The sequence below is a fragment of the Chromatiales bacterium genome, assembly GCA_014762505.1.
Taxonomy (GTDB): Bacteria; Pseudomonadota; Gammaproteobacteria; order SpSt-1174; family SpSt-1174; genus SpSt-1174.
Genome location: JABURS010000013.1, coordinates 1 through 45,470, shown reverse-complemented (window position 1 = coordinate 45,470; position 45,470 = coordinate 1). Strand labels below are relative to the sequence as shown.

At 67.5% G+C, this 45,470-nt stretch carries 44 protein-coding genes and 1 tRNA gene; 30 read left to right on the top strand and 15 right to left on the bottom strand.

Going from position 1 to position 45,470, the window contains the following annotated elements; genetic code table 11:
• Positions 1 to 59: 59 nt before the first annotated feature.
• On the bottom strand, positions 60 to 1,508 hold the full coding sequence (locus HUJ28_00880; protein MBD3618016.1) for a deoxyribodipyrimidine photo-lyase: 1,449 nt from the start codon (positions 1,506 to 1,508) through the stop codon (positions 60 to 62).
• Positions 1,509 to 1,529: 21 nt separating this feature from the next.
• A complete protein-coding gene (gene ispG / locus HUJ28_00875; protein MBD3618015.1) occupies positions 1,530 to 2,783 on the bottom strand; it encodes a flavodoxin-dependent (E)-4-hydroxy-3-methylbut-2-enyl-diphosphate synthase in 1,254 nt (417 codons plus the stop codon).
• Positions 2,784 to 2,952: 169 nt separating this feature from the next.
• Here ispG and HUJ28_00870 point away from each other — a divergent pair, with 169 nt between their 5' ends.
• Both HUJ28_00870 and HUJ28_00865 read left to right on the top strand, forming a co-directional pair.
• Complete coding sequence (locus HUJ28_00870) at positions 2,953 to 4,857, top strand: EAL domain-containing protein (GenBank protein MBD3618014.1); 1,905 nt, start codon at positions 2,953 to 2,955, stop codon at positions 4,855 to 4,857.
• 49 nt (positions 4,858 to 4,906) lie between these two features.
• Positions 4,907 to 5,326, top strand: a complete 420-nt coding sequence (locus tag HUJ28_00865; protein ID MBD3618013.1) for a YjbQ family protein — start codon at positions 4,907 to 4,909, stop codon at positions 5,324 to 5,326.
• Positions 5,327 to 5,333: 7 nt separating this feature from the next.
• Here HUJ28_00865 and purU read toward each other — a convergent pair whose 3' ends face one another.
• A complete protein-coding gene (purU, locus tag HUJ28_00860) occupies positions 5,334 to 6,302 on the bottom strand; it encodes a formyltetrahydrofolate deformylase (protein MBD3618012.1) in 969 nt (322 codons plus the stop codon).
• A 133-nt stretch (positions 6,303 to 6,435) separates the two neighbouring features.
• Between purU and HUJ28_00855 the strand changes: the two genes are divergently transcribed.
• Positions 6,436 to 7,134 carry an HAD family hydrolase gene (locus tag HUJ28_00855; protein ID MBD3618011.1) on the top strand — a complete coding sequence of 233 codons (699 nt, stop codon included), beginning with the start codon at positions 6,436 to 6,438 and terminating at the stop codon, positions 7,132 to 7,134.
• Here HUJ28_00855 and HUJ28_00850 read toward each other — a convergent pair.
• On the bottom strand, positions 7,073 to 7,870 hold the full coding sequence (locus tag HUJ28_00850; GenBank protein MBD3618010.1) for an arylesterase: 798 nt from the start codon (positions 7,868 to 7,870) through the stop codon (positions 7,073 to 7,075). The two genes, HUJ28_00855 and HUJ28_00850, sit on opposite strands and share 62 nt — an antisense overlap.
• Here HUJ28_00850 and HUJ28_00845 point away from each other — a divergent pair.
• From HUJ28_00845 to relA, 3 genes are read left to right on the top strand one after another with little or no spacing between them, the layout of a single operon-like run.
• Entirely contained in the window at positions 7,764 to 8,435 is a 672-nt protein-coding gene (locus HUJ28_00845; GenBank protein MBD3618009.1) for an ATP-binding cassette domain-containing protein, read from the top strand. The genes HUJ28_00850 and HUJ28_00845 overlap by 107 nt on opposite strands.
• Positions 8,432 to 10,930 carry an FtsX-like permease family protein gene (locus HUJ28_00840; GenBank protein ID MBD3618008.1) on the top strand — a complete coding sequence of 833 codons (2,499 nt, stop codon included), beginning with the start codon at positions 8,432 to 8,434 and terminating at the stop codon, positions 10,928 to 10,930. Before HUJ28_00845 ends, HUJ28_00840 begins: the two co-directional genes overlap by 4 nt.
• 19 nt (positions 10,931 to 10,949) lie before the next feature.
• Positions 10,950 to 13,121 carry a GTP diphosphokinase gene (relA, locus tag HUJ28_00835; GenBank protein ID MBD3618007.1) on the top strand — a complete coding sequence of 724 codons (2,172 nt, stop codon included), beginning with the start codon at positions 10,950 to 10,952 and terminating at the stop codon, positions 13,119 to 13,121.
• 284 nt (positions 13,122 to 13,405) lie between these two features.
• On the opposite strand, the gene HUJ28_00830 is transcribed toward relA, so the two are convergent.
• The gene (locus tag HUJ28_00830; GenBank protein MBD3618006.1) at positions 13,406 to 15,412 is read right to left on the bottom strand and encodes an EAL domain-containing protein; all 2,007 of its coding nucleotides are present in this window, start codon (positions 15,410 to 15,412) and stop codon (positions 13,406 to 13,408) included.
• A 119-nt stretch (positions 15,413 to 15,531) separates the two neighbouring features.
• Here HUJ28_00830 and HUJ28_00825 point away from each other — a divergent pair, with 119 nt between their 5' ends.
• Positions 15,532 to 15,873 (top strand): sel1 repeat family protein, encoded by a 342-nt coding sequence (locus HUJ28_00825; protein MBD3618005.1) that lies wholly within the window; start codon positions 15,532 to 15,534, stop codon positions 15,871 to 15,873.
• A 15-nt stretch (positions 15,874 to 15,888) separates the two neighbouring features.
• Here the strand turns inward: HUJ28_00825 and HUJ28_00820 are convergent.
• A tRNA-Arg gene (locus HUJ28_00820) sits at positions 15,889 to 15,965 on the bottom strand.
• Between the two features lie 106 nt (positions 15,966 to 16,071).
• On the opposite strand from HUJ28_00820, the gene HUJ28_00815 reads away from it, so the two are divergent.
• Positions 16,072 to 18,801, top strand: coding sequence for a cation-transporting P-type ATPase (locus tag HUJ28_00815; protein ID MBD3618004.1), 2,730 nt, complete (start codon positions 16,072 to 16,074; stop codon positions 18,799 to 18,801).
• Positions 18,802 to 18,924: 123 nt separating this feature from the next.
• Here HUJ28_00815 and HUJ28_00810 read toward each other — a convergent pair whose 3' ends face one another.
• The 8 genes from HUJ28_00810 to HUJ28_00775 form a co-directional block, all read right to left on the bottom strand.
• Positions 18,925 to 19,266 carry a type II toxin-antitoxin system PemK/MazF family toxin gene (locus HUJ28_00810; protein MBD3618003.1) on the bottom strand — a complete coding sequence of 114 codons (342 nt, stop codon included), beginning with the start codon at positions 19,264 to 19,266 and terminating at the stop codon, positions 18,925 to 18,927.
• Positions 19,266 to 19,562, bottom strand: a complete 297-nt coding sequence (locus HUJ28_00805) for a ribbon-helix-helix protein, CopG family (GenBank protein ID MBD3618002.1) — start codon at positions 19,560 to 19,562, stop codon at positions 19,266 to 19,268. The genes HUJ28_00810 and HUJ28_00805 overlap by 1 nt, the downstream gene beginning before the upstream one ends.
• 91 nt (positions 19,563 to 19,653) lie before the next feature.
• A complete protein-coding gene (hypE, locus tag HUJ28_00800) occupies positions 19,654 to 20,655 on the bottom strand; it encodes a hydrogenase expression/formation protein HypE (protein MBD3618001.1) in 1,002 nt (333 codons plus the stop codon).
• A 306-nt stretch (positions 20,656 to 20,961) separates the two neighbouring features.
• A complete protein-coding gene (hypF, locus tag HUJ28_00795; protein MBD3618000.1) occupies positions 20,962 to 23,292 on the bottom strand; it encodes a carbamoyltransferase HypF in 2,331 nt (776 codons plus the stop codon).
• On the bottom strand, positions 23,282 to 24,388 hold the full coding sequence (gene hypD / locus HUJ28_00790) for a hydrogenase formation protein HypD (protein MBD3617999.1): 1,107 nt from the start codon (positions 24,386 to 24,388) through the stop codon (positions 23,282 to 23,284). The genes hypF and hypD overlap by 11 nt, the downstream gene beginning before the upstream one ends.
• A complete protein-coding gene (hypB, locus tag HUJ28_00785) occupies positions 24,385 to 25,248 on the bottom strand; it encodes a hydrogenase nickel incorporation protein HypB (GenBank protein MBD3617998.1) in 864 nt (287 codons plus the stop codon). Before hypB ends, hypD begins: the two co-directional genes overlap by 4 nt.
• The gene (locus HUJ28_00780; GenBank protein MBD3617997.1) at positions 25,241 to 25,624 is read right to left on the bottom strand and encodes a hydrogenase maturation nickel metallochaperone HypA; all 384 of its coding nucleotides are present in this window, start codon (positions 25,622 to 25,624) and stop codon (positions 25,241 to 25,243) included. The genes hypB and HUJ28_00780 overlap by 8 nt, the downstream gene beginning before the upstream one ends.
• A 2-nt stretch (positions 25,625 to 25,626) precedes the next feature.
• Positions 25,627 to 25,857, bottom strand: coding sequence for a HypC/HybG/HupF family hydrogenase formation chaperone (locus HUJ28_00775; protein MBD3617996.1), 231 nt, complete (start codon positions 25,855 to 25,857; stop codon positions 25,627 to 25,629).
• A gap of 209 nt (positions 25,858 to 26,066) precedes the next feature.
• Here HUJ28_00775 and HUJ28_00770 point away from each other — a divergent pair, with 209 nt between their 5' ends.
• From HUJ28_00770 to HUJ28_00690, 17 genes are all read left to right on the top strand, one after another.
• Positions 26,067 to 26,657, top strand: coding sequence for a HyaD/HybD family hydrogenase maturation endopeptidase (locus HUJ28_00770; GenBank protein MBD3617995.1), 591 nt, complete (start codon positions 26,067 to 26,069; stop codon positions 26,655 to 26,657).
• A 13-nt stretch (positions 26,658 to 26,670) separates the two neighbouring features.
• On the top strand, positions 26,671 to 27,105 hold the full coding sequence (locus tag HUJ28_00765; GenBank protein MBD3617994.1) for a hydrogenase expression/formation protein: 435 nt from the start codon (positions 26,671 to 26,673) through the stop codon (positions 27,103 to 27,105).
• Between the two features lie 33 nt (positions 27,106 to 27,138).
• A complete protein-coding gene (locus tag HUJ28_00760) occupies positions 27,139 to 28,209 on the top strand; it encodes a hydrogenase small subunit (protein ID MBD3617993.1) in 1,071 nt (356 codons plus the stop codon).
• Positions 28,210 to 28,214: 5 nt separating this feature from the next.
• Entirely contained in the window at positions 28,215 to 28,874 is a 660-nt protein-coding gene (locus HUJ28_00755) for a nitrate reductase (GenBank protein ID MBD3617992.1), read from the top strand.
• Positions 28,871 to 30,232: a (Fe-S)-binding protein gene (locus HUJ28_00750; protein ID MBD3617991.1), complete on the top strand. Its 1,362-nt coding sequence runs from the start codon at positions 28,871 to 28,873 to the stop codon at positions 30,230 to 30,232. Before HUJ28_00755 ends, HUJ28_00750 begins: the two co-directional genes overlap by 4 nt.
• A 34-nt stretch (positions 30,233 to 30,266) precedes the next feature.
• Positions 30,267 to 32,024 carry a nickel-dependent hydrogenase large subunit gene (locus HUJ28_00745; GenBank protein ID MBD3617990.1) on the top strand — a complete coding sequence of 586 codons (1,758 nt, stop codon included), beginning with the start codon at positions 30,267 to 30,269 and terminating at the stop codon, positions 32,022 to 32,024.
• 5 nt (positions 32,025 to 32,029) lie between these two features.
• On the top strand, positions 32,030 to 32,410 hold the full coding sequence (locus HUJ28_00740; protein MBD3617989.1) for a hypothetical protein: 381 nt from the start codon (positions 32,030 to 32,032) through the stop codon (positions 32,408 to 32,410).
• 1 nt (position 32,411) lies between these two features.
• Entirely contained in the window at positions 32,412 to 33,215 is an 804-nt protein-coding gene (locus HUJ28_00735) for a hypothetical protein (GenBank protein MBD3617988.1), read from the top strand.
• Positions 33,215 to 35,062: an ATPase gene (locus HUJ28_00730; GenBank protein ID MBD3617987.1), complete on the top strand. Its 1,848-nt coding sequence runs from the start codon at positions 33,215 to 33,217 to the stop codon at positions 35,060 to 35,062. Before HUJ28_00735 ends, HUJ28_00730 begins: the two co-directional genes overlap by 1 nt.
• 109 nt (positions 35,063 to 35,171) lie before the next feature.
• Positions 35,172 to 35,399: a F0F1 ATP synthase subunit C gene (locus HUJ28_00725; GenBank protein MBD3617986.1), complete on the top strand. Its 228-nt coding sequence runs from the start codon at positions 35,172 to 35,174 to the stop codon at positions 35,397 to 35,399.
• 5 nt (positions 35,400 to 35,404) lie between these two features.
• Positions 35,405 to 35,719: a Vacuolar H+transporting two-sector ATPase F subunit gene (locus HUJ28_00720; protein MBD3617985.1), complete on the top strand. Its 315-nt coding sequence runs from the start codon at positions 35,405 to 35,407 to the stop codon at positions 35,717 to 35,719.
• Positions 35,716 to 36,339 carry a hypothetical protein gene (locus HUJ28_00715; GenBank protein MBD3617984.1) on the top strand — a complete coding sequence of 208 codons (624 nt, stop codon included), beginning with the start codon at positions 35,716 to 35,718 and terminating at the stop codon, positions 36,337 to 36,339. The genes HUJ28_00720 and HUJ28_00715 overlap by 4 nt, the downstream gene beginning before the upstream one ends.
• Complete coding sequence (locus HUJ28_00710) at positions 36,336 to 38,084, top strand: V-type ATP synthase subunit A (protein MBD3617983.1); 1,749 nt, start codon at positions 36,336 to 36,338, stop codon at positions 38,082 to 38,084. Before HUJ28_00715 ends, HUJ28_00710 begins: the two co-directional genes overlap by 4 nt.
• Positions 38,081 to 39,487: a V-type ATP synthase subunit B gene (locus tag HUJ28_00705; protein MBD3617982.1), complete on the top strand. Its 1,407-nt coding sequence runs from the start codon at positions 38,081 to 38,083 to the stop codon at positions 39,485 to 39,487. The genes HUJ28_00710 and HUJ28_00705 overlap by 4 nt, the downstream gene beginning before the upstream one ends.
• Positions 39,484 to 40,083 carry a V-type ATP synthase subunit D gene (locus tag HUJ28_00700; protein MBD3617981.1) on the top strand — a complete coding sequence of 200 codons (600 nt, stop codon included), beginning with the start codon at positions 39,484 to 39,486 and terminating at the stop codon, positions 40,081 to 40,083. The genes HUJ28_00705 and HUJ28_00700 overlap by 4 nt, the downstream gene beginning before the upstream one ends.
• Before the next feature lie 31 nt (positions 40,084 to 40,114).
• Positions 40,115 to 40,468: a DUF488 family protein gene (locus HUJ28_00695; protein ID MBD3617980.1), complete on the top strand. Its 354-nt coding sequence runs from the start codon at positions 40,115 to 40,117 to the stop codon at positions 40,466 to 40,468.
• Between the two features lie 136 nt (positions 40,469 to 40,604).
• Positions 40,605 to 41,030, top strand: coding sequence for a hypothetical protein (locus tag HUJ28_00690; GenBank protein ID MBD3617979.1), 426 nt, complete (start codon positions 40,605 to 40,607; stop codon positions 41,028 to 41,030).
• 64 nt (positions 41,031 to 41,094) lie between these two features.
• On the opposite strand, the gene HUJ28_00685 is transcribed toward HUJ28_00690, so the two are convergent.
• Positions 41,095 to 42,060 carry an integron integrase gene (locus HUJ28_00685; protein ID MBD3617978.1) on the bottom strand — a complete coding sequence of 322 codons (966 nt, stop codon included), beginning with the start codon at positions 42,058 to 42,060 and terminating at the stop codon, positions 41,095 to 41,097.
• Positions 42,061 to 42,231: 171 nt separating this feature from the next.
• Here HUJ28_00685 and HUJ28_00680 point away from each other — a divergent pair, with 171 nt between their 5' ends.
• The 5 genes from HUJ28_00680 (at position 42,232) to HUJ28_00660 (ending at position 45,420) form a co-directional block, all read left to right on the top strand.
• Positions 42,232 to 42,681 carry a hypothetical protein gene (locus tag HUJ28_00680; GenBank protein MBD3617977.1) on the top strand — a complete coding sequence of 150 codons (450 nt, stop codon included), beginning with the start codon at positions 42,232 to 42,234 and terminating at the stop codon, positions 42,679 to 42,681.
• Positions 42,682 to 42,752: 71 nt separating this feature from the next.
• Positions 42,753 to 43,322 (top strand): dihydrofolate reductase, encoded by a 570-nt coding sequence (locus tag HUJ28_00675; GenBank protein ID MBD3617976.1) that lies wholly within the window; start codon positions 42,753 to 42,755, stop codon positions 43,320 to 43,322.
• 91 nt (positions 43,323 to 43,413) lie between these two features.
• Complete coding sequence (locus tag HUJ28_00670; protein MBD3617975.1) at positions 43,414 to 44,343, top strand: hypothetical protein; 930 nt, start codon at positions 43,414 to 43,416, stop codon at positions 44,341 to 44,343.
• A 40-nt stretch (positions 44,344 to 44,383) separates the two neighbouring features.
• On the top strand, positions 44,384 to 44,872 hold the full coding sequence (locus HUJ28_00665) for a hypothetical protein (protein ID MBD3617974.1): 489 nt from the start codon (positions 44,384 to 44,386) through the stop codon (positions 44,870 to 44,872).
• A gap of 95 nt (positions 44,873 to 44,967) precedes the next feature.
• Positions 44,968 to 45,420: a hypothetical protein gene (locus HUJ28_00660; protein ID MBD3617973.1), complete on the top strand. Its 453-nt coding sequence runs from the start codon at positions 44,968 to 44,970 to the stop codon at positions 45,418 to 45,420.
• Positions 45,421 to 45,470 lie beyond the last annotated feature (50 nt).

Below are 45,470 nucleotides of genomic sequence, written 5' to 3'. Positions count from 1 at the left end.
GCCTAACGCCTAACGCCTAACGCCTAACGCCTAACGCCTAACGCCTAACGCCTATCCCCTCACCCCTCACGCTTCTTCATCTCCTCAAAGCGCTCCAGTGCCCGGGCGCGTGTGGCCTTGAGGTCGACCAGCGGTTCGGGGTAGTTGTCGCCGAGTCTGACACCGGCGGCGGCGAGGACGTTGGCGGGGGCGAGCCAGGGGGCGTGGATGTACTTGTCCGGGAGTTCGGCCAGTTCGGGTACGAAGCGGCGCACGTACCCGCCCTTCGGGTCGAAGCGTTCGCCCTGGGTGACGGGGTTGAAGATGCGGAAGTAGGGTGCGGCGTCGGCGCCGCAGCCGGCGGTCCACTGCCAGCCCAGCGTGTTGCTGGCGAGGTCCGCGTCGACCAGGGTGTCCCAGAACCAGCGCGCGCCTTCCTGCCAGGGGATGAGCAGGTTCTTGGTGAGCAGCGAGGCCACCAGCATGCGCACGCGGTTGTGCATCCAGCCGGTCTGCCAGAGCTCGCGCATGCCGGCGTCGACGATGGGGATGCCGGTGCGGCCGCGTTGCCAGGCCCCGAGGGCGGCGTCGTAGTCGCCGGCCCAGGGGAAGCGGGCAAAGCGCGCATCCAGCGGCTCGGTCGGCGTCCGGGGGAAGTGATAGAGCAGGTGGTGGGCGAATTCGCGCCAGCCCAGCTCGCGCAGATAGCTGGCCACGCCCTGGCGCTCGAGGCCGTGGTGCCGGGCCAGGGCCTGGGCGATCTGCACCGGCCCGATCTCGCCGAAGTGCAGGTGGGGCGAGAGCCGCGAGGTGCCGGGCAGGGCGGGGCGGTCGCGGGCCGTATCGTAGTCGGCCACCTCGTCCAGGAAGGCCTCCAGGGCCGACCAGGCGCCGGCCTCGCCGGGCTGCCAGGCCGCTTCCAGGCCCGCCGTCCAGTCGATCTCCGGCAGCAGTCCGAAGGCCGCCAGGTCGCGGGAGGGCAGGGCGGCATCCACCGCGGGGAGGCGATCCGGTACTGCTCCCGGGATGCGTCGTTCCGGCAGTCCCTCGCGGTTCATGGCCTTCCAGAAGGGGGTGAAGACGCGATAGGGGGTGCCGTCGCCCTTCACCGTCTCCCAGGGCTCGCCGAACAGGGCGGCATTGAAGCTCGCCACCTCGACGTGTTCCCGGAGCCGGGCCTTGATGGCCTTGTCGCGGGCGATCGCGGCCGGCTCGTAGAGCCGGTTCCAGCAGACGAGTCCGGCCCCGGTCTCGCGCAGCAGCAGCTGTAGCGCCTCCAGTGCCGGACCCTCGCGCAGGATGAGCCGGGAGCCGAGCCGGCGCAGGTCGCCATCCAGTGCCTGCAGGCTCTGGTGCAGCCACCAGCGACTGGCGGCACCGTCGGGCCAGTCTCCCTGGGCATGCGGATCGTGGATGTAGACGGGCAGGATGTGCCCGGCACGCCCAAGGGCGTGCTCGAGGGCGGGGTTGTCCGCCAGGCGCAGATCCCGGCGAAACCAGACGATGGCGGTGCGCGTGTTCCCGCTCACGGGCCTGTCCGCGCGGTCCCGTCAGGCGGCGTGGTGCGTGCCGGCCTGTTCACCGTAGTGCGATTCGACATAGGCGTCGACCAGGCGCTGGAATTCCTCGGCGATGTGGTCGCCCTTGAGGGTCACGTCCTTCTGCCCGTCGATGTAGACGGGGGCCACCGGCTGCTCGCCGGAGCCCGGCAGGCTGATGCCGATATTGGCGTGCTTGCTCTCGCCCGGGCCGTTGACCACGCAGCCCATCACCGCCACGGTCATCTCCTCCACGCCCGGGTGGGTCTTGCGCCACACCGGCATCTGGTGGCGCAGGTAGCTCTGGATGTCCTCGGCCAGGCGCTGGAAGTAGTCGCTGGAGGTGCGCCCGCAACCGGGGCAGGCAATCACCATCGGGGTGAAAGAGCGCAGGCCCATGGTCTGCAGGATCTCCTGGGCGACGATCACCTCCTGCGTGCGCGAGCCGCCGGGCTCGGGGGTGAGCGAGATGCGGATGGTGTCGCCGATGCCCTGCTGCAGCAGTACCGCCAGGGCGGCGGTGGAGGCGACGATGCCCTTGGAACCCATGCCGGCCTCGGTCAGCCCCAGGTGCAGCGGGTAGTCGCACTGGGCGGCGAGATCGGTGTACACCTTGATCAGGTCCTGCACGCCGCTCATCTTGCAGGAGAGCACGATGTGGTCGTGCGGCAGGCCCAGTGCCTCGGCGCGCGCGGCGCTGGTGAGTGCCGACTCGATGAGCGCATCGTGGGTGACTTCACCCAGTTCCTTCGGCTGCGGCAGCTTCGCGTTCTCGTCCAGCCGGCGCGCCAGCAGGTCCTGGTCCAGCGAGCCCCAGTTCACGCCGATGCGCACCGGCCGGTCGTAGCGGCAGGCGAACTCGATCATCTGCGCGAACTGCTCGTCGCGTTTCCTGCCGCGGCCCACGTTACCCGGGTTGATGCGGTACTTCGCCAGGGCCTCGGCACAGGCCGGGTGCTTGGCCAGCAGCTTGTGGCCGTTGAAGTGGAAGTCGCCGACCAGCGGCACGTCGCAGCCCATGGCATCGAGGCGCTCGCGGATCTCGGGGACGGCGCGGGCGGCCTCCTCGGTGTTCACCGTGATGCGCACCAGCTCGGAACCGGCCTTTGCCAGCTCGGCCACCTGCACGGCGGTGCGCACCGCATCGGCGGTATCGGTATTGGTCATGGACTGCACCACGACCGGCGCGTCGCCGCCGACCGTGACATGGCCGACCCGAACGGGTACCGTAGCGTGGCGTTTGACCGGGGTGCTCTGGGACGTCATGGCGTTTCTGGACTAGTATGTCGAAAGGGAACGAATGCAGGCGCTAGTGTAGCGGTTATCGGGCATTTTTTATACGCAGGGCAGCGGCTGGGGTGGTGTCGGTCACAGGGAGTAATTACCATTCCGCCATCGTGGTTATGGATGGCTTCGAGGCGAAACGTAAACCAACGTGAAGTACACCAGCTCAAAATTCGTTGCCTACCTCCAGGGCATCCTGATCGCGCTCGTCGTCATCGCGCCCTTTGCTGTCCTCCAGCATCTCTACGTCGTCGGCGAGTTTCGTCCCCAGTTCATTGCCATCCCCCTGATCGTGGCCCTGCTGCTCGGCTCGCTGCTGGGCACGGTGCTGTGGCTGCGGCGTGACCTCGGGCGTCAGGGGGACCTGTTCAAGGCAGTGGCCGACTTTGCGCTGGAGTTTTCCTATGTCCAGCGGCTCGACGGGCGTTTCCTCTATGTCTCTCCCGCGGTGCAGTCGCTTACCGGTCTGACGGCAGAGGAGCTGATGGATGCGCCGGGCCTGCTCGACGAGTGTGTCCATCCGGATGACCTCGAACTCTGGCAGGAAGGCCACGACCGCGTGATGAAAACCGCCTCGCCGCAGGTGATCGAGCTGCGCTTCGTGAACGAGGAGGGTGGTGCACGCTGGGTGCGGCACTATGCCGGACCCGTGGTGGATGAGGCGGGTCGCATCAAGGCCATACGTGCCACCACCATCGACGTCACCCGGCAGAAGGGCTACGAGTCCTATATCCGCATGCTCGCCGACTACGACCCGCTCACCGAGCTGCCCAACCGGCGTTATCTGCAACGTGAGCTGGAGGCCATCGTCAGACGGGCGGAGCGCAACCAGGACGAGTTCGCGGTCATCTTCATGGACCTGGATCGTTTCAAATATGTGAACGATGCCCATGGCCACTCGGTGGGCGACCAGTTGTTGATCAAGCTCGCCCAGCGCCTGCGTTCGGGCTGTCGGTCCGACGTCCTGCTGGGCCGCTTCGGCGGCGACGAGTTCGTCTTCGTTCTGCCGACCGGTTCCACGCGCGCCGATGCCGAGGCCACGGCCACCAAGCTGCTGCAGATTGCCGACGAACCCTTCGTGCAGGAGGGGCTGCGCTTCAGCCTTGGGGCGAGCTTCGGCGTCGCCATGTATCCCTCGGACGGACGCAGCGCCGAGGCCCTGATCAAGAACGCCGACGCGGCCATGTACCAGGCCAAGCGCGCCAACGAGAGCATGCGCTTCTTCTCGCCGGAGATGGGCGATCAGGCCACCGCTGCGGTGCACTGGGAGAGTCGTCTGCGCGAGGCCATCACCCAGGGACAGATCGAGGTGCACTACCAGCCCATCGTCGATCTCGGCAGCGGGCGGGTGATCGCGGTAGAGGCGCTGGCCCGCTGGCGTCAGCCGGACGGCAGTTATCTGTCACCCGATACCTTCATTCCGCTGGCCGAGGAACTCGGCCGTATCCACCAGCTCGATGCGCAGGTGACCGAAAAGGCCTGTCGCCAGCTGCGCCAGTGGCATGACGCGGGACACCTCATCAAGGTGTCGGTGAACGCCTCGGCCCGGCGTTTCCAGCAGGCGGACTTCTGCCAGGACATGTTCCGCATCATCCAGGCGGCGGGCATCGAGCCGCAGCATGTGAAGGTGGAGCTCACCGAGAGCACCCTGATCGAGGACATGGATGGCAGTCGCGCCAAGGTGGCGAGCCTGCGTGAGGCCGGAATCGAGGTGGCCATCGACGACTTCGGCACCGGCTTCTCCTCCCTGGGCTATCTCACCGACCTGCCCATGGACACGCTCAAGATGGACCGTTCCTTCATCCGCGCCATGCATCGAGGCCGTCGGCACCGTGCCGTCGTGGAGGGGGTTCTGGGTCTGGCGCGCAGCCTGGAAATGGATGTGATCGCCGAGGGCATCGAGGAAGAGGCGCAATGCCGTGAGCTCGTCGCCATGGGCTGCGAGGCAGGCCAGGGCTTTCTGTTCGCGCGGCCCATGCCGGCCGAGGCGCTCGATGCCTACCTGCGTGCACAGGCGTCGGGCGAGGTAAAACGGCCCTGCCATAACGGCAGCTGAGGCGCGGGTGGTAGACTGTACGGCCGTTTCCATTCGCTGACAGTCAGCCATGCACTGCTTCCAGGACAGCCTCATCGTCGAGACCCGCGGACGCGGCACCTACGACATCACCGACCGACTCGAAGACGTGATACGGGCCGCCGGCATCCAGACCGGTCTTTGCCACGTGTTCATCCACCACACCAGCGCCTCGCTGATGCTCTGCGAGAATGCAGACCCCGACGTGCGGCATGACCTCGAGACCTTCATGTCACGCCTGGTGCCAGATGGCGACCCCGGCTTCGTGCATCGCGACGAAGGGCCGGACGACATGCCCGCGCACATACGCACCGTGCTCACCCAGAGCGGCCTCGGCATTCCCGTCTCGCGCGGTCGCAGCGCGCTGGGTGCCTGGCAGGGGCTTTACCTGTGGGAGCACCGTACCGCGCCGCACCGGCGGCGCCTGACCTTCACGCTGCAAGGGGTCTGATTACCCGTCAGCCGTAAAAGACCAGGGTGCGGTTGTCGTGCACGATCACCCGGTCCTCCAGATGCCAGCGCCCGGCGCGCGCCAGTGTGCCGCGTTCGATGTGTTCGCCCAGCTCGCGCAACTGCTCGATCCCGCGCCGGTGCGAGACGCGTTGCACGTCCTGTTCGATGATGGGGCCGTTGTCCAGCTCGGCGGTGACGTAGTGGGCGGTGGCGCCAATCAGTTTCACGCCGCGTTCGTGCGCCTGGCGATAGGGGTTCGCCCCCTTGAAGGCCGGCAGGAAGGAATGATGGATGTTGATGACGCGGTTGGGGTAGTAGCCGAGAAAATCCTGGCTGAGGATCTGCATGTAGCGGGCAAGCACCACGAGGTCGGTCTTGCCCTCCAGCAGCTTGAGCATCTGGCGTTCACCTTCTGCACGGGTCTGTGCCGTCATCGGCACCACGTGGAAGGGAATGCCGAAGTTCTCCACCGCCGGGCGCAGGTCCTCGTGGTTGCTGATCACCATCGTCATCTCGCAGGGCAGCAGGCCGCGCGACCACTGCCAGAGCAGTTCCATCAGGGCATGGTCGTAGCGACTCACCAGGATGGCCACGCGCTTCTTCCGGTCGGCATAGCCGATGCGCCAGTCCATGTTGAAGGGCGCGCCGATGCAGCGGGCGAAGGCCGATTCCAGGCTCACGCGCGTGCGGCGCAGGCGCCTCGTGTGAAAGCCGATGCGCATGAACAGCAGGCCCTCGTCGATATCGGTCCAGTGTTCCTCCAGCGAGGTGATGTCCGCGCCCTGGCCATAGAGGAACTGGGTCACGGCCGGGATGACCTCGCGATGCGCCGGGCAGGAAAACAGCAGGCAGGCCTCTGCCGCGGATGTGTCGTCGCGGTCTGCGGGCGAGGGTCTTTGCTCAGGGGCGGACGTGGCCGGCGGGGCGGGTACGGTTTCCTGCTGCGGACGGTTTCTGAGCGGGGTGATCTGCATGACGGTCCTCCATGACACGGTTATTGATGGTCCGCTCGAGTCTGTCGGCGGACACCCCGGCGCTCAATGGGCAAAATTCCCCCGCCGGCTGGCGGCTTGATAGAATCGTGATGCACCCATCGTTTTCATGCCCATGACCCTGCGCTGTCTCACCTTCGATCTCGACGACACCCTCTGGTGGTGTGGCCCCGTGATCCAGCGGGCCGAGGCCCGTTTCTATGCCTGGCTCGAGCTGCATTACCCGAACATCCCGGCGCGCTACAGCACCGAAGACCTGCTGACGCATCGCCAGGGTTTCATGCGGGAACGCAGCGAGCTGATGCACGACCTCACCACCCTGCGCAAGCAATGGCTGCGACAGCTGGCCGGCGAAGGCGGCTACGACGAGGGCCTGGTGGAACCGGGGTTCACCGTGTACTGGGAGGCGCGCAACGAGGTGGAGGTGTTCGACGAGGCGCATGCCCTGCTGGAGGCCGTGCGCGGACAGTATCGCCTGGGGGCCGTGACCAACGGCAACGCCGACGTGCGCCGCATCGGCATCGACCACTATTTCGATTTCGTGATCCGCTCCGAGGAGATCGGTGCGGCCAAGCCGCATCCGGAGATCTTCGCCGCCGCGCTCGCCGCCGGCGGCGTGACGGCGGCCGAGTCCGTGCATATCGGCGATGACCCGGTGCGCGATATCGAGGGGGCGGCGCGTGCCGGCATGCGCACCATCTGGGTGAACCTGCGCGACGCGCCCTGGCCGCTGGATACGCTTTTTCCGGACGCTACGGTGACGCGGCTTGCCGAGGTGCCGAAGATACTGAGCGACTGGCAGCGCGCGCGTTGATCAGCGGGGCCAGCCCGGCCCAGACGTTCTCCATCAGCCGCGGTTGCGCGTCTTCGTTCGGGTGGATGCGGTCGGGCAGGAACAGTTCCTCGCGCTCGACCACGCCAGCGAGGAAGAAGGGTACCAGCGCCACGTCGCGCTGTGTTGCGAGGTCCAGGTACACGCGATGGAAGGCCTCGGTATAGGCGGGGCCGTAGTTGGGCGGGAGCTGGATGCCGAGCAGCAGCACCTCGGCACCCTGGTCGCGGCTGAGCGCGATCATGCGATCGAGATTGTCGCGCATGCTGTCCAGCGACAGCCCGCGCAGGCCGTCGTTGCCGCCCAGTTCGAGGATGACGATGTCCGGGCGATGCCGTTCCAGCAGCCGGGGCAGGCGGGCCAGTCCACCGCGCGTGGTATCGCCGGTGATGCTGGCGTTCACGACCTCGTAATCCAGGCCTTGTTCCTGCAACCTTTTGGCCAGGAGCTCGGTCCAACCGGCATCCGGGTCGATCCCGTAGGCGGCGCTGAGGCTGTCGCCCAGGATCAGGATACGCGGCGCCGCCTGGGCGGCGGTGGCCGCCAGCAACGCACCGAAAAGCAACAACAACAGGATCGTCTTGCGCATGACCGACAGTGTAAAGCATCCCGTGGTCACTGCCCACGGGCTCACCCGCCGCGTGCGTGCACCCGGCGGTGAACTCTCCATCCTCGAGGGCGTGGAACTCGAGATCGCCGCCGGCGAGGCGGTGGCCATCATCGGGGCCTCCGGTTCCGGCAAGTCCACCCTGCTCGGCCTGCTGGCCGGTCTGGATGCGCCCAGCAGCGGCGAGGTGCATCTGCTCGGGCAGGCCCTGCACCAGGTCGACGAGGATGCCCGCGCGCACGGCGGCGCGGGGCAGGTCGGTTTCGTCTTCCAGTCCTTCCAGCTGCTGCCGGGGCTCACGGCCCTGGAGAACGTGATGCTGCCGCTGGAGCTCGCCGGCCGTGAACGCGAGGCGCAGGCACTGGCCCGCCAGGCGCTGGACGACGTCGGTCTGGCACGCCGCCTGGATCACTACCCCCATCAGCTCTCCGGCGGGGAGCAGCAGCGCGTGGCCGTCGCCCGCGCCTTCGCCCCGGGACCGCGCGTGCTGTTCGCCGACGAGCCTACCGGCAACCTCGATGCCCGCACCGGTCAGCAGGTCTCCGACCTCATCTTCCGCCTGCGCGAGGCCATGGGCACGGCCCTGGTACTGGTGACGCACGACGCCGGGCTGGCCGCGCGCTGCGAACGGCGTTACGAGCTGCGCAACGGCGTGCTGGAGGCGGTAGCGGCATGAGGATGTCGACCATCTGGCGCATGGCCTGGCGTGCCTGGCGCCGCGACTGGCGGCAGCGCGAATCCCGCGTCATCGCCCTGGCCCTGGTGGTGGCGGTGGCGGCCATGACCTCGGTGGGCTTCTTCGTCGAGCGCGTGGAGCGGGCCATGGACCGCCAGGCCGCCACCGTGCTCGGCGGCGACCTGGCCATCGGCTCCTCGCGTCCCTTTGATGAGCCGCTGCTGCAGGCGGCGCAGGCCGATGGTCTGGCCAGCGCCCGGCACGTCGAGTTCCCCAGCGTGGTGCTGGCCGGCGACCGCAGCATGTTGGCCCAGATCAAGGCCGTGGGCGAGGGCTATCCGCTGCGCGGCGAGCTGCGCATCCAGGACAGCCTCGACGACGAGGCCGTGGCCGTGCGGCAGGGCCCCGCACCCGGCGAGGTCTGGGTGGAGGCCCGCCTGCTCGCACAGCTCGAGCGCGAGGTGGGGGAGGTCGTCAGCCTCGGCCATCGCGAGCTGCGCATCGGCGCGGTACTCGCCTTCGAGCCCGACCGCAGCACCAATCTCTTCCAGCTCGCCCCGCGGGCCATGCTCAACCTGGCGGACCTGGATTCCACCGGCCTGATCTCGCCCGCGAGCCGTGTGCGGCATACCTGGCTGCTGGCGGGGGCCGACGCCGACATCGCCCGCTGGCAGGCGCGGCTCGAACGCGAACTGGGGCAGCATGCCTCGCTGCGCGACACGCGCAACGCCCAGCCCGAGCTGCAGACGGCGCTGGACCGCGCCGCGCGTTTCCTCGGCCTGGCCGCCCTGATCAGCACCCTGCTGGCCGGCATCGCCATTGCCGTGGCCGCCCGCGGGCTGGCCGCCCGCGAGGCCGAGTCCATTGCCGTGGAGCGTTGCCTCGGGGCACAGCGCAGCAGCCTGCTGGCGATCTTCCTCCTGCGCCTGCTGTGGATCGCGGTGTTCTCGGGCCTGGTCGGCGCAGTCATCGGCTTTGGCGTGCAGTCGCTCATCGCCGCCATGCTGGCCGACTGGTTCGTCGGCCCGCTGCCGGCCGCCGGTCCCGCGCCGGTGGCGCAGGGTGTGCTGCTCGGTGCGGTCGCCCTGCTGGGCTTTGCCCTGCCGGCGGTGCTGCGCGCCGTCAACGTTCGTCCGCTGGCCGTGCTGCGTCACGATGTCGGGTACATCCCGCCCACAGGCTGGTCGGTGGCCATCGCCGGGCTGGCCGCCATCGGCCTGCTGCTGTGGTGGCAGGCACAGGACCCGCGGCTGGCCGCGGTGGTCTTCGCCGGGGTCATGGGCGCGGGGTTGGTACTGGTCGGCGTGGCCCTGGTACTGGTGCGCCTGCTGCGTCGCCTGCCGCACGGGCGCGGCATGGTGTGGCGCTTCGGCCTGGCCGCGGTCGGCCGGCGCGGGGCGGTGAGCGTCACCCAGATCGCGGCGCTGGGGCTGGGGCTCATGGTCATGCTGCTGCTCGCCTTTGTGCGCGTGGACCTGCTGAGCGCCTGGGAGCGCACCCTGCCGGCCGATGCGCCCAACCAGTTCCTCATCAACATCCAGCCGGACGAACTCGACCGGCTGCGCGACTTCTTCGCCGAGCGCGAGCTGCCGCCGCCCGCGTTCTATCCCATGCTGCGCGGGCGCCTGGTGGCCATCAACGGCGAGCCCGTGAACGAGGACGACTACGCGAACCCGCGTGCCCAGCGCCTGGCCACGCGCGAGTTCAACCTGTCCTGGCTGGCGACCCTGCCCGGGGACAACCTCGTGGTGGCGGGGCGCTGGTGGGATACGGCCGATCACGGCCAGCCGCTGTTCTCGGTGGAGGAGGGCATCGCCGAGACCCTCGGGCTCGCCATGGGCGACGCACTCACCTACGACATCGCCGGCGAGCAGGTGACGGGGCGCATCGACAACCTGCGCCACGTGAACTGGGACAGCTTCAACGTGAACTTCTTCGTCGTGGCCCCGCCCGGCACCCTCGACGGCTTCCCGGCCACCTACATCACGAGCTTCTACCTCGCGCCCGAACAGCGTCGCCTGCCGGTGGAGCTGGTACAGGAATTCCCGGGCGTCACCGTGCTCGACGTGCGCGCCATCATGGACCAGGTGCGCGGCGTGATGGAGCGTGCGACCTGGGCGGTGGAGCTGGTGTTCCTCTTCACCCTGGCCGCTGGCGTGCTGGTGCTCTACGCCACCATCCAGGCCTCGCGCAGTGAGCGCGAGCGCGAGAGCGCGGTACTGCGCACCCTGGGGGCGAGCCGGCGCCGGCTCGCCCTGGCCTATGGCATGGAGTTCGCCATCACCGGTCTGCTCGCCGGCCTGCTCGCTGCCGTGGCGGCGCAGGTCGTGGGGCTGGTGCTGGCACGGCAGATCTTCGAGCTGCCCTACGAGGCCAGCCTCTGGGTCTGGCCGGTGGCCGTCGTCGCCGGTATCGGCGGCGTGGTCCTGGCCGGCGTGGGCGGCCTGCGCGCGGCCCTGCGCACCTCGCCGGCGCGGGTCCTGCAGGGTGGCTGAACCGGTATAATCGATTGCCATGAAGCACTCCGGACACAGCGAACCGGTCTCGGCGCGGCGGCGCGAGGAGCTCATCGAGCACTTCGCCATCAGCCCCGACGCCAGACAGCGCGAACAGGCCAGCGCCGCCATCGACCACGTGCTGGCGGTGGAGGCGGGTGAGGATCACCGTCCCCGCGGCCTGGAGGTGGCGGAGATCCTGCGCGGGCTGCACGTCGACCAGATCACCCTCATCAGCGCCATCCTCGCCGACCCGCGCCTGCGCGGCCGGCTCGACGAGCGTTACCTGCGCGACCACTTCGGTGATACCGTCGCCGCCCTGGTGAAGAACGTCACCTGGCTCAACACCTTCAAGGAGTGCCGTGACGGCGAGGCCATCCAGGCCCCCGAGCAGGCCGAGCGCCTGCGCCGCATGCTGCTGGCCATGGTGGACGATGTCCGCGCCGTGCTCATCAAGCTGGCCTTCCGCGTGCAGCGTCTGCGCGGGCTCGCGCACGAGGACTACGACACCCGCCGCTGCATCGCGCGCGAGACGCTGGAGATCTATTCCCCGCTGGCCAACCGCCTGGGTGTCGGCCAGCTCAAGTGGGAGATGGAGGATCTCGCCTTCCGCTATCTCGAACCGCAGGCCTACAAGCAGATCGCCACCTCGCTGGAGGAGACGCGTACCGGTCGCGAGGCCTACGTGCGGGAATTCATGACGCGGCTCGAGGCCGAGCTCGAGAAGGAGGGCTTCGAGGCCGAGGTGAGCGGGCGGCCGAAGCACATCTACAGCATCTGGCGCAAGATGCAGCGCAAGCACCTCAACCTGGATGAGCTCTACGACCTGCGCGCGGTGCGCGTGATCGTCGACCGGGTCTCCACCTGCTATGCGGCACTGGGCATCGTGCATGGTCTCTGGCCGCACATCCCGAAGGAATTCGACGACTACATCGCCAACCCCAAGGAGAACGGTTACCAGTCGTTGCACACGGCCGTGATCGGCCCCGGCGGGCGCACGGTGGAGGTGCAGATCCGCACGCGCGAGATGCACGACTTCGCCGAACTCGGTGTGGCCGCGCACTGGCGCTACAAGGAGGGCGGCACGCAGGACCAGAAGATGGAGCGCGCCATCGCCTCGCTGCGTCACCTGCTGGAAGAGCGCGACAACGACACCGAGTTGCTCGACGACTTTCGCTCCGACCTGTTCTCCGATCGCGTCTTCGTGCTCACGCCCCAGGGCGAGATCATGGATCTCAAGCGCGGGGCCACGCCGCTGGATTTCGCCTATGCCGTGCATACCGAGGTCGGGCATCGTTGCCGCGGCGCCAAGGTCAACGGGCGCATCGTGCCGCTCACCTATGTGCTGAATTCCGGTGAGCAGGTGGAGATCCTCACCGCCAAGGAAGGCGAGCCCTCGCGTGACTGGCTCAACCCGCATACCGGCTATCTCGCCACCACCAGCGCCCGCGCCAAGGTGCGCGCGTGGTTCAAGCAGCGGGACCAGGACAGGAACCTGGCCGACGGCCGGCACCTGTTCGAGCGCGAGGCCCAGCGCCTGGGCATTGCACCGAAGGGCGTCGACCTGGACCAGCTCGCCCAGGAGCTGCACCTGCAGCGCGGCGAGGAGCTGCTGATCGCCCTGGGGCGTGGCGACGTGACGCCCGGCCAGCTGCTGGGCGCGCTGCGGATGCCCGAGCCCGAGGCCGACGAGATCGTCGTCAGTCGGCCCGCGGCCCGCGCACGCCGCAAGGGCCGGGAGGCCGGCGAGGTACGCGTGCGTGGCGTGGGCAACCTGCTCACCCACATGGCGCCCTGCTGCAAGCCGGTGCCGGGCGATGCCATCGTCGGCTACATCACGCGCGGCAAGGGTGTCTCCATCCACCGGCGTGACTGCCCGAACATCCTGAGCCTGCCCGCCGAGAAACGCCCGCGCCTGGTGGAGGTGGAATGGGGGGAGGAGGCCGAGGCGCGCCCGGTGGACGTGCACGTGCAGGCCTTCGATCGCCAGGGCCTGCTGCGCGACATCACCAGCGTCCTCGCCAACGAAAAGGTCAACGTGCTGGCCGCCAACACCCGCACCGACCGGAACGACCAGAGCGTGCACATGGACCTCACCATCGAGATCACCGGCACCACCCAGCTGGGCCTGGTCATGGACAAGATCGCCCAGCTGCCGAACGTGATGGATGTGTATCGGCGGGTGTCGTGAAGTTGCGAGTCGCGTAGGAGCGCCGCGAGGCGCGATCGGGCGAGGCGCGATGCCCAGGCTTGGGCATCGCGCCCTTAAGCTGTTTTAGCCACAGAGGACACAGAGTCCACAGAGGGCGGGCTGCGCCCGCCGCGATGCATCAGCAGGCGATGGTGTCATCCCCCATCGCGCCTTGCACCCAGAGGGCATAAACGGCGCTCCTACAGGCAGCGCCTTTTCTCTGTGGGCTCTGTGTCCTCTGTGGCGTCTGTGTTTTTGCCTGACGCCTATCCCCTCGTGCCCCATCACACGGGCGACTTGCGACTGCCAACCTGTGACTTCCCCTTGCCATGCGCCGCCAGCCACTCCGGCAGCTGGTCGGCGGGCAGGGGGTGGCTGAAGTGGAAGCCCTGGGCGAGGTCGCAGCCCATTTCGTGCAGCAGCTGCGCCTGTTCGGCCTCTTCCACGCCTTCGGCCACCACCTGCTGGCGCAGGCTGCGGGCCAGGGCGACCATGCCGCGTACCAGCTGGTAGTCGTCGGGCCGGTCGTGGATGTGCTGGATGAAGCTCTTGTCGATCTTCACCACGTCCACCGGCAGTTCCTGCAGGTAGCGCAGCGAGGAATAGCCGGTGCCGAAGTCGTCCAGTGCCACGCGTACGCCCATCTCCCTCAGCCGGTTGAGTACGGTGGCGGTCTCGTCGTGCTGTTCCACCAGGATGTTCTCGGTGATCTCGATCTCCACGCGGTCGGCAGAGACGCAGCAGGACGTCAGCGCACGCTGCATGTCCTCGAGGAAGTCGGGGGCCAGGAACTGGCGGGCGGAGACGTTGATGGCCACGGGCGGCACGTCGATGCCCTGGCGGGTCCAGCGGCAGATGTCCTCGCAAGCGCGGCGCATCACCCATTCCCCGAGGCGCAGGATGAGGTGGCTCTCCTCGGCCACGGGAATGAACTCTCCCGGCAGCATCAGGCCGTGCTTGGGATGCTGCCAGCGCACCAGGGCCTCGATGCCGGCCACGCGGCCGTTGCGCAGGTCGATCTTGGGCTGGTAGTGCAGGCGCAGGTGGCCGTGCACCAGGGCCTCGCGCAGGCCCTGTTCGATCTCGTGCCGGCGCATGAGCTGCTTCTGCATGGCGTCGGAGTAATACACGAACTGGTCGCCGCCGAACTGCTTGGCGCGATACATGGCGACATCGGCATTCTGCAGCAGGTTGTCCATGCCGTCGTCGTCGAAGGGGTAGATGGTGATGCCCACGCTGGCATTGCTGTACTGCTGCTTGCCCAGCAGGCTGTAGGGCTGGCCCAGGTCGGCGACGATGCGCGTCGCGATGTTGTCGACCTCCTCGATGTCGCGCACGCCCTCGAGGATGACGGTGAACTCGTCGCCGCCGATGCGTGCCGCGGTGTCGTAGTTACGGATGCAGGCCTGCAGGCGGCGCGCGATCTCGCGCAGCATCTGGTCGCCAGCCTCGTGCCCCAGGGTATCGTTGATCGCCTTGAAACGATCCATGTCGATGAACATCAGGGCCACCAGGCGCTCGTCGCGTTCGGCGCGGTCCATGGCGTGCTGCAGGCGGTCGCGGAACAGGATACGGTTGGGCAGACCGGTGAGGGCATCGTAATGGGCGCGGATCTTGATGGCCTCTTCCTGGCGCTGGATCAGCCGGTCGGCATGGCGCACCAGCAGCAACAGCACCACGTAGAGCAGCAACAGCACCCCGGCAATGCCGCCAAACACCTTTAGCTGGATGGACTGCAGCTGCCTCATCTGCGGGGTGACGTCGGTATAGAGCTCGAACACGCCCTCGATCCCACCCTCCGGCGTGCTGCGGATCGGGATGTAGGAGGCCACCGCGTAGGCATTGCTGTCCTGTTCGACCAGCATGCTGGCAATCCCCCCCTGGCGAGCCTGTTCATAGGATGGGGCACCGCGCTTGCTCCCGCCGATCTCCTCGGTGACCGTGGAGTACACGGTCAGCCCGTCGGGATCATAGATCTTCACCGCCAATATCGGCAGGTTCTGCACCCGCTTGCGCACGTCTTCCTGCAGCATGCCGAACTCGGGGCGCTGGCGGATCTCGGCGCCGTCGGCACCGCTGAGCGAGGTGAGAAAGGCGGAGTAATACGGCCAGAGGGCGTCGGCCATGGCGCGGGTGAGGGTGATGTTCTGACTTTCTGTGATTTCCGTGACATTGCGCACTGCCATGTCGTGGAAGATCCAGGTCATGGCGGCGGCCGCGATGACGATGCTGGCGAGACTGGCCACCGAAAAGAACGGCACCAGCCGGAACTGTCTGGATTGATTGACCATCCCCTGGAGACTCCACCCGGCGATTCTTGTTATTTTGTCCTGAATGCCGGACCGGGAATCCTATACCGATTGCCGGGGCAGGGGAACCGTCAGCGAAGGGATATTTCGGGAGGTATGTCATGAAATCACTGATCGTCAGCATGGCGGCCCTGATCCTGTCGGCCTGCGCCGCGACGCCCCCACCACAGACGGCAAACAATGCGCAGGCGCTCATGGTCGAGGGCTGGCGCTACGAGACCGGAGACGGCGTGGCACAGGATACCGGACGGGCCTTCGCGCTCTACCGCGAGGCGGCGGCACAGGGCTCGCCGGAGGCGGAGTACCAGCTGGGGTTGATGTACGAGCTCGGCATCGGTACGGAGCGGGACGTGCACGCCGCCAACTACTGGTACGAACGCGCCGTGGGGCAGGGCTATTGTCCCGGTGAGCTGAGCACGCCGGCCGATCTGGCAGGGGAATGACGATGCAGGAGAAGATGGTGCCCCCGGCAGGGTTCGAACCTGCAACCTGCCCCTTAGGAGGGGGCTGCGCTATCCAATTGTGCCACGGGGGCGTGATGGCCGAAATCGGCGGAATCGCCGCGGCGAAAGCATACCACAGGGTGCGGCGCGACCGAACGCCGGCCGCCAGGCACGTCCTGCCTGCTGCCTGACATGCCCATGAAGCAGCCGCACGGCCCCTCGCCCGATCAGCCGGATGAGGCCTGGCATGGCCTGGGCCGGGACGCGGTGCTCGCGCGCGTGCAGGCGAATGCCGATGGCCTGGCCGCGGCCGAGGCGCGGCTCCGGCTCGAGCATTTTGGCCCCAACCGCCTGCCCGAGGCGGCCCCCCAGCCGGCCTGGCAGCGCTTTCTCCTGCAGTTTCACAACGTCCTCATCTATGTGCTGATACTTGCCGGCGCGGTGACCGCATTCATCGGTCACTGGCTCGATGCCGGGGTCATCGCGGGCGTGGTGCTCGTCAACGCCCTCATCGGCCATGTCCAGGAGGGCAAGGCGGCGAAGGCCCTGGACGCGATCCGCGGCCTGCTGGCCCAGCAGGCCATGGTGCGACGGGACGGCCACCTGGTGGCCGTCCCGGCCGAGGCGCTGGTACCCGGTGACGTGGTGCTGCTGCAGTCGGGCGACCGCGTGCCGGCCGATATCTATCTCCTGCGCGTGCACGACCTGCGCATCGACGAGTCGCTGCTCACCGGTGAATCGGTGCCGGTGAACAAGGCCGCGGAGCCCGTCGCGGCCGATGTCCCGCTGGGCGATCGCCGCAACATGGCCTATTCCGGCGCATTGGTCACCTACGGCCAGGCCCATGGCGTGGTCGTGGCTACCGGCGCGCACACCGAGCTCGGCCGCATCAGCGGCCTGCTCAGCACGGTGCAGACGCTCACCACGCCGCTGCTGCGGCAGATGGACCAGTTCTCCCGCTGGCTCACCGCCGCCATCCTGGTCATCGCCAGCGCCACCTTCGCCTTCGGCGTGTGGCTGCGCGACTACAGCGCCAGCGACATGTTCCTGGCAGCGGTCGGACTGGCCGTGGCCGCCATCCCCGAGGGCCTGCCGGCGATCATGACCATCACCCTGGCCATCGGCGTGCAGCGCATGGCCAGGCGCAACGCCATCGTGCGCCGGTTGCCGGCCGTCGAGACCCTGGGGGCGGTCACGGTCATCTGCTCGGACAAGACCGGCACGCTCACGCGCAACGAGATGACCGCGCTCACCGTCGTCTGCGCCGACAGCCAGTGCGAGATCACCGGCAGCGGGTACGATCCCCATGGCGAGTTCCAGGTGGATGGCCAGGTCATCGACGTGACCGAGCAGCCGACCCTCGAGGAGCTCGCCCGCGCAGTGCTGCTGTGCAACGACGCGCGGGTACAGCGCGACGGCGACGACTGGACGCTGTTCGGCGATCCCACCGAAGGGGCGCTGGTGGTGATGGCCATGAAGGCCGGCCTGGATCACGACGCCGAGGAGGCCGAGACCCCGCGCACCGACGTCATCCCCTTCGAGTCGCTGTACAAGTTCATGGCCACCCTGCATCACGACCATGCCGGGCACGGCTTCATCTACATCAAGGGGGCACCCGAGCAGCTGCTGGACAAGTGCCGCAGCCAGCGTGAGCAGGGCGAGGACCGTCCGCTGGATCGCGCCTACTGGGAGCGGCACATGGAGGCCATCGCCCGGCGCGGGCAGCGCCTGATCGCCGTGGGCTTCAAGCCCACCGGCACCGATCACCGCGAGCTGAGCTTCGATGACCTGGAGGATGGCCTCACCCTGCTCGGACTCGTCGGCATCATGGACCCGCCGCGTACCGAGGCCATCGATGCCGTGGCCGCCTGCCGGCGCGCCGGCATCCGCGTGAAGATGATCACCGGCGACCATGCCGTCACCGCCAGCGCCATCGGCCTGCAGATGGGCATCGGCGACGGCGAGCGGGTGGTGAGCGGTCACGCGCTCGACGCCCTGGACGACGCGGCCTTGCGCGAACTCGCCGAAGAGGCAGAGGTCTTCGCCCGCACCAGTCCCGAACACAAGCTGCGCCTGGTCGAGGCCCTGCAGGCCGACGGCGAGGTGGTGGCCATGACCGGCGACGGCGTCAACGACGCCCCCGCACTCAAGCGCGCCGACGTCGGCGTGGCCATGGGTCGCAAGGGCACCGAGGCCGCCAGGGAGGCCGCCGAGATGGTGCTGGCCGACGACAACTTCGCCTCCATCGCCAATGCCGTGGAGGAGGGGCGCACCGTCTACGACAACCTGAAGAAGGCCATCCTCTTCATCCTGCCGACCAACGGCGGCGAGGCGCTCACCATCATCGCCGCCATCCTCTTCGGCCGCCTGCTGCCGATCACGCCGGTGCAGATCCTCTGGGTGAACATGGTCACCGCCGTCACCCTGGCACTCGCGCTCGCCTTCGAGCCACCCGAGCGCAACGTCATGACCCGGGCCCCGCGCGACCCGCGCGAGCCGCTATTGTCGCCCTTCCTCATCTGGCGCATCGTGTTCGTCTCCGGCATCCTCATGCTCGGCACCTTCGGTCTGTTCATCTACTATCGCGAACAGGGCGCCTCCATCGAGCAGGCGCGCACCATCGCCGTCAACACCCTGGTCATGTTCGAGGTCTTCTACCTCTTCAGCGCCCGTCATCTCATCGACAGCGCCGCCACGGTCGAGGGCATTGTCGGCAACCGTTACGTGCTCTATGCCGTCGGCATCCTGCTCGTGCTGCAGCTGCTCTTCACCTACCTGCCACCCCTGCAACAGCTCTTCGGCACCGTCGGCCTGGCTGTCATCGACTGGGCCTGGATTGTCGCGGTGGCCATGAGCGTGTTCGTGCTGGTGGAGATCGAGAAGGGGGTGATACGGGTGATGAAGGGTCGGCAGGGCATATCCCGTTGACGCCGTCTCTTCGCGCCTGTTGCATCCATTGCAGTTGGGATGATGAGCACGAAAAAGGCCGCTACATGCGGCCTTTTTCGTGTGTCGATGAAGGGCCTGCCTACCTGTTCGGTCTAATGCTGCTCACAGCATCCCCATCACGGCCTTCAGGCTCCTTTCCACGGCCTGCATCTCCTCGCGGGTGAGCGTGGTCAGCGGGCCTTCGCCGAAGCGTCTGCGGTCCAGGGCGCGGGGCTGGTCGACGACGATCTGGCATGGCTTCAGGAGTCGGTCGCGGGCGGGGAGGGTGATGCGCCAGTGACGGAAGGCGGGGTAGACCTGCGAGGTGAGGGGCAGGACGATGACGGGGAGGTCTTCAAGGGCGAGCAGCTCGTCGGCCTGGATGATCAGCACGGGCCGGGTCTTGCCGATTTCGCGACCCTGGTTCGGGTTCAGCCGCGCCACCCAGACCTCACCGCGGCGCATCAGCGCCACCAGTCGCTGTCGGACAGGCCCGGCTTTTCACTCTGCTCCAGGGCCTCGTTGCTGGCGGACTCGGCCTCCTGCAACAGCGCCTGGGTCTCCTCGCGGATGGCCGGGGTGTCGTAGGCGGTACGGGCCTCTGCCACCACCTGCGCCATGAAGCGCTCGCGCTCGCGGCGGGCGAGGTAGTCGACGATGGCCTCGCGGACGACCTCGGAGCGTGGCCGGCCTTCCAGGCGGGCCTCTTCGGCGAGGTGGGCCTCGATGTCTTCGGGCAGGCGCAGGCTGATGGTGGCCATGTGGTTCAATCCGTATTGCGTTTTGTAATACGGATTGTAGTTGCCGGAATTTCACCGGGCAAGCGCCTGCCAGTATCACAGACGCCAGGGATCAGCAGATCCGCGGTAGCGGGTCGTCCTCCAGCTCCTCGAGGAAGCGCTCGCCGCCGATGGGGGTCTCGAGGACGACGCGGCTGGCGCCGGTCTCGACCTGGCCGATGAGGGCGGCCTGTTCGCCCTGGGGCAGGGCCTGCCAGCGGGCGAGGGCCTCGTCGGCGGCCCCGGGGGCGACGATGGCGACGATGCGGCCCTCGCAGGCGAGGTAGTAGGGGTCGTAGCCGAGCATCTCGCAGACGGCGCGCACGGGGTCGCGCACGGGGATGGCGGACTCGTTCAGGCGCACGCCGGCGCCGCAGGCCTCGGCGATCTCGTGGGCGACGGTGGCCAGGCCCCCGCGCGTGGGGTCGCGCATGAAGCGCAGGCCCGGCAGGTCGAACAGGGCCCGGGCCAGCGGCAGCACGCTGGCGGCATCGGACTGCAGGTCGCCGCGCAGGCCGAACTGCTCGCGTGCCAGCATCACGGCCGTGCCGTGGTCGCCCACCGGCCCGCTGACGAGGATCCGGTCGCCCGGCCGCACGTCCTTCAGGCTCAGCACCTGCGGCGTGGCCCGCAGGCCGATGCCGGCGGTGGCCAGATACAGCCCGCTGCCCTCGCCGTGCGGCACCACCTTGGTGTCGCCCGCGACCACCGCCACGCCGCAGTCGCGCGCCGCGCCGGCGAGATCCCCGACGATGCGCTCCAGCTGGGCGAAGGACAGCCCCTCCTCGATGAAGGCATTCAGACTCAGCACCTGCGGGATCGCGCCGGCCACGGCCAGGTCGTTCACCGTGCCGTGCACGGCCAGCGAGCCGATGCTGCCGCCCGGAAACTCCAGCGGTTTCACCGTGAAACCATCGGTGGAAAACAGCAGGTCGCCGTTGAGGTTCAGATGCGCGGCATCGGTGTGCGTATCGAGCCGGTCATTGGCCAGGTGTCTGGCGAACACCTCGTCGATCAGCTCGCGCATGAAACGCCCGCCGTTGCCGTGGGCAAGGGTGATATGTCGTTCGGTCATGTTGGTTTTCTGGTTTTTTCTCGCGTACGAATTCATCGTCTGGGATCAATCGCATGATCTGCCACAGAGGGCACAGAGTCCACAGAGGGGGCGGGTCGCCGTGCCCGTCGCGATGCAGCAGGCGATGATGCTATCCCTTGATCGCGCCTTGCAGCGCTCCTACGAATCCCCGTTTTTCTCTGTGATCTCTGTGTCCTCTGTGGCGCCTGTCTTTTTGCCTGACTCCTCACGCCATACATAGGCCGTGCCTGCCGCGGTGCATCTGCAGGCGAGGTGCCCGGCACCTGATCGCGCCTTGCGGCGCTCCTACGAACCCGCGTTTTTCTCTGTGTCCTCTGTGGCGCCTGGCCTTTCCGCCTGACGCCCGACGCCTGACGCCTCCATCACCTGCCCCACGCTGAGCCCCGCGTCGTTGTACGGCACGACCTCGGGCAGGAACGCGGTGAGGCCTTCCGCGTTGAGGCGCGCGAGCACGGTCTCGCTGAGCCGGCGGTTGAGGAAGACGCCGCCGCTCAGGCCCACGGCAAACTCGCCGTGTTCGGCGCGCAGGCGCCGGGCGGTGGCGACGAGGGTCTCGGACAGCGTGTCGTGCATGCGCGCGCTGCGCTCGGCCAGGGGCAGGCGCACGTCCTGCACGAGGTCCACCAGGGGTTCCCAGTCGATGCGCAGCAGGCCATCGGTGTCGGTCACCAGGGGCAGGGGCGAGGCGGGCATGGCCGCGTGGCCGGCGGCCAGGGCCTCCCAGGCCATGGGGCCCTGCGCCTCGTGGCTGGCCTCGTGCAGCACGCCGGCCAGCGAGGCGCAGGCGTCGAACAGGCGGCCGACGGCGGTGGAGGTGGGGGTGTTGAGGCCGCGCTGCCAGGCCGCGCGGGCGAGTGCGGCATCGATCCCGGCGTTGGTCCTGGGCGGCTGCCAGTCCCGGCTGCCTTCCCAGACGAGCGCGGCGGCGGCGCGCCAGGGCTCGCGACCGGCACGGTCGCCGCCCGGCAGGCGGAAGGGGCGCAGGCTGGCGACGCGCCGCCAGGCGCCGGGGCGGCCGAGCAGGGCCTCGCCGCCCTGGATGTGGCCGTCCTCGCCCAGGCCGGTGCCGTCCCAGGTGAAGACCAGCCAGCGTGTCACCTGCGGGTGCTCGGCGGCGAGCAGGGCGGCGTGGGCATGATGGTGATGGACGGCCAGCGTCGGCAGACCGCGCGCGGCGGCCCGCGCACGGGCCCAGCGGGTGCTGGCGTAGTCCGGGTGGGCGTCGTGCAGGATGCGTTCGGGCTGCACGTGGTAGAGGGCACAGAGGTCGTCGATCACCTGTTCGAACACGGCCAGGGCGCGCGGGCTGTCGAGTTCGCCGATGTGCGGCGAGACCACCAGGCGGTCATCCCAGGCCAGGGCGACGGTGTTCTTCATGTGACCGCCGACGGCGAGGGTGGGGCAGGCCACGGGGCGGGGCAGGTCCAGCGCCAGCGGCGCGAGACCGCGGCCGAGGCGCAGCCGGCGCGGGCGCCCGGCGATGACGCGGCAGACGCTGTCGTCGGCCGGGCGCAGGATGGGGCGGTCGTGATGCAGGAAGGCGTCGGCCACCTCGGCGAGGCGCTGTTCCACGGCCTCTGCCTCGGTGAGCACGGGCTCGCCCGAGCGGTTGGCGGAGGTGGCGACCAGCGGGCCGCCGTGGTCTGCAGCGAGCAGATGATGCAGCGGGCTGTAGGGCAGCATGGCGCCGACCTCGGCAAGCCCCGACGCGATGCCCGGCGCCAGCCCATGATCCGGTGTCAGTGCGACCAGCACGATGGGCCGCTCGGGGCCGGTGAGCGCGGCGGCCTCGGCCGCGTCCGGCGCGGCGTGGCGGCGAAGCACGGCCAAGCCGTCGTCGCCGGCCCAGGGAAACAGCACGGCCAGCGGCTTGTGCGGGCGGTGCTTGCGCGCGCGCAGCCGCGCCACGGCGGCCGGGTTGCGGGCGTCGCAGAGCAGGTGGTAGCCGCCGATGCCCTTGGCCGCCACGATCCTGCCGGCCGCGAGCGCGCGGCCGCAGGCGGCGAGCGCGGCCGCGTTGCCGGTGATCTCCCCGCCCGCCTCGCGGTAGCTGAGCGTGGGCCCGCAGTCGGGGCAGGCGAGCGGCTGGGCGTGGAAGCGCCGGTCGGCGGGGTTCTCGTATTCGGCCCGGCAGGCGGGGCAGAGGGCAAAGTCCGCCATGGCCGTGTTGGGGCGGTCGTAGGGCAGCGAACGGATGAGGGTGTAGCGCGGCCCGCACTGCGTGCAGTTGATGAAGGGGTAGCGGTGGCGACGGGCGTGGGGATCGGCGAGCTCGGCCAGGCAGTCGTCGCAGGTGAAGAAGTCCGGCGGCAGCTGGATGCGCGGGGTGTCGTCGGCCGCGCTGGGCCGGATGACGAAGTCCCTGTCCGGGGTGGGCGCGATGGTGGCCGTCTCGACCAGCCGCGGACGGGCCAGCGGCGGGGCGTGATGGAGCAGGCGGTCGAGCAGGTCGTCCAGCGCCCCGGCCGGGCCGCCGGCCTCGATCAGCACCTCGCCGCTGCGGTTCTGCACGTAGCCCGCGAGCCCGCGGGCGCGGGCCTCGCGATAGACGAAGGGCCGGAACCCCACGCCCTGCACCTGCCCGCCGATGCGCCAGCGGCGCGTCTCACGCGGCACTGGGTTTGGCTTCCCTCACGCCACTGGCCCACCAGATGCGGCAGGCGCCTTCGTCGGAGACCATGCAGGGGCCGACCGGGTTGCGCGGCGTGCAGGCCTTGCCGTAGAGGCGGCACTCGTTGGGGTAGATCTTGCCCAGCACCACGCGCGCGCAGTCGCAGCCGGGCGGCATTTCGCCGGCGCGCTTGCGCGAGGCATCCTCGTAGGAGGGGTAGCGCAGGCGCGCGTTGTGCTTCGCGTAGGAGGCGTTGAGCTCGAAACCGGAGTCCGGGATCACGCCCACGCCGCGCCAGTTGGCGTCCACCACGTCGAGCACCGCATCGAGCTGGCGCTGGGCGGCGGGATTGCCGCCGGGGCGCGCCACGCCGGTGTAGCAGTTGTCGAGAAAGTGCCGGCCCTCGATGTGCTGGCGCAGCACCGACCAGGTGGCGGCCAGCAGGCTCTCCGGGGAGAAACCGGCCACCGCCGCCGGGATGCCGTGCCGTTCCACCACGAAGCCCCATTCCTCCGGGCCCATGATGGTGGAGACGTGGCCGGGAGCGATGAGGGCGTCGAAGCCCGGGGCCTCGGAGTCCAGCAGCATGGCCACGGCGGGCCAGGTCTTGCGCGCGGAGAGCAGCACCGAGAGGTTGTCGGGCACGCCCTCGGCGAGCATGGCGGCCACGGGCGCGGTGGTGGTCTCGAAGCCCGCGGCGAAGAACACTACGGGCCGGTCGGGCTGTGCGCGGGCGATGGCCACCGCCTCGGTGGGCGAGGCGACGGGACGGATGTCGGCGCCGGCGGCCTGTGCCTCCACCAGTGAGCGGGCCTGGGCCCTGGGCACGTTCACCGGCACGCGCAGCATGTCGCCGAAGGCCACCAGGGTGATGTCCTCGTTGAGGGCGAGCTGGATCGCCTGGTAGATGTCCTCTTCCGGGCAGACGCAGACCGGACAGCCGGGCCCCGGGATGAGCTCGATGTTGCCGGGCAGGGCGCTGCGCAGGCCGGCCATGCTGATGGAGCGCTCGTGGCCGCCGCAGACGTTCATCACGCGGATGCGCGGCGGCAGGTCGAGGCAGCGGATGCGCTCCAGCCAGTCGCGCGCCTCGGCGCTCATTCGGCGTGCCCGTGGCTGTGGTGATGGGCGTGGCTGTGGCCGGGATCGGCCCCATGCAGCCGGGCGCCGTCGGCCTGTACCGCGGGGCGCGCGGTCCGGCCGTCGTCCAGGCGCTGGCGCTGTGCTGCGAGTTCGCTGCGCAGCCAGTCCAGCCAGGCATCCAGCCCCACGCCGTTGCGCGAGGAGAGTTCGATCACCGGGGCCGGATTGGCCAGGTGCCGCAGCGCGGTGGTGGCGGCATCCACGCTGAAGTCGTCGAGCACCGGCAGCAGGTCGGCCTTGGTCAGCAGCATGAGATCGGCGGCGCGGAACATCACCGGGTACTTGGCCGGCTTGTCGTCGCCCTCGGTGACCGAGAGCAGGGTCACGTTGCGGTGGTGGCCGAGGTCGAAGCTTGCCGGGCAGACCAGGTTGCCGACGTTCTCGATGAAGACGATGTCCAGTCCGTCGAGCTCCAGGGCATGCAGTGCGTCGTGCACCATGTGGGCGTCGAGGTGACAGGCGGTGCCGGTGGCGATCTGCACGGCCGGCACGCCCCTGGCGCGGATGCGCTCGGCGTCGTTCTCGGTCTCGAGATCGCCCTCGACCACGGCGATCTTCAGCTCGCCCGCCAGCGCCTCGATGGTGGCCTCGAGCAGGGCGGTCTTGCCCGAGCCCGGCGAGGACATGAGGTTGATGCACAGGATGCCGCGGCCGTCGAAGTGGGCGCGGTTGTGCGTGGCCTGCACGTCGTTCTCGCTGAGCAGGCCCTGCAGCACGGTGACGGCGGTCTTGCCGTTGTCGGTGCGGGCGAGCTTGCCGCCGGGCTGGATCAGGTGGCGGTTGCCCGGGGTGATGTTGCAGCCACAGGTGTCACACATGGGCGGACTCCTTTGCCGTGTCGTGTGCGTTTTCGGTAATGAGTTCGACGCGGGTCAGCAGCAGTTCGTCGCCGCTGATGATGGTGGTCTGCCAGTCGCCGCAGGCACCGCAGAGCAGCCGGTTGGCCGTGGCATCCGACTCCGCGTTGCAGCTGCGGCAGCGTACACGGATGGGCAGGCTCTCGAGTTCCAGCGCGGCGCCCTCGGCCAGGGTGCCCGCCTGGGCGATGGGAAAGGCCTGGGCGAGCAGGGCGGGTTCCACGCCGGAGAGCGGCCCGATGGAAAGCTGTACGAGACTCACAGCTTTGGCCCCGTGCGTACGCGCGATCTGTTCCACCTGGCTGATCACCGACTGGCATACCGACAGCTCGTGCACGCTCAGCCCCCTTCCAGGGCGAGCATCTCGTCGTAGATCTCCCAGGCCGAGCGCGCCTCTTCCTCGGTCATCTTCTGGATGGCGTAGCCGACATGCACCATGACGAACTCGCCGGCCTGTACCGGTTCGTCCTGCAGCATGAACAGGCTCACGGTGCGCTCCACACCCTTGGCTTCGCAGCGCGCGTTGTAGCCGTCGACCTCGATGACCTGCATGGGAATTCCAAGACACATGGCGCAATGCTCGCTGGGTGACGTGACGATGTTATTACAGACGATGACAGTTGGCGGATCAAGACGCAATACACGTATGTCCATACACGTTGAAGCAGAATACATTGACGGACACGCGAAAGCGTCTACCTTTTAACGGAGTCTGTCGATGGATTGACCAGGGTCATGCCCGGTGCGTGATGCGCTATCCATGTCACGACAGTTTCATTATGCTCGGCCATGATGATCAGACATTGAAAAATAAGAAGTCGCTAATAAAGCAGCGGTCTTCACAAGAACAAGCCACGAGGGATGTCATCTTGGAACCTGCCATCGCGCAGTCGCCCGTCACCCGCAGGATACTGGTCCTGGGCCTGGGCAATACCCTGCTCACCGACGAAGGCGTGGGTGTGCACGTCATCGAAGAACTCGCCCGCAACGACCCCGACGCCCTGCAAGCCGACTACATGGACGGCGGCACCATGAGCTTTACGCTCGCCGGTCCCATCGAGGAGGCCGCCGCACTCATCGTGGTGGACACGGCCCAGCTCGATGCCGCACCGGGCACCGTGCAGGTCTTCGAGGGTGAGGCCATGGACGACTTCATCGCCACCGGCAAGAAGAGCAGCGTGCACGAGGTCTCGCTCAACGACCTGCTGGCCATCGCGCGCCTGGAGGACAACCTGCCTGCAAGACGCGCGCTGATCGGCATCCAGCCGGCCGACTTCGACTGGGGCAGCTTTCCCACCGCGCCGGTGGCCGCGGCCATCCCGCTGGCCTGCCGCGCGGTCGAACAACTCATCGCACGGTGGCAGGCATGAGCGGGGCTGACTCATGAGCGGCCTGGCGGATATCGGCGTGAAGGTGGAGTCCGGCGGCTTTGTCCCGGACGACGCGCTCACGGGCATGGCGGATGCCGTCCTGCGCGAGATCCACCAGCACCTCGAGGCCCTGCGTGACCGGGGCGAAACCCACGTGATCGACCTGGCCAGCCTGCCCTTGACCGGTGCCGACCGCCGCCAGCTGCGCGAGGCGCTGGGGCAGGGCGAGGTGACGGTCCAGGTCGAGGCCGCCGGCCCGACCGCCATCCACGAGACGGCCTATGCCGGCGTGTGGTGGGTGGAATACCAGAACCTGCTCGGCGCCACGGCCATCGAGCAGGTGGAGATCGCCCCGGCGCCGGCCATGCTGCCGGCACACGTGGACGACATCGCCGGCGCCGCGACGCGCCTGGCCGCTGCACTGGAAGGCGATCATCCAGCAGACTGAATCCTGATCAGTACCGGCTATACGGAGGCGGGTATGAACGACAAGAAGAAACTTCCCGAAACCCTGGGTGAGGAACTCAGCCGGCGCGGCATGAGCCGGCGCAGCTTCCTCAAGTTCTGTACCGCCGTGGCCTCGGCCATGGCCCTGCCGGCCTCCATGGCCCCGGTGATGGCCGAGGCACTGGCCAAGGCGCGACGCCAGTCGGTGATCTGGCTGTCCTTCCAGGAATGCACCGGCTGCGTCGAGTCCATCACCCGCTCCTATGCCCCCTCCATCGAGTCGCTGATCTTCGACTTCATCTCGCTGGACTACCAGCACACCCTGCAGGCCGCCGCCGGCCACCAGGTGGAGGAGGCGCGCGAGATCGCCATGAAGGAGAACTGGGGCAAGTATCTGGTGGTGGTCGACGGCTCCATCCCGCTGAAGGACGACGGCGTGTACTCCACCGTCGCCGGCGAGACCAACCTGCAGACCCTGAAGCACGTGGCCGAGGGCGCGGCCGCCATCATCACGGTGGGCACCTGCGCGGCCTTCGGCGGCATCCCCAAGGCCAACCCGAACCCGACGGGCGCGGCCGCGGTGCAGGACATCATCACCGACAAGCCCATCGTCAACGTGCCGGGCTGTCCGCCCATCCCCGAGGTGATGACCGGCGTGATCGCCAACTTCCTCACCTTCGGCAAGCTGCCCGAGGTGGATCACCTCAAGCGTCCGCTGGCCTTCTTCGGCGACTCCATCCACGACCGCTGCTATCGCCGCACCTTCTACGACCAGGGCAAGTTCGCCAAGAGCTTCGACGACGAGGGCGCGCGCCAGGGCTGGTGTCTGTACGAGCTCGGCTGCAAGGGGCCGACCACCTACAACGCCTGCGCCACGGTGAAATGGAACCAGAACCTCACCTTCCCCATCCAGTCCGGGCATGGCTGCATCGGCTGCTCGGAACCGGACTTCTGGGACAAGGGCAGCTTCTACGCGCCGCTGTCCAGCGGCAACTGGGGGTCGGCCGAGGGCATCGCCGCCGCGGCGGTGGCGGGTGCGGCCGTCGGCATCGGCGTGGCCGCCATGTCGAAGGCCAAGCAGAAAAAGACCACGGAACAGGGGTGATCACCATGGACCTACTCGAATTCGCCCGCGGCCCTGCCATGCAGTGGTCGCTCATCATCCTGGCGTTCGGCATCGCCTGGCGCCTCTTTGGCATCATCTTCCTCAAGCGCAAGAAGGACCTGTCCGAGCCGCGTCAGACCGGCACGCTCGGCGGCGCGGTGAAGACGGTGTTTTCGCGTTCCGTACCGGCGAAGGCCTTCTGGTCGCGCGTCATCTACTCCAACCTGGTCGGCTACGTCTTCCACATCGGCCTGGCCATCGTGGTGTTCGCCTTCCTGCCGCACATCCTCTGGTTCGAGAGCATCCTCGGCTTCCAGTGGCCGGCGCTGCCCACCAGCGTGATCACCCTGGTGGCCGTCATCACCCTGGCCGCCATGGTGGCCCTGCTGGTGAGGCGCCTCACCCATCCGGTGCTGCGCATGATCTCGAACTTCGATGACTACTTCAGCTGGCTGGTGACGATGGTGCCGCTGCTCACCGGCATGATGGCCTTCACCCACACCGGTTTCGGCATGCGTTACGAGACCGTGCTGGCGATCCATATCCTCAGTGTCGAATTTCTCTTCATCTGGCTGCCGTTCGGCAAGCTGGGACACAGCTTCCTCGTGTTCCTGAGCCGCGGCACGACGGGCGCGCTGTTCGCGCGCCGGGGGGCACGTACATGAGCAGCACCGATCTGGAACAGGAACATCCGCTCGACCTCGAATCCAAACGCGTGAGCGTGAAGAAGCCCGAGAAGCGCTTCGACATGCAGGGTGACATGCCCGACGACCAGCGCGTGCACACGGCGATGGTCAACTTCGTGAAGGACTTCGGCGCCACCAGCGCCACCTACATGGAGTCCTGCGTGCACTGCGGGCAGTGCGCCGAGGCCTGTCACTTCTACGTGCAGACCGGCGATCCGAAGTACACGCCGATCTGGAAGCTCGAGCCCTTCAAGCAGGCCTATAAGCGCGAGGCCGGTCCCTTCTCCTTCCTCTACAAGGCGCTGGGTCTCAAGCGCAAGATCACCGTGGAAGAACTGCAGGAGTGGCAGGAGCTCATCTACGACTCCTGCACCATGTGCGGCCGCTGCACCATGATCTGTCCCATGGGCATCGACATCGCCACCCTGGTGGGTCAGGCGCGTCACGCCATGTTCCAGGCCGGTCTGGTGCCGCACGAGCTCTGGTCGGTGGCCGAGCGGGCCGAGCGCGAGGGCAGCCCGCTGGGCGCCACCGCCAATGTGTTCGAGGACCGCATCGAGTGGATGGGCGACGAGCACGAGGTGGAGATGCACGTCGACGAGGACGAGGCGGACGTGCTCATCACCATGTCCTCCATCGAGATCCAGAAATACCCCGAGTCGATGGCGGCCGTGGCGAAGGTGATGAACCACCTCGGTCTCAAGTGGACCTTCCGCACCGACGGCTACGAGGCCACCAACTTCGGCATGCTCTCGGGCAACACCGCCTGGCAGAAGGACATGACGAAGAAGATCGTGGAGGCCGCGAAGAAGGTCGGTGCGCATACCGTCATCCTGCCCGAGTGCGGCCATGCCTACGGCGCGCTGCGCTGGCAGGGGGCGAACATGATGGGCGAACCCCTGCCGTTCAAGGTGCGCCACATCTCGGAGTTTCTCGCCGAGCAGGTGAACAACGGCCGGCTCAAGGTGAAGAAGGTCGATACCTCCGTCACCTTCCACGATCCCTGCCAGGTGTCGCGGCGCGGTGGTGCCACGCAGGCGCCGCGCGACGTGATGAAGGCCCTGGGTGTGGAGTTGCGCGAAACGGAAGATACCGGTGACTACAACTGGTGCTGTGGCGGCGGCGGTGGCGTCATCACCATCCATCGCGCCGACAAGCTGCGTTACAAGGCCTTCGAGATCAAGATGGCGCAGATCGAGAGGGCGGGCGGCGAGATGCTGCTCACCAGCTGTTCCAACTGCCGTCAGAACTTCGACGACAGCCAGGAACACTTCCACTGGGACAAGACGATGCACAGCCTCCTGGAACTGGTGGCCGACAACCTCGTCGAGAACTGAACAAGAATAAAACCGATTGCATGGGGATAGCAGCATGAGCACAGAACGTATCGTCGTCGATCCCATCACGCGCATCGAGGGTCATCTGCGCATCGAGGCCGAAGCCGATGAGAATGGCTTCATCAAGCATGCCTCCAGCGCCGGCACCATGGTGCGCGGCATCGAAACCATCCTGAAAGGCCGCGATCCGCGCGATGCCTGGGCCTTCGCCCAGCGCATCTGCGGTGTCTGCACCCTGGTACACGGCATCGCCTCGGTGCGGTCGGTGGAGGATGCGCTGGATTATCCGATCCCGCCCAACGCCCAGCTGATCCGCAACCTGATGATCGGGGCGCAGTTCGTACACGACCATGTCATGCACTTCTATCATCTGCATGCCCTGGACTGGGTGGACGTGGTCTCGGCGCTCAAGGCCGATCCAAAGGCGACCTCCGAACTGGCGCAGTCGCTCTCCAACTATCCGCGTTCCTCGCCGGGCTACTTCTCCGATGTACAGAAGCGCGTGAAGGAGTTCGTCGAGTCCGGTCAGCTCGGCATCTTCGCCAATGGCTACTGGGGGCACCCGGCCTACAAGCTGCCCCCGGAGGCCAACCTCATGGCCGTGGCCCATTACCTCGACGCGCTCGCCTGGCAGCGCGACGTGGCCAAGCTGCAGGCCATCGTCGGCGGCAAGAACCCACACCCGAACTTCCTGGTCGGCGGCGCGCCCTCGGCCATCAGTGCGGGCGGTTCCTCCGCCGGTGCCACCGGCGGCACCGCGCTCAACGACGTCGGCCTCTCGCAGGTGCGCGACATCATCATCCAGATGCAGACCTTCGTCGACCAGGTCTATGTGCCGGATACGCTGGCCATCGCCAGCTTCTACAAGGACTGGTTCAAGCGCGGGGAGGGCGTGGGCAACTTCCTGACCTACGGCGACTTCCCGGAGAAGGGCTACGACGACATCTCGACCTACCTGGTGCCGGCCGGCGTCATCCTCGATCGCGACCTGTCCACCATCCATCCGATGGATCTCAACGACCCCGAGCAGATCCAGGAGTTCGTCGCCCATTCCTGGTACGACTACAGCAAGGGCAAGGAGGCGGGCCTGCATCCCTACGAGGGCGAGACCAACCTCAACTACACCGGACCCAAGCCGCCGTACCAGCACCTCGACGTGGACGCGAGCTATTCCTGGCTCAAGTCGCCGCGCTGGCGCGGCAAGCCCATGGAGGTGGGGCCGCTGGCGCGCGTGCTGATGATGTATGCCAACGGGCACGAGGCCACCCGCGAACTCGCCGGTTTCGCCCTGAAGACCCTGGACCTGCCGCTGGAGGCGATGTTCTCCACCATGGGCCGTACCGCCGCGCGTACCCTGGAGAGCAAGATCGTCGCCGACCAGATGATGACCTGGTACGACAACCTCATCGACAACATCCGCCAGGGCGACGTGAAGACCCACAATCAGGAACTATGGGACCCCTCCACCTGGCACAAGACGGAGAAGGTGCGCCGTGGCGTGGGCTTCATGGAGGCGCCGCGCGGCGCGCTGGCCCACTGGTCGGTGATCGAGGACGGCAAGCTGAGCAACTACCAGGCCGTGGTACCCAGCACCTGGAATGCCGGTCCGCGCGATGCCGAGGGCCAGTTCGGTCCCTACGAGGCGGCGCTGATGGACAACCACCAGCTGCACGACCCGCACCAGCCGCTGGAGATCCTGCGTACCATCCACAGCTTCGACCCCTGTCTGGCCTGCGCCGTGCACATGGTCGACAAGAACGGCGAGGAGCTGGTGCAGGTCAAGGTCCGCTAGGCCCGATGAGTAAGACGCCCCGGCAGGATCGGGACAGGCACTCAGGGAAGGAGTCGAACGAGGCAGACGTCGGGCCGATCCGCGAGGTACTGGCGGCCGAACAGGCGGCCGCCGAGGCCCTGCGCCGCTGCCACGAGGAGGCACGTCTGATCCTCGAGGCGGCGCGTGCGCGGGCGCGGGCCATCGAGACCACGGCGGATGCGCGCATCCACCGCGTCCACCAGATCCGCGAGCGTGCCGTGGTCGAATGGCGTGAGCGGGCCGTGGTGCAGTGCCAGGTGCTCTACGACCGGGCTGGCGATCCCGACCAGGAGGCGGCCCTGGTGACCGCCGCGGTGGACGCCGTGGTCGAGGGGCTGTTCGGTGAAGCGGACGAGGGGCGCTGAGATGACGGCCGCCCGCCTCCTGCTGGCTGCCGCGCCCGGACATGGTCAGCTCGACTATGCCCTGGCGCGCCTGCATCACCGCCTGGCCCGTATCCCGGGGGAGGGGGCCTGGGCCCAGCTCGCACCGCTCGTCGATTACCACCATTACCTCGATGCCGCCGCCCGTCAGCCGCTCGCCGACTGGCTGGGCGGCCTGTCGCGCGAGGCCGACGTCCATGGCCTCGAACAGGCCCTGCGCCAGCGCCATGTCGAGGAACTGCGGCGGGTGGCCGGCTGGCTGCCGCCGGCCTACGCCCCGCTGCTGCGCTGGTGCGAATACCTGCCCTATCTCGACTTCGCCGGTTTTCTGCAGCGCCGCGAGCCCGCCCCGGAGTGGATGCAGGCCGACCCGCGGCTGGCCGCCTGGCTGGAAGGCCGTGAGGCCGGGGTCCTGGCCGAGCTCCTGGGCGGGCAGGGCGCGGCTGCCGGGCAGGGTCGGCGGGGCGCCGGTGGCCGCCACCGGGTCAACCGGCACTGGCTGGCCGGTTTCTGGCGCCGTCTGCCGGAGGCGCTGGCGGTGCTGCGCGCGGACGCCCGTTTCCGGAACCTGCTCGAGGCGGTGGTCGAGGGACATCCCCTGCATGAGGCCGGGCTGGCCCCCGAGTCGCGCACCCTGCCGCGGCTGCTGCGCGAGGCCCACCACCAGGTCATGCAGGCCCCGCTCGCGGCCCTCTATCCGCTGCTGGTGCACTGGCTGCTGCTGCGGCTGCGTGCGGAGCTGGTGCCGCGTCGCCTGGACCTGAAGCTGGCGGGTGAGGTGGCCTGATGCTCAAGCCGCAGGCCGCCCGCTGGATCGAGATCCTGTTGCCGCACGAGGCCTTTGCCAGCGCGCTCGATGTGCTGGCCGCCACCGGGCAGGTGGAGGTGGAGCCGGCCGGCGCGCGGGGCTCGCATCTCATCAGCACCCACGCCCTCACCGCCGGCGCCGAGCGCTTCCGCCTGCTCGAGCGCGACTATCGCCACGCCTGGCCCGCGCCCGAACCGCCGGTCTCCGTCGGCCTGGAGGACCCGCTCGCCGCGATGCAGGCGGCCCTGGAGGGGGTGGAGGCCTGGCGGCGCGAGGCGGTGGACCTCATCAACGGACTGGAGGGGCTGGATGCCGCCCGGCGCGAGGCCCGCCTGTGGCTGGCCGTGCTGCAGGCCCTGGGCGAGGCGGGGGTGCCGCTGGCGCAGGTGGAGGTCGCCGGCTCGCGCATCGACGTCATGCTCTGCTGCGGCGACGGGCCGGTGCTCCCGGCGGACTCGCGGATACTGGCCCTGCCCATCGATGCCGGGCTGCCCGGCCGGGAGGCGGGGGCGGAACCGCATGCCGCCGACTGCCGGCTGCTGGTCGGGCGCGCCGGTGCGCTGGATGTCTTCCGGCAGGGGGGCGAGGGGCACTGCCACGGCTGGCCGGACTGGCTGCGCGGCCGCCCCGAGCCGCTGGAGGTGGCCGAGGTCCGGCTGGAGGAGCTGGAGGCCGGGCGCGCCGACGCCGTGCGCCGCATGCATGCGCTGGCCGAGCGCCACGACCTCGCCCGCCGCCTGGGCGTGCTGGCCCAGTGCGCCTGGATCGCCGATCACCTGCGGGCACTGCACACCACGCGCCACCTGATCCGCCTCACCGGCTGGACCACGCTGTCCCCCGAGGCCCTGGACACCGAACTCGAACAGGCCGGCGTGAATGCCCTGGTGGTGGCCGCGCCGGCACCGCGCAGCCGGGCCGCACCGCTGATCCTGCGCCACCGCCGCTGGGCGCAGCCCTTCGAGACCTTCGTGCGCGCCCTGGGCATGCCGGCCGGGCGGGACGCCGACCCCACCGTGATCCTCGCCGTGGCCGTGCCGCTGCTGTTCGGCTACATGTTCGGCGACGTCGGTCACGGCCTCGTGTTCCTGCTGCTGGGGCTCGCGCTCATGCGGCGCTGGCCGCTGGCGCGGCTGCTGGTCTGGGGCGGGGCCTCGGCCATGGTCTTCGGCCTGCTCTACGGCAGCATCTTCACCAACGAGACCCTGATCACGCCGCTGTGGCTGCATCCGCTCAACCACCCGGTGACCCTGCTGGCCGGCTCGCTGGTGATCGGCGTGGTGCTGCTGGGGCTCGGGCTCCTGCTCAATGCCCTGCAGGCCTGGTGGGATCGGGACACCCGACCGCTGGGCTGGCTGGCGGAGGCCGGCTTCATCGGGCTGTATGCCGGGATCCTCGGCGCCTTCTTCCTGCCGGCCCTGGGGTGGCTGGCCGTCCTGGGGCTGGTCACCATGCTGCTGACCGCCGCGCTCGGCGGTGGCCTGAAGGCCGTGGGGCACCTGGCGGGCGAGCTCGTCGAGCGCGTCTTCCAGCTGCTCGTCAACACCCTGTCCTTCGTGCGCGTCGGCGCCTTCGCCCTGGCGCATGCCGGGCTGGCGGCGGCGGTCACGAGCCTGGCCGAGGCGACCACGGCCCTCTGGGCGACCGCGCTGATCCTGGTGCTCGGCAACCTGCTCATCCTCGCCATCGAGGGCCTGGTGGTCTCGATCCAGACCACGCGCCTGATCCTGTTCGAATTCTTCGTCCGCTTCCTCAAGGGCGGCGGGCGGCCCTTCCAGCCCATCCAGCCACCGCCGCATTACCAAGGAGTCCAGCGTGAACCGTCCTAGTGCCGTTCCCCTGTTGTTGAAAGCCACGATCGCGATCGCGGCCTGCGCCACCCTGCTGCTGGGTGCGAGCCATGCCTTCGCCGCCGAGACCGAGGGCCTCGCCCAGCTGATGGGCGACCCCGTCTGGCAGTGGGGCCTGATGGCCGCCGCCCTCTCCACCGGCCTGTCGGCCCTGGCCGCCGGCATCGCCGTGGCCCGGGTCGGCTCGGCCGCCGTCGGCCTCATGGCCGAGAAGCCGGAGCTCTTCGGCCGGGCGCTCATCCTCGTCGGCCTGGCCGAGGGGATCGCCATCTACGGCCTGATCGTCTCCATCCTCATCCTCAACCGCCTGGTCTGAGGACGATGGCGAGCATCGGCTTTCTCGGCGACGAGCTCACCGCGGCCGGCTTCCGGCTGGCCGGTGCGCAGGTGGAGACGCCGGACGAGGACGATTTCGCCGCGCGTTACGAGAAGCTGCGCGGCGAGTGCGACGTGCTCATCCTCACCGCGCCCTGGGCGGCGCGGCTGGAGCCCCGTCGCCGCGCCGCGGATGCCGCGGCCCTGAAGCCGCTGCTGGTCGTGATCGATGCCATCAACCACGATGCCGGCACCGGGGGCGCCCCCGACGTCGGTGCCGAGGTGCGGCGGCGGCTGGGCATGCGCGAGGAGGGGGCATGAGCCAGGGACAGGACGCGCACCGGCTCATCGAGCACATCCGCGCCAGCCAGGCGCGCGAGTGCGAGGGGCTGATCGAGGCCGCCCGCGCGCAGGCGCAGGCGCTGCTGCAGGAGGCGCGGCGCAGCGCCGCCCGCCGACTGCACGCGACGGTGATGGCCGAGCGCGAGCGCATCGCCCGCGAGCAGGCCCTGGCCGAGGCGCGCATCCACACGGCCGAGCGCGAGTGTGCCCAGCAGCGCCTGCAGGGCCTGTTCGACCGGGCCCTGTCGCAGCTGGAGATGGCCCTCCTGGCGCGCTGGGCCGAGCCCGGACCCGCCGCGCGCTGGATCGAGGCCCTGGTCGCGCAGGCCGCCGCCACGCTGCCGACGCGGGACTGGACCCTGGTGCGCGGCGGCCCCTGCTGGCTGGCCCACCACGAGGCGGCCTGGGACCGGGCCATTGCGGCCTGCGGGGCGCGCACGGCAGCGGTGGAACAGGTCGACGACCTGCATGCCGGCCTGCGTATCCGCGCACAGGGCGTGGTGCTCGACGCCACGCTGGCGACCCTGCTGGCCGACCGGCACCTGCGCGAGGCCCTGCTCGAGGCCCTCGACACCACCGCCACGACGGACGCGACATGAGCGAAGCAGTCATCGAATACATCGGCGGCCCGCTGCTGCGGGCCCGCACGGAAGGGCCTTTCGGCCTCTACGAATCGGTCGCCATCGGCGAGGAGCGGCTGCTGGGCGAGGTGGTGCGCCTCGACGGCGACCACATCACCGTGCAGGTCTACGAGGACACCACCGGGCTCGCCCCGGGGCGCCGGCTCGCCGGCACCGGCCGGCCGCTCTCCATCCCGCTCGGGCCGGGCGTGCTGGGCGGCATGTACGACGGCCTGCTGCGCCCGCTGGACGGCTTCGACACGCCCTTCATCCCGCGCGGCGGCTTTCGCGAGCGCGACCAGCACTACCGCTTCACCCCCGCCGTCTCGGTGGGGGATAGGCTCGCGCCCGGCGCCGTGCTGGGGGCGGCCGAGCGGGCAGGGGCCATGGACCAGCAGGTCCTGCTGCCGCCCGATCTCGGCGGTGAGGTGGTGGAGATCGCGGCGGCCGGCGAGTACCGCGAGGCCGAGGTGATCTGTCGCCTCGAGGACGCGCGCGGTGAGCGGCACGAGGTCGCCGCCCGCCAGGACTGGCCGGTGCGCATCGCACGCCCGCTGGCCCGCCGCCTGCCGGTGGACGAGCCGCTCATCACCGGTCAGCGCGTGATCGACTCGCTGTTTCCCGTGGGCCTGGGCGGCAAGGCGGCGGTGCCGGGGGGCTTCGGCACCGGCAAGACCGTGCTGCTGGAGACGCTGGCCCGCTGGTGCAGTGCCGATGTGATCATCTACGTGGGCTGTGGCGAGCGCGGCAACGAGCTCACGGGCATGCTGGAAGAATTCCCCGGCCTCTCCGATCCCCGCACCGGGCGCTCGCTGATGGAGCGCACGGTGATCATCGCCAACACCTCCAACATGCCGGTGGCCGCGCGCGAGGCGAGCATCTACACGGCCGTCACCCTGGCCGAGTACTACCGCGACCAGGGCCTGCACGTGGCGCTCATGGCCGACTCCACCAGCCGCTGGGCCGAGGCCCTGCGCGAGATCTCCGGGCGGCTCGGCGAGCTGCCGGGCGAGGCCGGCTACCCGGCCTATCTCAGCAGCCGGCTCGCCGACTTCTACGAGCGGGCGGCCAAGGGCGAGACGCTGGCCGGCAAGATCGGCTCGGTCACGGTCATGGGCACGGTCTCGCCGCCGGCCGGCGACTTCTCCGAGCCGGTGACCAGTCACACCAAGCGCTACGTGCGCAGCTTCTGGGCGCTGGACGCGAAGCGCGCGCAGGCACGCATGTACCCGGCCATCAACCCGCTGCAGTCCTACGCCGAGGAGACCCCGCGGCTGGCCGCCTGGTGGCAGGCGCGCGGCAACAGCGACTGGCCGCGCCTGCGCCGCGAGACGCTGGCCCTGCTGGAGGAACAGACGCGGCTCGAGCGCATGGCGCGCATCATCGGCAAGGACGCGCTGCCCTTCGGCCAGCAGATGCGCCTGCTCGCCGCCGAGCTGCTGAACGACGCCTTCCTGCGCCAGTCGGCCTTTTCCGAGAACGACCGCTACGCCTCGCCCGAGCGCCAGACCGTCATGCTGCGCCTGCTCATCCGCTTCGCCGAGCTCGCCCAGCAGGCCGTGGCCCACGGCGTCACGCCGGCCGAGGTCACGGGCCTGCGCATCTACCGGCGCCTGCAGCGCATGGGCGAGGATCTGCCGCCGGACGATCTCGCCGCCTACCAGGCCCTGGGCGAGGACATGGAGCGCGAGCTGCGTGCACTGGCCGAGGAGGTGACGGCATGAGCGGGCGCATCACGCAGCTGCGCAGTCGCATCTACCTGGAGGGCGCGGCCGAACGCCTGGAGGGGCCGCTGCTGTTCCTCAAGCGCCTGGCCGAGGTCACGCTCAACGAGGCCGTGTACGTGGAGGATGCGAGCGGCCGCCAGCGCCTCGGGCGCATCGTCAGCATCGACGAGGAACGCATGACCGTGGAGGTGCTGGAGCCGACCATGGGGCTCAACCTCGACGACATCCGCCTCAACCTCACCGGCCGGCCGCTGGAGTTCGGCGTCGGTCCCGGCCTGCTCGGGCGCGTCTTCAACGGCGTGGGCGAGGTGGTCGACGGCGGCCCGCCGGTGGCCGCGCGCCGGCACCTGGAGATCGGCGGCCTGCCCATCAACCCCGTGCAGCGCGAGACGCCGCGCGACTTCATCGAGACCGGTGTCTCCACCGTCGACATCATGAACAGCCTGGTGCGCGGGCAGAAGCTGCCGCTGTTCTCGGGCGGCGGTCTGCCGCACGACCGCCTGGCCGCGGACATCGCCGTCAACGCGCGGCTGCGCAGTTCGGACGAGGACTTCGCCATCGTCTTCGTCGGCATCGGCCTGCCCTACGACAGCGCCGAGTACTTCCGCCATCGCCTGGAGGAGAGCGGGGCACTGGAACGCACCGTGCTGTTCCTGAACCTGGCCTCTGACTCCAGCACCCAGCGCCTGCTCACGCCGCGCTACGCGCTCACCGCCGCCGAGTACCTCGCCTTCGAGGAAGGCATGCACGTGCTGGTCATCATCACCGACATGACCAACTACTGCGAGGCCCTGCGCGAGGTCTCCTCCAGCCTCGGCGAGATCCCGAGCCGCAAGGGCTATCCCGGTTACATGTACTCCGACCTCGCCACCCTCTACGAGCGCGCCGGGCGCGTGCACGGCCGGGCGGGCACGCTCACCCAGCTGCCCATCCTCACCATGCCCGCCGACGACATCGGCCACCCCATCCCGGACCTCACCGGCTACATCACCGAGGGCCAGATCGTGATCGACCGCGAGCTCGACCGCCAGGGCGTGTACCCGCCGGTGAAGGTGCTGCCGAGCCTGTCGCGCCTGATGAAGGACGGCACCGGCGGCGACTACACGCACCCCGATCACCCGGCGCTGGCCAACCAGCTCTACGCCGCCTATGCCCGCGCGCAGCAGGCGCGCCTGCTGGCCTCCGTGGTCGGCGACGACGGCCTGGCCGAGGAGGACCGGCAGTTCCTCGCCTTCGCCCACCGGTTCGAGCACGACTACGTGGCCCAGGACGAGCGCCGCAGCCTGGAGGCGAGCATGGCGCTGGGCTGGGAGCTGCTACGCGCGTTGCCGCGCACCGCGCTCAACCGTCTCAACGACGCGCAGATCGCGCAGTACATCGACGGGGAGGGCAGCGGATGAGCGATCTCATCCCCACCCGCTCGGCCCTGCTGGAGCTGCGCGACGAGCAGGGGGTGATGCGCGAGGGGCACGCCTTCCTCGACGAGAAGCGCGTGCTGCTCGCCAGCGAGATCGTCGTACAGCTCAAGCGCTATGAGAGCCAGCGTCGCGCCTATCTCGCGCATCGCGAGGATGCCCGTACCGCGCTGGCCCATGCCGTACAGCGTCATGGCCTGGAGGGGCTGGCCGCCTATCCGGCCGCCGATTCCACCGGTGAATTCAGGCAGCACCGGCGCAGCCTGCTCGGCGTGCCGCTCACCGAGGCGCGGCTCGACATCGAGGCCGCGCGCCAGGCCAGCGCCGACCTCGCCACCACCGAGGGCGAGCACGCCAAGACGGCGTTTCTCGTCCTGCTCGAAGACCTCGCGGCCCTGGCCGCCACCACCGCCAACCTCACGCGCCTGCTGCGCGAATACCAGCGCACCGAGCGCCGCGCCCGCGCGCTGGAGGACGTGATCATTCCCGAGCTCAAGGAGAGCATCAAGGCCATCGGCGACGTGCTCGAGGCCCAGGAGCTGGAAGAGGCCATCCGCGTGCGCAGCCGCCGCCCAGGCTGACAGCACGGCCGGCGGCGTCTATAACAGGCGCATGCAGATCTGGACCCGCCGCATCTACGACGACCCCGGCCCGCAGGACGGCCGCCGCATCCTGGTCGACCGCCTCTGGCCGCGCGGCATCGCCAAGGCCGAGGCGCGGATCGACGCCTGGCTGAAAGACCTCGCCCCCTCCGACGACCTGCGCCGCTGGTTCGGTCACGACCCCGCACGCCGGGATGCCTTCCGCCAGCGCTACTTCGCCGAGCTCGACCAGGCCGGCGAGGCCATGACCCAGCTGCGCGACTGGGCAGGGCAGGGGCGCATCACCCTCGTCTATGCCGCCAGGGACCGGGCGCACAACAACGCCATCGCCCTGCGCGACTACCTGCGGGCGCGGGACGATTGATCGATTCTTTGCGGTCGGTCAATGCGCGCGTATCAGCAAATCCCGATACTACGACGCATCAATAAAAACGGCCGGCAGGGTATCCGTGCCCGACCGTCCGACTCCTCACTGCCACGGAATGTCCAAGGAGAAGACCATGAAGAAGATGACCATCCCCTCCACCGCCCTCGGCCTGCTGCTGGCCGCCGCACTGGGCGCACCCGCCATGGCCGCCCCGGCATCGGCACAGCCGCTCGTCCTGGCCCAGGCCGAGACCGCCGAGCAGGAGGCCAGCGAGGCGGAAGAAAACGAGGAACGCAGCCGCGACCGCGAACAGCGCCAGGAACACCGCGACAGCAAAGGCACCAGCGACGGCGCCTACCGCGACAAGGCCAAGGGCCAGGGCCAGGGTCAGCAGGGCAAGCCCGACGACATGGGCCAGGGCAAGGGCAAAGGCGCCGAGCAGCAGGAACAGCTGCGCGAGCGCAAGATGGAACATGAACAGAAGGAAGCCGGCAAGGGCTCCGAGCAGGGCCAGGAGGCCCGCGAACAGCGTCGCAAGTGGTGGCGCTTCTGGGAGTGATCCCAGGGTAGTACCCGATCAAGGCCCGGCCTCGCGAGAGGTCGGGCTTTTTTGTGGGCAGAGTCTATCGGGGCGTGTCCAGTGGGCTCAACACGGCCCGGCCGCCACGGTTCAGAACGTGCGTGTAGATCATGGTGGTCTTCACATCGGCATGACCTAGCAGGTCCTGTACGGTACGAATGTCATAGCCGTCATCCAGCAGGTGCGTCGCGAACGAGTGGCGCATCACGTGCATGCTCACGCGCTTGTGGATGCCAGCCGCACGCGCCGCCTGGCTCAGTGCGCGCTGAACGTTCTTCTCGTACCAGTGATGACGACGTTCCGACCCCGAGCGTGGGTCGATCGAGCGCTTCGGAGCGGGAAACACGTACTGCCAGCGCCACTCCGTGGCCGCATTCGGGTACTTGCGCTCGATCGCATCCGGCAGGGCCACAGTGCCGAACCCCTCGGCCAGGTCCGACTCGTGCGCCTGTTTCACCTTGGTGAGATGAACCTTGAGTTCACCGGCCAGGGCGCGGGGCAACATGGTCTGGCGGTCCTTGTTGCCCTTGCCCGCCCGCACCGTGATCTGGTTGTAACCGAAGTCGATGTCCTGCACGCGCAGGCGCAACACCTCCATCCGTCGCATCCCCGTGCCATACGCCAGCCGAACGATCAGGCCATTGACCCCGTGCAACTGGCCGAACAGTCGCTGGATCTCCTGGCGTGTGAGCACAACGGGCAAGCGTTCCGGGCGCTTCGCGCGCACCACGTCCGAGAGCCACGGCAGGTCCATATCGAGGACGTGCTTGTATAGAAAGAGGATGGCGGAGAGCGCTTGATTTTGCGTGGAGGCCGACACATGCTTGTCTACGGCCAGATGACTCAGGAAGGCCTCGACCTCGGACGCTCCCATTGTCGAAGGATGGCGCTTGTCATGGAACAGGATGAATCGACGCACCCACTGCACATACGCATCCTCGGTGCGGATGCTGTAATGACGTACCCGGATCGCCTCTCTCAGACGGTCCAGCAGCCGTGGCTGGCCCATAGACACCTCCTTGTGTCCGATTTCTCCTGGATTGTCCGGTTATTATTCACTATGTGGTTGATTTTTCAACTACTCCGCTGCTACGGGTCCCATTTGACCGGTTTAAACCGGTCATTTAGGCCCACTAATTATAGTTATGCGTAAGGGACGGCGATGGATATACCCGAAAGCATGAAGGCTGACCTTGGCTCGTGGAACAACGGTTCAGGGATTGACCTTGAGTCTTGGGTTGGGTGCGCCGGCAACTTTTCTCTTGCTGTAGGCTACGCGGCCATCTTCTGGCCGGAGTTCACAGAATTCGAAGGGTACATCCTTCCGAAGGGTTTCTCTGAGGCGTCGTTAAGGGGCTTCGAAGGCCGAGACGGGAGCACGCGAAAGTCTGTTGAGTGGGTGATGAACCACAGGCACTTGCAAGACATTCAGCATTTGAGCTGTGAGGATATTTCGAAGGACAAATTGATTCGGCTTGGCACTGTCTTGAAAGAAATCTACGAAGCCAAGCTGCAGTGGCAGTTTCCGGAGCGTCCGTGCGTAGTCGAGTTCTTCGTGCCAGACGATGCGGACGATTATTCTCAATACCAAATATCGTTTTGGCAGGTGAGCGATGAGCAACTTGCATAACCACCGCTTCGAGTCCGACGGCTTACCCTTCCGCTGCGCTCCAGGGCAATCCGCGGCTCAAGCGGAACGTTATGCGTCATGAAGGGGCGGATGTGTCTGTTACGTGCTCAGTATTTATCGCAACGAGCCTAGACGGCTTCATCGCAAGAAAGAACGGCGATCTTGATTGGCTGCCTGGGAGCGATGGTGAGGTTGCGAGCGAAGACTATGGTTTCAATGAGTTCTTCGCGTCCATAGATACGCTTGTCATGGGCCGAAAGACTTATGACTTGGCGTTGACATTCAAGGAATGGCCGTATCAAGGCAAGAATGTCATCGTCTTGAGTAGTGGATTCCCGAAGAACCTCAAGAGCCTCAAGGAAGGCGTTGAGGGGACTTCATCGTCTCCCACAGAGTTGATTCAACTATTGGCTTCGTCCGGTTCTGAGCGCGTCTACGTTGATGGTAGAAAGACAATCCAGGCTTTCCTGCAAGCAGGTCTGATTCAGGACATGACTATAACTAGAATCCCCGTGCTAATTGGCGACGGAATACCGCTGTTCGGTCCATTGACACGTGACATCAGGCTACAGCATGTATGGACACGCAGTTATGAAAGCGGCTTTGTGCAAAGCCTGTACAAGATTGCAGATGCCGCATAACACGTCGCTTAACCTGACGCGCTACTTCGGCGCTCAGCGCCTCGTAGCTAGCAGGTTAGCTTGGCGTTAGGCAATAAAAAAGGAGGTAGCTTTGGGCATTTTGGACTTTATCCGCTCAGTCTTTCGTAGCACAGGCCCGAGCAGCACTGTCAGTACGGGCGCAACTACGAGCCAACGAAGGGAAAAGGGAACGGTCACTTACCGCCAAGATCTGGGTGAGATTGACGCGGGCGGAGTCTCTCTCAACGCCTCCATCGAGGTGCGGACGTTTACCGAACAAGAAATCAGAGAAAATGCGCAGGATAACAAGTGGTACTACGAGCCAGCCTTCTGGAAGGTCGCCGAAGGCGTTGATGCAGATCGTAGGGCGCTTGAATTATTGCTTCCGGAACTCTTGGTGGCCCATACATCGGGAAGCCCACGTCGTGAGCAGGAAACCGTCATGAAGCATTTGCCAGAGGGAACTTGGCGATGGGCGGCTTACGTGAATTATCTTGTAGAACGTGACAAAGAATCTTACGAGGAAGAAATAGCCGATATAAACGGCAGCTCATTGGCTGAACTCTTGGGTGGCTTGAAGGTGCCGGAGCTTCGCGCGATATACAAAGAACACGCAACAAAAGAATCGGGTGCTGCCGGTTCAAAGAAGGCTGACATCATAAATGCCATCATTAGCGTTGTTGAATCCGATGCAGCCGAGCAACTGACAACGGCATTGCGCGAAAGGCTTGTCTCTGAACTAGAGAAGCCAGGAACCGTGAACCACCGCGACATGAGTGCAATGTTCGCTAGGCGTATAGCAGCAATTGCGTATGCGCTACGACGCAGGAAGCAGATGCTTGAAATATCGGAGAGATATCCAAATTGGAGATTCGTAGCATTTCAAGGACCTGATACACCGGAGCGATGTAATAAGTTGGACGGCAAGACGTTTAGGTTCGATGATCCGTTCTGGGATAGCGGGTATCCGCCATGTGACCGGTTGGACTGTGCGTGCAGAGCAGAAGTCAAGATGAGATAGTGTCCAAGGCGCATCGTTTGAAAGGGAGAGGGAGAAGATTATGGGGTTGCTCGATAAGTTCTTTGGGCGCAGACAAGTGACCAAGCCGGCTTCGTCTACGCCTGCGCACCCTATGGGGGAAGTGCGCAGGGCCGTTGAGCCTTTGCTGCCCGGTGACGTCGGTGAGTTTGTAAAAGTGGCCCGGATCGCTTGGGAAGCAAGGGACTTTGAACGAGCCAGGTTGATGTACCAGAAATCTGCATACGCTGCCAGCGTAATCCGAGATCCGGCTACCAAAGAGCAGGTCAACGCCATGCTGAGATCTGAACAGGCGCGGTACGTGGTTGATGACCCATTGTTTGACGCCATCCTTACATCAGCTTTGAAAGTAATATGTGCATCCCCCGGTATTTTGCAGAGCGAGTTATATAAGCATGTGCCGTACGAACGCGAGCAAACACAGTGGGCGCTCTACTATGGTGAAGTTCTTGGGCGAGTACGGCGCGAGAAGAAGGGTCGTAGTTACGCGCTGACTGCCGAGGAGTCGTGATACCGAAAATGCCTAACACGGCGCTCCACCCGACCGCGTACCGCTACGCGGCCCGCGTCGGGTGAGCTTGGGCGTTATGCGACCAGGAGAGTTGAGTGCCTCTGACAATACAACAAGCAAATGACTTGGAGGCGTCAATTCAGGGCTACGCGTTCCCAGCGGTCTATTTCGACTTTCTCAATAATGCACAAGTCGATGCGGGGAATATGCCTGCCCTGGAGGGTGTCATTCGAGGGATGCTGATTTCACCTCATGGGCAACAAACGGAATACGGCCTTGCCAATGTCATTTACTGGGGAAACGCGAACGCTGGTTATCAAATGTATCGTGTTAACCATTTCAGAAACGGAGTTACTGCTGCTCAGTTAGGACAATTTCAGCAGCTGGTAGCGAATGGAAACATACCAACTTTACAGGACGTTAGGAACATTCGTTTGCCGCAATTCTCTGGCATCTCTTTTATCTCAAAAATAGTCGCGTTCTTAGATCCCGTGAACTATTGCGTTCTTGATCTTTTGCTTTCCAGGCTCGGTGGGGTACAAGGGTAATCCCCCCGAAAACTAACGGTGCTCAAAAGTAGAATTTTCTCGTAACCTAT

Bases quoted from the DNA above. Each gene is read 5' to 3' on its own strand.
- ispG (MBD3618015.1), bottom strand. From the start codon at position 2,783: ATGACGTCCCAGAGCACCCCGGTCAAACGCCACGCTACGGTACCCGTT.
- HUJ28_00865 (MBD3618013.1), top strand. From the start codon at position 4,907: ATGCACTGCTTCCAGGACAGCCTCATCGTCGAGACCCGCGGACGCGGC.
- purU (MBD3618012.1), bottom strand. From the start codon at position 6,302: ATGCAGATCACCCCGCTCAGAAACCGTCCGCAGCAGGAAACCGTACCC.
- HUJ28_00855 (MBD3618011.1), top strand. From the start codon at position 6,436: ATGACCCTGCGCTGTCTCACCTTCGATCTCGACGACACCCTCTGGTGG.
- HUJ28_00850 (MBD3618010.1), bottom strand. From the start codon at position 7,870: ATGGCCACCGCCTCGCCGGCGGCGATCTCGAGTTCCACGCCCTCGAGG.
- HUJ28_00840 (MBD3618008.1), top strand. From the start codon at position 8,432: ATGAGGATGTCGACCATCTGGCGCATGGCCTGGCGTGCCTGGCGCCGC.
- relA (MBD3618007.1), top strand. From the start codon at position 10,950: ATGAAGCACTCCGGACACAGCGAACCGGTCTCGGCGCGGCGGCGCGAG.
- HUJ28_00830 (MBD3618006.1), bottom strand. From the start codon at position 15,412: ATGGTCAATCAATCCAGACAGTTCCGGCTGGTGCCGTTCTTTTCGGTG.
- HUJ28_00825 (MBD3618005.1), top strand. From the start codon at position 15,532: ATGAAATCACTGATCGTCAGCATGGCGGCCCTGATCCTGTCGGCCTGC.
- HUJ28_00815 (MBD3618004.1), top strand. From the start codon at position 16,072: ATGAAGCAGCCGCACGGCCCCTCGCCCGATCAGCCGGATGAGGCCTGG.
- HUJ28_00810 (MBD3618003.1), bottom strand. From the start codon at position 19,266: ATGCGCCGCGGTGAGGTCTGGGTGGCGCGGCTGAACCCGAACCAGGGT.
- HUJ28_00805 (MBD3618002.1), bottom strand. From the start codon at position 19,562: ATGGCCACCATCAGCCTGCGCCTGCCCGAAGACATCGAGGCCCACCTC.
- hypE (MBD3618001.1), bottom strand. From the start codon at position 20,655: ATGACCGAACGACATATCACCCTTGCCCACGGCAACGGCGGGCGTTTC.
- hypD (MBD3617999.1), bottom strand. From the start codon at position 24,388: ATGAGCGCCGAGGCGCGCGACTGGCTGGAGCGCATCCGCTGCCTCGAC.
- hypB (MBD3617998.1), bottom strand. From the start codon at position 25,248: ATGTGTGACACCTGTGGCTGCAACATCACCCCGGGCAACCGCCACCTG.
- HUJ28_00775 (MBD3617996.1), bottom strand. From the start codon at position 25,857: ATGTGTCTTGGAATTCCCATGCAGGTCATCGAGGTCGACGGCTACAAC.
- HUJ28_00770 (MBD3617995.1), top strand. From the start codon at position 26,067: ATGCTCGGCCATGATGATCAGACATTGAAAAATAAGAAGTCGCTAATA.
- HUJ28_00765 (MBD3617994.1), top strand. From the start codon at position 26,671: ATGAGCGGCCTGGCGGATATCGGCGTGAAGGTGGAGTCCGGCGGCTTT.
- HUJ28_00760 (MBD3617993.1), top strand. From the start codon at position 27,139: ATGAACGACAAGAAGAAACTTCCCGAAACCCTGGGTGAGGAACTCAGC.
- HUJ28_00755 (MBD3617992.1), top strand. From the start codon at position 28,215: ATGGACCTACTCGAATTCGCCCGCGGCCCTGCCATGCAGTGGTCGCTC.
- HUJ28_00750 (MBD3617991.1), top strand. From the start codon at position 28,871: ATGAGCAGCACCGATCTGGAACAGGAACATCCGCTCGACCTCGAATCC.
- HUJ28_00745 (MBD3617990.1), top strand. From the start codon at position 30,267: ATGAGCACAGAACGTATCGTCGTCGATCCCATCACGCGCATCGAGGGT.
- HUJ28_00740 (MBD3617989.1), top strand. From the start codon at position 32,030: ATGAGTAAGACGCCCCGGCAGGATCGGGACAGGCACTCAGGGAAGGAG.
- HUJ28_00735 (MBD3617988.1), top strand. From the start codon at position 32,412: ATGACGGCCGCCCGCCTCCTGCTGGCTGCCGCGCCCGGACATGGTCAG.
- HUJ28_00730 (MBD3617987.1), top strand. From the start codon at position 33,215: ATGCTCAAGCCGCAGGCCGCCCGCTGGATCGAGATCCTGTTGCCGCAC.
- HUJ28_00725 (MBD3617986.1), top strand. From the start codon at position 35,172: ATGGGCGACCCCGTCTGGCAGTGGGGCCTGATGGCCGCCGCCCTCTCC.
- HUJ28_00720 (MBD3617985.1), top strand. From the start codon at position 35,405: ATGGCGAGCATCGGCTTTCTCGGCGACGAGCTCACCGCGGCCGGCTTC.
- HUJ28_00715 (MBD3617984.1), top strand. From the start codon at position 35,716: ATGAGCCAGGGACAGGACGCGCACCGGCTCATCGAGCACATCCGCGCC.
- HUJ28_00710 (MBD3617983.1), top strand. From the start codon at position 36,336: ATGAGCGAAGCAGTCATCGAATACATCGGCGGCCCGCTGCTGCGGGCC.
- HUJ28_00705 (MBD3617982.1), top strand. From the start codon at position 38,081: ATGAGCGGGCGCATCACGCAGCTGCGCAGTCGCATCTACCTGGAGGGC.
- HUJ28_00700 (MBD3617981.1), top strand. From the start codon at position 39,484: ATGAGCGATCTCATCCCCACCCGCTCGGCCCTGCTGGAGCTGCGCGAC.
- HUJ28_00695 (MBD3617980.1), top strand. From the start codon at position 40,115: ATGCAGATCTGGACCCGCCGCATCTACGACGACCCCGGCCCGCAGGAC.
- HUJ28_00690 (MBD3617979.1), top strand. From the start codon at position 40,605: ATGAAGAAGATGACCATCCCCTCCACCGCCCTCGGCCTGCTGCTGGCC.
- HUJ28_00685 (MBD3617978.1), bottom strand. From the start codon at position 42,060: ATGGGCCAGCCACGGCTGCTGGACCGTCTGAGAGAGGCGATCCGGGTA.
- HUJ28_00680 (MBD3617977.1), top strand. From the start codon at position 42,232: ATGAAGGCTGACCTTGGCTCGTGGAACAACGGTTCAGGGATTGACCTT.
- HUJ28_00675 (MBD3617976.1), top strand. From the start codon at position 42,753: ATGCGTCATGAAGGGGCGGATGTGTCTGTTACGTGCTCAGTATTTATC.
- HUJ28_00665 (MBD3617974.1), top strand. From the start codon at position 44,384: ATGGGGTTGCTCGATAAGTTCTTTGGGCGCAGACAAGTGACCAAGCCG.